Annotated in this window: 51 protein-coding genes, 1 pseudogene and 1 riboswitch (2 of these 53 only partly in view); of the genes and pseudogenes, 30 read left to right on the top strand and 22 right to left on the bottom strand. The window is 65.9% G+C overall.

Features of this window, described 5'->3' with window-relative positions:
• Positions 1–734: the 3' portion of a DHA2 family efflux MFS transporter permease subunit gene (locus tag ACRVY7_RS01280; protein WP_431815701.1), read on the top strand. 658 nt of this gene lie to the left of the window's left edge; 734 of the gene's 1392 nt are visible here — the last part of the coding sequence; its start codon lies off the left edge, out of view; it ends in the stop codon at positions 732–734.
• On the opposite strand, the gene ACRVY7_RS01275 is transcribed toward ACRVY7_RS01280, so the two are convergent.
• Positions 727–1485, bottom strand: coding sequence for a LamB/YcsF family protein (locus ACRVY7_RS01275; RefSeq protein WP_270485955.1), 759 nt, complete (start codon positions 1483–1485; stop codon positions 727–729). The two genes, ACRVY7_RS01280 and ACRVY7_RS01275, sit on opposite strands and share 8 nt — an antisense overlap.
• Positions 1482–2402, bottom strand: a complete 921-nt coding sequence (locus ACRVY7_RS01270; RefSeq protein ID WP_064869412.1) for an SGNH/GDSL hydrolase family protein — start codon at positions 2400–2402, stop codon at positions 1482–1484. The genes ACRVY7_RS01275 and ACRVY7_RS01270 overlap by 4 nt, the downstream gene beginning before the upstream one ends.
• A 62-nt stretch (positions 2403–2464) precedes the next feature.
• Between ACRVY7_RS01270 and ACRVY7_RS01265 the strand changes: the two genes are divergently transcribed.
• From ACRVY7_RS01265 to ilvA, 3 genes are all read left to right on the top strand, one after another.
• Complete coding sequence (locus ACRVY7_RS01265) at positions 2465–3865, top strand: cystathionine beta-synthase (protein WP_049699681.1); 1401 nt, start codon at positions 2465–2467, stop codon at positions 3863–3865.
• Positions 3866–3898: 33 nt separating this feature from the next.
• Positions 3899–5053: a cystathionine gamma-synthase gene (locus tag ACRVY7_RS01260; RefSeq protein WP_431815700.1), complete on the top strand. Its 1155-nt coding sequence runs from the start codon at positions 3899–3901 to the stop codon at positions 5051–5053.
• Between the two features lie 76 nt (positions 5054–5129).
• Positions 5130–6326: a threonine ammonia-lyase gene (gene ilvA, locus ACRVY7_RS01255; protein ID WP_270485945.1), complete on the top strand. Its 1197-nt coding sequence runs from the start codon at positions 5130–5132 to the stop codon at positions 6324–6326.
• A gap of 26 nt (positions 6327–6352) precedes the next feature.
• Here the strand turns inward: ilvA and ACRVY7_RS01250 are convergent, their stop codons facing one another.
• Positions 6353–6868 (bottom strand): SRPBCC family protein, encoded by a 516-nt coding sequence (locus tag ACRVY7_RS01250; RefSeq protein ID WP_270485944.1) that lies wholly within the window; start codon positions 6866–6868, stop codon positions 6353–6355.
• 90 nt (positions 6869–6958) lie between these two features.
• On the opposite strand from ACRVY7_RS01250, the gene ACRVY7_RS01245 reads away from it, so the two are divergent.
• Positions 6959–10240 (top strand): AfsR/SARP family transcriptional regulator, encoded by a 3282-nt coding sequence (locus ACRVY7_RS01245; protein ID WP_431815699.1) that lies wholly within the window; start codon positions 6959–6961, stop codon positions 10238–10240.
• 56 nt (positions 10241–10296) lie between these two features.
• Here the strand turns inward: ACRVY7_RS01245 and ACRVY7_RS01240 are convergent, their stop codons facing one another.
• The 3 genes from ACRVY7_RS01240 to ACRVY7_RS01230 all read right to left on the bottom strand — a co-directional run bounded on the left by ACRVY7_RS01240 (position 10297) and on the right by ACRVY7_RS01230 (position 12625).
• Positions 10297–11133 carry an ABC transporter permease gene (locus tag ACRVY7_RS01240; protein WP_431815698.1) on the bottom strand — a complete coding sequence of 279 codons (837 nt, stop codon included), beginning with the start codon at positions 11131–11133 and terminating at the stop codon, positions 10297–10299.
• Positions 11133–12173 carry an ATP-binding cassette domain-containing protein gene (locus ACRVY7_RS01235; RefSeq protein WP_431815697.1) on the bottom strand — a complete coding sequence of 347 codons (1041 nt, stop codon included), beginning with the start codon at positions 12171–12173 and terminating at the stop codon, positions 11133–11135. The genes ACRVY7_RS01240 and ACRVY7_RS01235 overlap by 1 nt, the downstream gene beginning before the upstream one ends.
• 122 nt (positions 12174–12295) lie before the next feature.
• Entirely contained in the window at positions 12296–12625 is a 330-nt protein-coding gene (locus ACRVY7_RS01230; RefSeq protein WP_431815696.1) for a hypothetical protein, read from the bottom strand.
• A 166-nt stretch (positions 12626–12791) separates the two neighbouring features.
• On the opposite strand from ACRVY7_RS01230, the gene ACRVY7_RS01225 reads away from it, so the two are divergent.
• A complete protein-coding gene (locus ACRVY7_RS01225) occupies positions 12792–13694 on the top strand; it encodes a hypothetical protein (protein ID WP_431815695.1) in 903 nt (300 codons plus the stop codon).
• Positions 13695–13824: 130 nt separating this feature from the next.
• Here the strand turns inward: ACRVY7_RS01225 and ACRVY7_RS01220 are convergent, their stop codons facing one another.
• A complete protein-coding gene (locus ACRVY7_RS01220) occupies positions 13825–14706 on the bottom strand; it encodes an SGNH/GDSL hydrolase family protein (protein ID WP_431815694.1) in 882 nt (293 codons plus the stop codon).
• A gap of 202 nt (positions 14707–14908) precedes the next feature.
• Between ACRVY7_RS01220 and ACRVY7_RS01215 the strand changes: the two genes are divergently transcribed.
• A complete protein-coding gene (locus ACRVY7_RS01215) occupies positions 14909–15682 on the top strand; it encodes a DUF4352 domain-containing protein (RefSeq protein WP_431815693.1) in 774 nt (257 codons plus the stop codon).
• Positions 15683–15774: 92 nt separating this feature from the next.
• On the opposite strand, the gene greA is transcribed toward ACRVY7_RS01215, so the two are convergent.
• The 3 genes from greA to ACRVY7_RS01200 form a co-directional block, all read right to left on the bottom strand.
• Positions 15775–16266 carry a transcription elongation factor GreA gene (greA, locus tag ACRVY7_RS01210; RefSeq protein ID WP_049699673.1) on the bottom strand — a complete coding sequence of 164 codons (492 nt, stop codon included), beginning with the start codon at positions 16264–16266 and terminating at the stop codon, positions 15775–15777.
• Positions 16267–16499: 233 nt separating this feature from the next.
• Positions 16500–17207 carry a queuosine precursor transporter gene (locus ACRVY7_RS01205; protein ID WP_064869615.1) on the bottom strand — a complete coding sequence of 236 codons (708 nt, stop codon included), beginning with the start codon at positions 17205–17207 and terminating at the stop codon, positions 16500–16502.
• 113 nt (positions 17208–17320) lie between these two features.
• A complete protein-coding gene (locus ACRVY7_RS01200) occupies positions 17321–17794 on the bottom strand; it encodes a DUF4307 domain-containing protein (protein ID WP_064869588.1) in 474 nt (157 codons plus the stop codon).
• Positions 17795–17878: 84 nt separating this feature from the next.
• Here ACRVY7_RS01200 and mca point away from each other — a divergent pair, with 84 nt between their 5' ends.
• Genes mca through ACRVY7_RS01185 form a run of 3 tightly spaced genes read left to right on the top strand, consistent with a single transcriptional unit; the run spans position 17879 to position 21197 of the window.
• Positions 17879–18766: a mycothiol conjugate amidase Mca gene (gene mca / locus ACRVY7_RS01195; protein ID WP_231894167.1), complete on the top strand. Its 888-nt coding sequence runs from the start codon at positions 17879–17881 to the stop codon at positions 18764–18766.
• Positions 18763–19125, top strand: a complete 363-nt coding sequence (locus ACRVY7_RS01190) for a hypothetical protein (protein ID WP_431815692.1) — start codon at positions 18763–18765, stop codon at positions 19123–19125. Before mca ends, ACRVY7_RS01190 begins: the two co-directional genes overlap by 4 nt.
• Positions 19126–19184: 59 nt before the next feature.
• Positions 19185–21197 carry a thioredoxin domain-containing protein gene (locus ACRVY7_RS01185; protein ID WP_431815691.1) on the top strand — a complete coding sequence of 671 codons (2013 nt, stop codon included), beginning with the start codon at positions 19185–19187 and terminating at the stop codon, positions 21195–21197.
• A gap of 41 nt (positions 21198–21238) precedes the next feature.
• Here ACRVY7_RS01185 and ACRVY7_RS01180 read toward each other — a convergent pair whose 3' ends face one another.
• The 3 genes from ACRVY7_RS01180 to rocD form a co-directional block, all read right to left on the bottom strand.
• Positions 21239–22054 carry a patatin-like phospholipase family protein gene (locus ACRVY7_RS01180; protein WP_431815690.1) on the bottom strand — a complete coding sequence of 272 codons (816 nt, stop codon included), beginning with the start codon at positions 22052–22054 and terminating at the stop codon, positions 21239–21241.
• A complete protein-coding gene (locus ACRVY7_RS01175) occupies positions 22051–22680 on the bottom strand; it encodes a histidine phosphatase family protein (RefSeq protein ID WP_049699668.1) in 630 nt (209 codons plus the stop codon). Before ACRVY7_RS01175 ends, ACRVY7_RS01180 begins: the two co-directional genes overlap by 4 nt.
• Positions 22681–22763: 83 nt before the next feature.
• The gene (gene rocD, locus ACRVY7_RS01170; RefSeq protein WP_431815689.1) at positions 22764–24812 is read right to left on the bottom strand and encodes an ornithine--oxo-acid transaminase; all 2049 of its coding nucleotides are present in this window, start codon (positions 24810–24812) and stop codon (positions 22764–22766) included.
• A 97-nt stretch (positions 24813–24909) separates the two neighbouring features.
• Between rocD and ACRVY7_RS01165 the strand changes: the two genes are divergently transcribed.
• The 3 genes from ACRVY7_RS01165 (at position 24910) to ACRVY7_RS01155 (ending at position 27240) form a co-directional block, all read left to right on the top strand.
• Positions 24910–25356 (top strand): Lrp/AsnC family transcriptional regulator, encoded by a 447-nt coding sequence (locus ACRVY7_RS01165; protein ID WP_039993353.1) that lies wholly within the window; start codon positions 24910–24912, stop codon positions 25354–25356.
• Positions 25357–25639: 283 nt separating this feature from the next.
• Complete coding sequence (locus ACRVY7_RS01160; protein WP_049699667.1) at positions 25640–26734, top strand: 3-deoxy-7-phosphoheptulonate synthase; 1095 nt, start codon at positions 25640–25642, stop codon at positions 26732–26734.
• Positions 26735–26823: 89 nt separating this feature from the next.
• Positions 26824–27240, top strand: a complete 417-nt coding sequence (locus ACRVY7_RS01155) for a helix-turn-helix domain-containing protein (protein ID WP_431815688.1) — start codon at positions 26824–26826, stop codon at positions 27238–27240.
• 155 nt (positions 27241–27395) lie between these two features.
• Here ACRVY7_RS01155 and ACRVY7_RS01150 read toward each other — a convergent pair whose 3' ends face one another.
• The 3 genes and pseudogenes from ACRVY7_RS01150 to ACRVY7_RS01140 all read right to left on the bottom strand — a co-directional run.
• Positions 27396–27998, bottom strand: a complete 603-nt coding sequence (locus tag ACRVY7_RS01150) for a ClpP family protease (protein WP_049699665.1) — start codon at positions 27996–27998, stop codon at positions 27396–27398.
• Positions 27995–28612 (bottom strand): ClpP family protease, encoded by a 618-nt coding sequence (locus ACRVY7_RS01145; RefSeq protein WP_431816369.1) that lies wholly within the window; start codon positions 28610–28612, stop codon positions 27995–27997. The genes ACRVY7_RS01150 and ACRVY7_RS01145 overlap by 4 nt, the downstream gene beginning before the upstream one ends.
• Positions 28613–28852: 240 nt before the next feature.
• Positions 28853–30349: pseudogene (locus tag ACRVY7_RS01140) on the bottom strand (alkaline phosphatase D family protein); the annotation flags it as partial.
• Positions 30350–30464: 115 nt separating this feature from the next.
• A riboswitch (cobalamin riboswitch) is annotated at positions 30465–30673 on the top strand.
• 116 nt (positions 30674–30789) lie between these two features.
• On the opposite strand from ACRVY7_RS01140, the gene ACRVY7_RS01135 reads away from it, so the two are divergent.
• Genes ACRVY7_RS01135 through ACRVY7_RS01125 form a run of 3 tightly spaced genes read left to right on the top strand, consistent with a single transcriptional unit; the run spans position 30790 to position 33682 of the window.
• Positions 30790–31851, top strand: a complete 1062-nt coding sequence (locus ACRVY7_RS01135; RefSeq protein ID WP_431815687.1) for a FecCD family ABC transporter permease — start codon at positions 30790–30792, stop codon at positions 31849–31851.
• Positions 31848–32648, top strand: coding sequence for an ABC transporter ATP-binding protein (locus ACRVY7_RS01130; protein ID WP_431815686.1), 801 nt, complete (start codon positions 31848–31850; stop codon positions 32646–32648). Before ACRVY7_RS01135 ends, ACRVY7_RS01130 begins: the two co-directional genes overlap by 4 nt.
• Positions 32645–33682 carry an ABC transporter substrate-binding protein gene (locus ACRVY7_RS01125; protein WP_431815685.1) on the top strand — a complete coding sequence of 346 codons (1038 nt, stop codon included), beginning with the start codon at positions 32645–32647 and terminating at the stop codon, positions 33680–33682. Before ACRVY7_RS01130 ends, ACRVY7_RS01125 begins: the two co-directional genes overlap by 4 nt.
• Positions 33683–33722: 40 nt before the next feature.
• Here ACRVY7_RS01125 and trhA read toward each other — a convergent pair whose 3' ends face one another.
• Genes trhA through ACRVY7_RS01110 form a run of 3 tightly spaced genes read right to left on the bottom strand, consistent with a single transcriptional unit; the run spans position 33723 to position 35876 of the window.
• The gene (gene trhA, locus ACRVY7_RS01120) at positions 33723–34391 is read right to left on the bottom strand and encodes a PAQR family membrane homeostasis protein TrhA (RefSeq protein WP_064869574.1); all 669 of its coding nucleotides are present in this window, start codon (positions 34389–34391) and stop codon (positions 33723–33725) included.
• Positions 34392–34428: 37 nt separating this feature from the next.
• The gene (locus ACRVY7_RS01115; protein WP_431815684.1) at positions 34429–35439 is read right to left on the bottom strand and encodes a TIGR03617 family F420-dependent LLM class oxidoreductase; all 1011 of its coding nucleotides are present in this window, start codon (positions 35437–35439) and stop codon (positions 34429–34431) included.
• Positions 35436–35876, bottom strand: a complete 441-nt coding sequence (locus ACRVY7_RS01110; RefSeq protein ID WP_049699657.1) for a MarR family winged helix-turn-helix transcriptional regulator — start codon at positions 35874–35876, stop codon at positions 35436–35438. Before ACRVY7_RS01110 ends, ACRVY7_RS01115 begins: the two co-directional genes overlap by 4 nt.
• Before the next feature lie 87 nt (positions 35877–35963).
• Here ACRVY7_RS01110 and ACRVY7_RS01105 point away from each other — a divergent pair, with 87 nt between their 5' ends.
• Both ACRVY7_RS01105 and ACRVY7_RS01100 read left to right on the top strand, forming a co-directional pair.
• On the top strand, positions 35964–37043 hold the full coding sequence (locus ACRVY7_RS01105; RefSeq protein ID WP_431815683.1) for an ABC-2 transporter permease: 1080 nt from the start codon (positions 35964–35966) through the stop codon (positions 37041–37043).
• Between the two features lie 40 nt (positions 37044–37083).
• Positions 37084–37866, top strand: coding sequence for an isoprenyl transferase (locus ACRVY7_RS01100; protein ID WP_049699655.1), 783 nt, complete (start codon positions 37084–37086; stop codon positions 37864–37866).
• Here the strand turns inward: ACRVY7_RS01100 and pdxR are convergent.
• Positions 37833–39338: a MocR-like pyridoxine biosynthesis transcription factor PdxR gene (gene pdxR / locus ACRVY7_RS01095; protein WP_431815682.1), complete on the bottom strand. Its 1506-nt coding sequence runs from the start codon at positions 39336–39338 to the stop codon at positions 37833–37835. The two genes, ACRVY7_RS01100 and pdxR, sit on opposite strands and share 34 nt — an antisense overlap.
• 124 nt (positions 39339–39462) lie before the next feature.
• Between pdxR and ACRVY7_RS01090 the strand changes: the two genes are divergently transcribed.
• Complete coding sequence (locus ACRVY7_RS01090) at positions 39463–40236, top strand: SDR family oxidoreductase (protein WP_431815681.1); 774 nt, start codon at positions 39463–39465, stop codon at positions 40234–40236.
• Positions 40233–40712 carry a carboxymuconolactone decarboxylase family protein gene (locus tag ACRVY7_RS01085; RefSeq protein WP_431815680.1) on the top strand — a complete coding sequence of 160 codons (480 nt, stop codon included), beginning with the start codon at positions 40233–40235 and terminating at the stop codon, positions 40710–40712. The genes ACRVY7_RS01090 and ACRVY7_RS01085 overlap by 4 nt, the downstream gene beginning before the upstream one ends.
• Positions 40713–40837: 125 nt before the next feature.
• Here ACRVY7_RS01085 and coaA read toward each other — a convergent pair whose 3' ends face one another.
• On the bottom strand, positions 40838–41779 hold the full coding sequence (gene coaA / locus ACRVY7_RS01080; protein ID WP_049699823.1) for a type I pantothenate kinase: 942 nt from the start codon (positions 41777–41779) through the stop codon (positions 40838–40840).
• 98 nt (positions 41780–41877) lie between these two features.
• Here coaA and ACRVY7_RS01075 point away from each other — a divergent pair, with 98 nt between their 5' ends.
• The 4 genes from ACRVY7_RS01075 to phoH2 all read left to right on the top strand — a co-directional run bounded on the left by ACRVY7_RS01075 (position 41878) and on the right by phoH2 (position 47031).
• Positions 41878–43116, top strand: coding sequence for a DUF885 domain-containing protein (locus ACRVY7_RS01075; protein ID WP_431815679.1), 1239 nt, complete (start codon positions 41878–41880; stop codon positions 43114–43116).
• A 55-nt stretch (positions 43117–43171) separates the two neighbouring features.
• Positions 43172–44449: a serine hydroxymethyltransferase gene (glyA, locus tag ACRVY7_RS01070; protein ID WP_049699822.1), complete on the top strand. Its 1278-nt coding sequence runs from the start codon at positions 43172–43174 to the stop codon at positions 44447–44449.
• 75 nt (positions 44450–44524) lie between these two features.
• Positions 44525–45397 (top strand): acyl-ACP desaturase, encoded by an 873-nt coding sequence (locus tag ACRVY7_RS01065; protein ID WP_049699652.1) that lies wholly within the window; start codon positions 44525–44527, stop codon positions 45395–45397.
• Positions 45398–45723: 326 nt separating this feature from the next.
• Positions 45724–47031, top strand: a complete 1308-nt coding sequence (gene phoH2, locus ACRVY7_RS01060; RefSeq protein ID WP_049699651.1) for an RNA 5'-3' helicase PhoH2 — start codon at positions 45724–45726, stop codon at positions 47029–47031.
• A gap of 452 nt (positions 47032–47483) precedes the next feature.
• On the opposite strand, the gene ACRVY7_RS01055 is transcribed toward phoH2, so the two are convergent.
• Positions 47484–48875 (bottom strand): NAD(P)/FAD-dependent oxidoreductase, encoded by a 1392-nt coding sequence (locus ACRVY7_RS01055; RefSeq protein WP_431815678.1) that lies wholly within the window; start codon positions 48873–48875, stop codon positions 47484–47486.
• A 200-nt stretch (positions 48876–49075) separates the two neighbouring features.
• On the opposite strand from ACRVY7_RS01055, the gene ACRVY7_RS01050 reads away from it, so the two are divergent.
• The 6 genes from ACRVY7_RS01050 to ACRVY7_RS01025 form a co-directional block, all read left to right on the top strand.
• Positions 49076–50728, top strand: coding sequence for an amidohydrolase (locus tag ACRVY7_RS01050; RefSeq protein ID WP_431815677.1), 1653 nt, complete (start codon positions 49076–49078; stop codon positions 50726–50728).
• Positions 50725–51840, top strand: a complete 1116-nt coding sequence (locus tag ACRVY7_RS01045; RefSeq protein WP_431815676.1) for an ABC transporter ATP-binding protein — start codon at positions 50725–50727, stop codon at positions 51838–51840. The genes ACRVY7_RS01050 and ACRVY7_RS01045 overlap by 4 nt, the downstream gene beginning before the upstream one ends.
• Positions 51837–53021, top strand: a complete 1185-nt coding sequence (locus ACRVY7_RS01040) for a polyamine ABC transporter substrate-binding protein (RefSeq protein WP_431815675.1) — start codon at positions 51837–51839, stop codon at positions 53019–53021. Before ACRVY7_RS01045 ends, ACRVY7_RS01040 begins: the two co-directional genes overlap by 4 nt.
• Entirely contained in the window at positions 53018–54871 is a 1854-nt protein-coding gene (locus tag ACRVY7_RS01035; protein ID WP_431815674.1) for an ABC transporter permease subunit, read from the top strand. Before ACRVY7_RS01040 ends, ACRVY7_RS01035 begins: the two co-directional genes overlap by 4 nt.
• Before the next feature lie 72 nt (positions 54872–54943).
• Entirely contained in the window at positions 54944–55768 is an 825-nt protein-coding gene (locus ACRVY7_RS01030) for an SDR family oxidoreductase (protein ID WP_431815673.1), read from the top strand.
• Positions 55769–55811: 43 nt separating this feature from the next.
• Positions 55812–56075, top strand: the 5' portion of a protein-coding gene (locus ACRVY7_RS01025) for an acyl-CoA dehydrogenase family protein (RefSeq protein ID WP_049699645.1). Its footprint extends 1002 nt past the window's final position; 264 of the gene's 1266 nt are visible here — the first part of the coding sequence; its start codon is at positions 55812–55814; its stop codon lies beyond the right edge, outside the window.

The following is a 56075-nucleotide window of genomic DNA, read 5'->3' as shown; positions in this document are numbered from 1 at the left end:
CGATGATCCTGCTCGGACTCTCCAATGCCCACGCGGGATTCGTCAGTCGGAGCGTGATGATTCCGCTGATCGTCGGCGTGATCGCGCTGGGAGTCTTCGTGGTGCGCAGCCTGGTGTCTGCGCGCCAGGGGATCGTCGACATCCGGATTCTTGCTCATCGCGCAGTTGCCGCGTCGTCGGCCGGACTGTTCGCGTTCGGCATCGCATCGTTTGGCGCAATGTTCTTGCTGCCCTTGTTCTTTCAGCAGGTGTTCGGCGATTCGGTGCTCCGGGCAGCGCTCTATCTGATCCCGCAGGGCGTCGGAGCGTTCGTGACCCGCGGAGTGGCGGGAAAGTTGACCGACCGGTTCGGCGGGCGTTGGGTGGCGGCGTGCGGGTTCGTGATCGTCGCGGCCGCCACCGTGCCGTTCGCGTTCGCCGATGCGGGAACCTCGGTGATCTGGTTGATGATCGCCCTGCTGTTCCGCGGACTCGGACTCGGGTTGTTGTTGTCGCCGATCATGGCTGCAGGCTTCATCGGCGTCCCCGACTCCGCGCGTCAGGACACCAGCATGCTCACCCGGATCACCCAGCAACTCGGCGGCTCCTTCGGAACCGCTATCCTCGCCGTCGTGGTCATGTCGGCGGCCTCGGTGGCAGCGGGCTTCTCGGAAGCCTTCTGGTGGTCGGTGGTGTTCGCACTGGTGGGTGCGGTACTCGCGCTCATGCTGCCGTCGCGGCCCGCGCTCACGTGAACGGCGTGATCTCGATGCCCTCGGCGGTGAGTAGTTCGCGGGTTGCCACCGCCATCGCGACAGCGGCGGGACTGTCGCCGTGCAGACACACCGAGTCGACGTCGATCCGTATCGTGTCGCCTTCGACGGATTCGACGACGCCGTCGGAGACCATGCGCAGTACCCGCCCGGCGACCACCGTCGGATCGTCGAGGACTGCGCCCGGTTCGCGCCGGGAGACCAGGGTGCCGTCGGAGTGGTAGGCCCGATCCGCGAAAGCTTCTCGGACGACCGGGATTCCGCGATCCGAGGCGATCTCGAGCAGCAGCGAACCCGGCAAACCGAGTACCGGAAGGCGCGGATCGACCGCGGCGATGGCGTCGACGACGGCGCGCGCGTGCACTTCGTGGTGGACGGCCGTGTTGTACAGCGCCCCATGCGGTTTGACGTAGCTGACCGTGGCTCCGGCGGCGCGAGCAATGGCCTGGAGCCCGCCGATCTGATAGACGACGTCGTCGGTCAACTCCGTGAGCGTGGCGTCGACGAACCGCCGGCCGAAGCCCGCGAGGTCTCGATAGCTGACCTGTGCGCCGATACGGACACCGTTCGCGAGCGCGCTTCGACATGTTCGTGCCAGGGTGCTCGGATCGCCCGCATGGAAACCGCAGGCGACGTTGGCGCTGCTGACGACCTCGAGTACGGCGTCGTCGTCGCCGAGTTCCCAGCGGCCGAACGACTCGCCGACGTCGCTGTTGAGATCGATGCGCGTCATTCGACGGTCCGTGCGCGCCGCAGCAGGCGGGACATGAATTTGCTGGCGGGCACGGTCTCGGACAACTCGGGTGGCTCGGGTAGCGGTGCAGGCCCCCACTCGCCGATCTCTTCGAGGACCGGGGGAGTGAGGATCGCCGCGGCGAGTTCGTATCCGGCGGCGGACGGGTGGAACTGGTCGGGAGAGAACATGTGGTCGGGCTTGGCCTTGAACTCCTCGGAGAGCAGGTCGGCCAGCGGGACGGCGACGCCTCCCGCACTACGTACCGCTGCCGCCTGGCGGGCGGCGAGCCGCAAGCCCCAGATACGCAACACCGACCGCAGCGGCTGCGGGATCGCGGTGATCACGCCGAAGTCCGGGCAGGTGCCGACAACGACCACGGCACCGGTCTCGCGAAGTCGCCGAACCGCGGCGCCCAAGCGATTCGCCGAGGCCCGGATGCCGTTGGTCGCGGTCACGTCGTTGGCGCCGACCAGGACGACCGCGACGTCGGGTCGAAGTCCCGCGATCAGCATCGCGTCGATCTGCGCGGCAAGGCCCTTCGACGTCGCCCCGACGATGGCCTTGTTGCTGTAGCGGATCGCCCGACCGGTATCCGCGGCGACGCGACGGGCGACACGCACGCCAGGGGTGTCGTCTGCCGACTCGACGCCGAGTCCGGCGGCCGTCGAATCGCCGAAAACGGTCAGGTGCAGGTCGGCGGTGGAGTCGCGGGTGACGCGCAGTGGGCCGCCGCCGTCCGGCAGGTAGATGCCGTCGCCGTTGGGGGCGTTGTCGGTGCGGTGGGGGATGGTGGTCCTGGCTTGTTGTGCCTGCCAGACCAGCACGTTGTATGCCGCCCAGGTGGCGCCGGCCCCCGCGGCCGTCGCGGTCGCTGCGGCACCGACATCGCGGAGGACGTGACGCGAATCGGACACGCGTCCCAGCTTAGCGGCAAGTCGAATGTGGACGGCTTGCGACGCTCTGGGACCATAGAGGTATGCGCATCGCCAATCACGTCGTCGACCTGGTGGGCAACACACCACTGGTCAAGCTCAACTCGGTGACCTCGCCCGGATCGGGGCTGGTCGCGGCCAAGGTCGAATACCTCAACCCGGGCGGCAGCAGCAAAGACCGTATCGCCGTGCGGATGGTCGACGCCGCGGAGAAGTCGGGGGAGCTGAAGCCCGGCGGCACGATCGTCGAGCCGACGTCGGGCAACACCGGTGTCGGGCTGGCTCTCGTCGCGCAGCAGCGCGGATACAAGTGCATCTTCGTGTGCCCCGACAAGGTCGGCGAGGACAAGCGCAACGTCCTGCGTGCCTACGGCGCCGAGGTCGTCGTGTGCCCGACAGCCGTCCCGCCCGAGCACCCCGACAGCTACTACAGCGTCTCCGACCGTCTGGTGCGTGAGGTCGACGGTGCGTGGAAGCCCAACCAGTACTCCAACCCCGCGGGTCCGCAGAGTCACTACGAGACCACGGGCCCCGAGATCTGGCGCGACACCGATGGCACGATCACCCACTTCGTCGCGGGCGTCGGCACCGGTGGCACCATCACCGGCACCGGCCGGTATCTCAAGGAAGTATCCGGCGGCAAGGTCAAGGTCGTTGGCGTCGACCCCGAGGGATCGGTGTACTCCGGCGGCACCGGGCGGCCGTACCTCGTCGAGGGCGTGGGTGAGGATTTCTGGCCCACCGCGTACGACCCGAGCATCCCCGACGAGATCATCGCGGTCTCCGACGCCGACTCGTTCGACATGACCCGACGCCTCGCCCGCGAGGAGGGGCTGCTCGTCGGCGGCTCCTGCGGCATGGCGGTCGTTGCGGCACTGCAGGTGGCGCAACGGGAGGGACCCGACTCCGTCGTGGTGGTTCTGCTTCCCGACGGCGGGCGCGGCTACATGGCCAAGATCTTCAACGACGAGTGGATGAGCAGCTACGGATTCCTTCGTACCCCGCTCGACGGGGGCAAGCCGGAGCCTCTCGTGGGAGATGTGTTGCGCGGCAAGACCGGTACGCTTCCCGACCTCGTGCACACCCACCCGCAGGAGACCCTGCGCGACGCGATCGAGATCCTTCGTGAGTACGGGGTGTCGCAGATGCCGGTCGTCGGCGCCGAGCCGCCGGTGATGGCGGGCGAGGTCGCAGGCGCGGTCACCGAACGTGATCTGCTCTCCGCGGTGTTCGAGGGTCGTGCGAACCTCGCCGATCCAGTGTCGGCGCACATGGGAGATCCGTTCCCGCTCATCGGTTCCGGTGAGCCCGTGTCCGCGGCGACCAAGGCGCTCGGCGAGTCCGACGCACTCATGGTCGTCGAGGACGGAAAGCCGATCGGTGTCATCACCCGACACGATCTGCTGGCGTTCGTCAGCACTCATCCGACGATCACCGCCGGTTAGCGTCCAGATACCCACTCAGCGAGGAGTTCTCACGTGAAGAAGTACCAGCGTCCACGCGGCTTTTCCACCGAAGCCATCCACGCAGGCTACGACCCCGACCCGCAGACCGGCGCGGTGAACGTCCCGATCTACGCGAGTTCGACGTTCGCCCAGGACGGCGTCGGCGGTCTGCGTGACGGATTCGAGTACGCGCGTACCGGAAATCCGACGCGTCGAGCGCTCGAGGCGAACATCGCTGCGATCGAGGGCGGAACGTACGGGCGCGGATTCTCCTCCGGCATGGCAGCCACCGACGCGATGCTGCGCGCATCGCTGCGTCCCGGCGACCACCTCGTCATCCCGAACGACGCCTACGGTGGCACCTTCCGCCTGATCGACAAGGTCTTCACCCAGTGGGGCATCGACTACTCGGTGGCACCGGTCAGCGACATCGACGCGGTACGAGCGGCGATCACCCCGAAGACCAAGCTCGTGTGGGTCGAGACACCGACCAATCCGCTGCTGAATGTCGGCGACATCGCCCGTCTCGGTGAGATCGCGCACGAGGCGAAGGCAAAACTGGTGGTGGACAACACCTTTGCGACGCCGTACCTGCAGCGTCCGCTGGAACTCGGTGCCGACGTCGTGCTGCACTCCACGACCAAGTACCTCGGCGGCCACTCCGACGTCGTCGGTGGCGCGCTGGTCACCGACGACGAGCAACTCGACTCCGACATCGCGTTCCTGCAGAACGGTGCGGGCGCTGTGCCGGGTCCGTTCGATGCCTACCTGACGATGCGTGGCATCAAGACGCTCGCGGTCCGGATGGAGCGGCACTGCGACAATGCCGAGAAGGTCTCCGAGTACCTCAACCGCCACGACAAGATCGAGCGTGTGCTGTACCCGGGCGATCCGTCGCATCCCGGTTACGAGGTCGCCGCCAAGCAGATGAAGCGCTTCGGCGGGATGGTCTCGGTGTTGGTGTCCGGCGGCATCGAGGACGCCAAGAAATTCTGCGCCCGCACCGAGGTGTTCACGCTCGCCGAATCGTTGGGCGGCATCGAATCGCTGATCGAGCATCCCGGTGCGATGACCCACGCCTCAACCGCCGGGTCGCTGCTCGAGGTGCCCGAGAACCTGGTGCGCCTGTCCGTCGGCATCGAGGACATCGACGACATCCTCGCCGACCTGGAGCAGGCGCTGCAGTAAGCCGGACCCCTGGTATTCGGAACCGCCGCAGGTTGCGCTGCGTGAGGCATCGCGACCGCGTACGTTGACGCTCATCATGCTGATCACACAAGCCGAGATCGACGACGCCGCGGTGGTGTTGGCGCCCGTGATGCGCCGCACACCGATGGTGGCGTCGCGGGTGTTGTCCGAGCGCAGCGGCTCCGACGTCTGGCTCAAGTGCGAGAACCTGCAGCGCACAGGATCGTTCAAGCCGCGCGGCGCGTTCTACCGGATCTCGCGGCTCACCCCCGAGGAGCGTGCCGCGGGTGTCGTCGCGGCCAGTGCCGGCAATCATGCGCAGGGAGTGGCGTGGTCGGCGGCCCACCTCGGCATCACCTCGCGCGTCTACATGCCGGTGGGCGCAGCCCTACCGAAGTTGGCCGCCACCAAGGCATATGGGGCAGAGGTCGTGCTCGTCGGTGAGACGATCGACGAATCACTCGTTGCCGCAAGAGCTTTCGCGGAAGAGACGGGCGCGACGCTGATCCACCCGTTCGATCATCGCGACATCGTGGCGGGGCAGGCGACCGTCGGCGTCGAGATCTGTGAGCAGATGCCCGACGTCGGTTCGATCGTCGTCCCGCTCGGCGGAGGTGGGCTGCTCGCCGGGATCGCTGCCGCGGTCAAGGCACGGCGACCCGACGTCCGGATCATCGGTGTCCAAGCAGCGCAGGCAGCCGCATGGCCGACCTCGCTGCAGGAGGACATGCCCGTTGCGGCGACCCACATGTCGACGATGGCCGACGGGATCGCCGTCGCGCTGCCCGGCGACGTTCCGTTCGCGCACGTCCGTGAGTTGGTCGACGACGTGGTCACGGTCGACGAGGGACAGTTGGCCACCGCGCTACTCCTGCTGCTCGAGCGCGCGAAGCTGCTCGTCGAACCCGCGGGCGCCGCAGGAGTAGCCGCGCTGATGAGTCTCGACCTCGATCTGCCGGGACCGATTTGCGTCGTCACCTCCGGCGGGAACATCGACCCCCTCGTGCTCAGCCACGTGACCACCGCGGGACTGACCGCGTCCGGTCGTTTCCTCACGGTCACCGCCACGATTCCCGACCGCCCGGGTGGCCTCATCTCGCTACTCGAATTACTGCGTGAGCAGGGGGCAAGCGTCGTCGACGTCGTGCATTCGCGTGTTGCCGACGACCTACAGCTCGGCGAGGTGCAGGTGACGGTCAGCGCCGAGACCAGGGGCGCAGAGCACCAGGAGGCTGTGCGTGCCGCTCTCGCCGATGCAGGCTTCCTGCGCTGACGGGGTTTCCGGCGAGCGGCGTCGGATCAGGTCTGCGGACGCAGTGTCGAGAAGTGGCGCAGGGTGTCGGTTTCGACCGTCTTGAACACCGACGCCGCTGTCGGCCCGCTGAACAGCCTGACCGGCTTGGCTCCGGTCGCGAGTTCGAGAGCGAAGCGCCACACGAGGCGGCAGCCGACGTCGGCGCTGCTGACCTCGGTCAGTTCTCCGAACCGCGACAGGCCGGGTACGGTCACCGATTCTCCGCGAAATGCGTTGCGGTAGTGGTGTTCTGCCGGCTCCTCGAGCCAGTCGAAAAAGTACTCGGAGAGTGCCACGCCCGGACCGAGTTTGGCCTGACGGGTCGTGCCGACACCGTACGGCGGTGGCGAGGTGAACTCGATGCCCCTGATCGCCCGGCACCAGTCGAGGGTGTGTTGGCGTGTCAGCTCTGCCCACGCGCGTTCGGGCGTGACCGGCAGGTTGACGTCGATGCGATAGCTCACCGGTGCCGTGTCGAAGAAGTCGAGGTCGAAGGAGTCGAGTGCGTAGCTGCGAGCCATCGTGCCATTCAAGCACGGCGCCGCACCGTCTTTCGGCGATACGTCCAGCGCGGACGCTCTCGATATGCACCGCGGGGCTAATCTGGCACAGTGTCCGTCCCCGCAACCACCGTGATCGGTCTGCTCGGTCCCGTCGCCACCGGCGTGTCCGCGGCGCCGGATTCGCCGGTGACGCCGGATGATCTGGTGACGGTTCCGGGCATCCGCGCAAAGCGGCTGTTGGCGTCGCTGGCGCTGGCCGGAGGGCGCACCCGCTCGGCAGAGCGGCTCATCGACGATGTGTGGGGCGACGAACCGCCACGGTCACCCGGGGCGGCTTTGCACACCCAGATCTCCCGGCTGCGGACCGTCCTCGGGGCCGGGCGCATCGAGGCGTCGGGCAGCGGGTATCGCTTGATCGGCGGACGCACCGACATCGAGATCGTCGAAGAACTCATCGCGCAGGGAACCGTGACCGCGCTCGACGACGCCGCGTCGTGGTGGCGTGGCGAGCCAGGAGATGACCTCGGCGTCGAGGCCGCATCGCTGATCAGCGAGATCCGCGCACGGGCGGGACACGCGGAGGACGCGTTCAACCGTGCTCGCAGTGCGGCCGCGATGAATTCCGGCGACTACTCCACGGCGCGCGAGATCGCTGAACAACGTTGTGCTCGTGACCCATTGGATGAGACGGCTGCGCTGGATCTGATGCGCGCGCTCGCCGGTGAGGGACGCGTCGCCGATGCGCTCGCCGTGTACGCCGCGTTGCGCCGTCGACTATCGACGGAGTTGGGCGTCGATCCCGGTCCGACGATCACCGAGTTCCACAACGCGCTGCTCGCCGAGGGAGACCTCGATGTTCGACGACCCACCCCGAGCGCCCGACGCTCGAGTATGCAGACGGGTCTGCTGGTGGAGACGAGCGACCTCATCGGGCGTGAGGGCGACGTCACGTCGATTCTCGAGCAACTGAAGGCGAATCGCGTCGTCACCATTCAGGGGCCGGGCGGAGTGGGCAAGACGCGGGTGGCCAACCGCGTCGGGCACCGACTCGTCGACGAGGGATCATCTGTCTACTACGTTCCGCTCGCACCGATCCGCAACGACGACGACGTGGTGCCTGCCATCGCTGCGACGCTCGGCGTCGGTGAGTCGGACCTCGGTACCAACGCGCGACCGCGCATCGCGCCGACCGGTGATCTGCAGGACCGATTGATCGACGCGCTGCGCGGGCGGGGCGCGCTGTTGATCCTGGACAACTGCGAGCAGGTGATCGAGCGGTGCGCGCGCCTGGTGGCCGATCTGCTTGCTGCCGACTCGTCGTTGAAGATCCTCGTCACCAGCCGATCCCCGCTGATGCTGCCCGCCGAGCAGATCTTCGGATTGCCGACACTCGATGTCACCGACGACGGTGCCGCCGTCGAACTGTTCGTCACCCGAGCCCGCGCGGTGCGGCCCGACGCCGATCTGCCGCACGAATCCGTCGCGCGACTGTGCCGACATCTCGACGGCCTGCCGTTGGCAATCGAGTTGGCGGCAGCCCGAATTCGCACGATGACAGTCGAGGAGATCACCGATCGGTTGGCGGAGCGATTCGCACTGCTTCGTGGGACGGACCGCAGCGCTCCGGACCGGCACCGCACGTTGCGGGCCGTGATCGATTGGAGTTGGGACCTTCTCGACGACGATGCGCGTGAGGCGTTGCGTCGGCTCTGTAGGTTCCCGGCCGGGTTCACGGCCGACACGGCGGGAATCGTGCTGGGCTATCGCGGGTTTCGGCTCGACGACACTCTCGCCTCGCTGGTCAATCAGTCGTTGCTGACCGTGATCGAGGCCGACGGTCGGGTGCGCTACCGGATGCTGGAGATGGTGCGCGAGTTCGGCGAGGAGAAGCTCGCCGCGGAGCCGGGGCTGTCGTCGGAGGTCAACTCCGCAATGCGCGAGTGGGCCAGATCCGTTGCGTCGGAGATGGTTACCGGGTATGAGTCCGGCGTCGACGCAGGTTTGATGACCCGCGTTGCCGCCGACGTCGACAACCTCGTCTGGGTGCTCCGCCACTGCACGGAGCTGATCGCGCACGGCGAGAAGGACGACTCAGAGGTCGTCGATGCCGTCGACTGCGCGGTGCGCATCTTTCCCATCCTCGCCGGGTTCTGGATGGCGCGGGGCCTGCACGCGGAGATCATGAACTGGGGGTCGCGGCTGATCGACGTGTTGCCGACGCCGCCCCGCGATCTTTCAGACGAGCGTCGACGTGATTGGCAGGCAACGGTTCTCGCGTCGATGACGCATCAGATGCTGCGCCAAGACCTTCGAGAGCTCGCACGTGCGCGGTATTACCTGCGACGACTGCACAATCCCGATCGGATCTATCTCGAGCCGACCGAACTGATGACCGCGTGCGTGCTGAGCCGGAGCACGACCGAAGCCATCCGCTACGTCGTGCGTGGCACCACGAGCCCCGACGAACGGGTCGCGACGACAGCGCTGGGCGGACGGATGAATCTTGCCGAGAACCTCGGCCGTCTGGATAAGGCCGAACGCGACGGTGAGACGCTGCGCAAGCGGTCGCGGCTCGGGAGTGACCACTGGATGTCGGCGATGGCTCAGGTGAGTCTCGGCGGAATCCACAGTCAGCAGGCGAATTGGTCTACCGCCGTTGACTTCTATCGGGGCGGAATCGCCGACCTGGTTCGACTCGGTTCCTTCGAGGACGAGATGCAGACCCGCTGCTACCTCGCGGTGACGCTGATCAACCTCGACCAACTCGACGCCGCAGAAGAACAACTGGTGCACGTTGCCGACGGCTGGACGCCAGACGACCCCGACCCGCGTGGTTTCCCGGAAGTGTTTGCCGGAATGATGTTGGCCTTCGGCGAACTCCGTTACGCGCGTGGCGATCTGGCCGACGCCGCTGAGCTGTTCGCCCGAGCGGGAGACCTGCTGTTGCGCGAGCATCCGATGGCTGCGCGGGACCCAGGGGCCGCGATGCTGATCGGTGTCGCCGCCATCGGTTTGGTACGCACCGGGCAGCTTGATCGTGCACGCGCGTTGCTGCCGGTACTGGCGTCGGGCGTCGTCGAGACGCTGTCGCCGAGCGGGTGGAACGATATCCCGCAGTCCGCGAATTTGGCGGTCGCAACGGGATACGTGTTGTGCGATAGGAGTGAGACCAGACGTGATGGCGCTCGGCTCCTGATGCTCGGAAAACGATTGAAGGCGCGCGTCGATTATCCGGGCTACTACGCTGTGTTGACCGATTTGGTCGGTGCGTCGAAGCTGACGCAGGAGGAGTGGGACGACGTCACCGCCGACATCCCGGGCATGTCCCGGCGGCGCGCGACCGAAGAACTCGTCGAACTGCTTGCGTCGAAGACGCCCCGCCTCGCCTGAGATCACACAGAGCGACGGGCCTGCCGCGTGGCAGGCCCGTCGCTCGTGCGTGTTGGTCAGGCGTTGCGCATGTAGGCGCGCACGGCGAGCGGAGCGAAGACCGCGGTGATGACCGCTGCGCCTGCCAGCGCCCACACCACGTGGATGCCCGCGTGTCCGGTCGCGGTGAGCTCACGCACCGCGGTGACGAGGTGGCTCACCGGATTCACGTTCACGAATGCCTGCAACCAGCCCGGCATCGTGTCGACGGGAACGAACGCGTTCGACATGAAGGTCAGCGGGAACACGACGAGCATCGAGATTCCTTGTACGGCAGAGGCTTTGCTCATCATGCAACCCATGAGTGCGAAGATCCAGGAGACGGCGAAGCTGCACACCATGACCAGGACAACCGACGCGATGACGCCGACGGCGTTGGGGCGCCAGCCCATGATCAGGCCCATCACGACGGTGATGATGCTCGCGATGAGGTAGCGGATCACGTCGGCGAGAAGAGCTCCCGCCAGCGGACTGATGCGTGCGATCGGCAGCGAGCGGAATCTGTCGAAGACGCCCTTGTCCATGTCTTCACGCAACTGTGTTCCGGTCACGATGGAGCTCATCACCACGGTCTGCACGAGGATTCCCGGGATGATGACGGGAAGATACGACGAGACGTTGCCACTGATGGCACCGCCGAAGATGTAGGTGAACATCACCGTGAAGATGATCGGCATGATGGTCACGTCGAACAGTTGCTCGGGGTTGTGCCGGAGTTTGAGCACACCGCGGTAGGCCATGGTCAGCGACTGGCGTGCGGTCTCCGCGAGAGAGACGGACTGTTTCGCTCGTGCTCGGATGGCTCCGGTGGTGATGGCATTGGGTGTGACGGTTCGGGGAAGTGTTGTGGTCATCAGAGGTTCTCCTCTTGCGTGGCTTCTTCGTCTGCGGGGGCGTCGTGGGAATCGGCGGGTTTGCCGGTGAGGGTGAGGAACACCTCGTCGAGGCTCGGTTTCTGGACGTTGATCTCGTCGACGGTGATGCCGTCGGAGCGCATGGCGATCAGGACGTCGGGCACGAGGTCAGGGCGGTGCAGTGGGGCGGAAATCCTGCCTGCTTCTGCCGATAGGGTCGCGGGCTCACCCAGGACGCGTTCGACGATCTCGGCGACGCGCGGGGCGTCGGACCGTTCGAGTGGGGCGAGTTGCAATGTGGCCGCGCCCACCGAGTTCTTCAGGGCGTCGGCGGTGTCGTCGGCGATGACACGACCGTGGTCGATCACCGCGATGCGATCGGCGAGTTGGTCCGCCTCGTCGAGGTACTGGGTCGTCAGCAGCACGGTGGCGCCGTCTGCGACGAGTCGGCGGATGGTGTCCCACATCTGGGAGCGGGTGCGGGGGTCGAGTCCGGTGGTCGGCTCGTCGAGGAACAGCAGTGGTGGGGTGTCGATGAGGCTGGCCGCGAGGTCGAGGCGTCGACGCATTCCACCGGAGAAGTCCTTGAGCGGTCGGTCTGCTGCTTCTGTGAGTGAGAACTCGTCGAGCAGTTCGTCGGCTCGGACCTTGGCTGCTTTCCGCGAGAAGCCGAGCAGAAGGGCGAAGACGACGAGGTTCTGTCTCGCCGTCAGGTCTTCGTCGACCGATGCGTACTGGCCGGTGACGCCGACCAGCGACCGGACGGCCGTCGAGTCGCGCACGACGTCGTAGCCGAAGATCGTGGCTGAGCCCGCGTCTGGTCGCAGGAGTGTGGCCAGCATGCTGACGGTGGTGGTCTTGCCTGCTCCGTTGGGGCCGAGGACGCCGTACACAGAGCCGGTCGGAACTGCCAGGTCGACGCCGTCGACGGCGCGGTTCGAGCCGAATTGCTTGACCAGTCCGCGTGCATCGATGGCAAGTTCGGAACCCAGGGGGTTCGACGCGCTCGTCGTCGCAGTGGTGGTTGTTGTCGTAGTCATGGCGTCAGCCTGCACTACGCGACTGTCGTGGGCCTTACGTCAACTGTCATGCAGCGGCGTCGAAGCGTCCGCGGTGTCAGGGCGCCGTGAGATCTGTGGCGCTCAGTGGTGGGCGGGCGAGGTCACGCCGCCGATGCGGAGTGCACCGAACTGCGGTGAGGTGCAGTCGCGAGATCGGCCTCGTAGCGGATCACCGCTGCGACGTGCCCGAGACGCTGCTCGACGATCAAGATCGCCTCTGCCAGTTGCGTGGTGTCGTCGACGTCGGCGACCAGTGCGACGGTGTGTCCGTTGTTGCGCAACATGAACGGCACGACGTCGTAGTAGTTGCTGCTGACGACGGCAACCGGCGTGCCCTCGTCGAACAGGGTCTTGGCGTAGTGGGCAACGAGGGCGTCGTCGTCGAGGACGACGAGCGGAACGTCGGGGGTTGGCTGCTTGTGCATCTTCATGGTCCGTCCTCCTTTGGATGGTTGAATGCTCTGACTACACGATGAACCCGCAGGTTAGCGATGGTCTGGGGCCAAGCTGTGGATAACCTGTGGTCCGAAGCGATGTGTGGCTTGCCTGTGGATGGGCGCGGTGACTCCGGTCGTGACCGCGCCTAGCGTGCAGCGCATGGGGAGACGAAATCACAAGTCACGCAAGCCAACTGTCGGCCGCACGCGCAATGGCACCACCGGCAGCGATCGGCAGTACCACGCAGCCACCGGGCGACGGCTCAATCAGATTCCGTGGGCGGCGACGGGCATGCCCGACGTTCAGGCCGCGCTCGTCGACGCCTTCCGCGGGCTGGCCGAGGAGTGGGCGGCGTACATACGTCCGGTCGGCGTGCGGATGCTCCACGCGATGGCGCGATTCGATCAGTACCGAGAGGGACGTCTGGCACTCACCGAGGACGAATGCGCCGATCTCGCCGAGGACTACATCGAGAGCGTCGACCTGTACAAGCTGCTGCGCGGACTTCTCGGCCGCGCCGATACGTCCGCCGAAGTTCTCTCGAGGGTCTCGCCGATCTGGGTGCCCGAGTCGGTCGCCAGCGAGGCGAGGTCTGCGGACGGCGGTGCGAGCATTCGAGTGTTGCCCGAATTGGGCAGCGCGGGGCTCCTCGTCTTCGAGAAGCCTCTGACACGTATGACGGAGGGACCCCTACCCAACGGTGTCATCACGCCGACCGTCGACGTCGATGGTGTGCTGTGGTGGTCGCACGCCGAGTTCGCCGACATCGGGCTCGGTGGAGCGTGCACGAAGGAGGATACGACGACATGCGGGTCGTTCGAGGTGCAGCCGCTGACCCGCAGTCGCGACCTGCAGCCACTGCGCGGCGAGGCATGGCGGCTGTCGCTGCTGACCGAGGTGGCCAACTACAGCGTGGAGCCGTGCGACGACATGTCGGACGCGCCGTCGGGCATACCGCTCTTCCAGATGCTCGACCGCTTGGGAGTTATGTTGGGGCGCAGTGATATTCACGTGGGTGACGAGTCGGGAGCGCTGACCATCCGCCGCGACGACGCGGCGTGAGTCAGCTGCGGCGTGGAGTCGGGCTTGGTGCTGAGGCCGGCCTAGATGTGGACCGAATCGAAGGAGTTGGGTGCTGCAGCACCCAACTCCTTCGATACGACACACATTTGCGTGGAGAATGCCGGGCTGGTTACCGCGCCAGGCCGAGCGTCCGGCTGACGATGCCCGCCATCTCGCGCTCGCCAAGCGCGTTGGGATGCACGGGGATCGGCTGGACGGTGCCGAAGATCGGTTCAACCCAGCGCACGCCCACCGGCTTGCAGCCGTCGTGGCCTATCGACGGTGTGGTGGCGTCGACGTAGGTCACCCCGGTTGTCGTGGCCGCGCGCTTCACGGCGTCGTTGAGTGCGGTCTGGATTCCGTGCGCATAAGGCAGATCGCCGGCGGCGACAGGAAGATTGGGGCACGCCTGTGCGGTCGCGGGCATGATGAGCGGGTAGCTGACGATCGCGACGCGGGCCCTGGGCGACTTCGCGCGAATTGCCTTGAGCGCGTTCACTATCTTCGGGTAGGTCGCGGTCTGGATCTCGCGTGTCACCGACGAGCCGTACTGGTCTTTGCACGGCGTGCCGCGGAAACCTGTGGCGACTCCTGCTGCGACACACTTCGCGACGGTGCCGGCGAAGACGTTGCCGTCGTTGCCTCCGATCATCAGGGTGACCAGTTGTGTGTTGGGCCGTAGGGCGCGCAATTGTGGTGCGACGTCGGGGTATTGGCGAGTGAAGAAGTCTTTGGTCTGTGCGCCACCGCAACTGACGTCCTTGAGTGAGAAGCCATTGCGGCGTGCGATCACGTGCGAGAAGTTGTTGCTCGACTGCGTGCAGCTGCCGGGTTTGTCTGGCGCGGTGGGGGATACACCGGAACCCGCGGAGTAGCTGTCTCCGAGGTTGACGTACGCGAGCGGCGCGGGGGCGGCGTCGGCGAGTGTGGGTGTCGAAACCGAGGTCAGCAGTCCGACGGCCACGGCAGCGGCGACGACCCCGACTCGGCGCAGAGTGATGCGCGTTTTCATTCCTGAGTCTTAGCATCGCGAAACACCCGCGCGAGACGTTTTGGTCAAACACGTCTCAGACAGGGTACGAGTTTGCGGCTGCTCCGCGGAGCACTCGGATTCACCCGTTCAGACGACGCACCACACGGCCGTTTTTGTCGGAGTCGATCCATAGAGTCCCCTTCGTCGCCGAACGTACGGCGTCGCGAACGAAGGAAGACCAATGACGAACCCTCCGAATGCGCCCCAGTCGGGCGCTCCCCAGCCCGGTGTGCCCCAGTCGGGTGCGCCCCAGTCCGGTGTGCCCCAGTACGCGTACCCGCAGACCGGTGCCGGGCAGTTTGCCGGAGCACCGAACACGGTGCCGCAGTACGGCTTTCCGCCTCAGGGTCCCGGTGGCCAGCCGGTCAATCAGCCGCCCAAGAAGCGGCGCAAGTGGCCGTGGATTCTCGGTGCGCTGGTGGTGTTGATCGTGATCATCGCTGCGGTGTCGGGAGGCGGGTCGGAATCGGATTCGTCGTCGAACTCGACGTCGGCAGGGTCGTCGCAGCAGGGTGCCGAACAGAAGAACGCTGGCGCGGAAAAGGACAGCGGCGCAGCGGGACTCAATACTCCGGTGCGCGACGGCAAGTTCGAGTTCGTCGTGACGGGAGTGGAGAAGGGTCTGTCGAGTGTCGGCGACAATCCCTATCTGACCGAGCAGGCGCAGGGGCAGTTCGTGGTTGTCTCGATGACGGTGCAGAACACGAGCAAGGAGCCGCAGAGCTTCTCGCCGTCGGATCAGAAGCTCGTCGACGACCAGGGTCGCAGTTTTGAATCGAGCACCTCCGCGCAGATCGCCCTCGGCGGCTCCGACATTCCGGTGTGGGACAACATCAATCCGGGCAACACCGTCGATGCCAAGGTCGTCTTCGACATGCCGAAGGATGCGACTCCGACGACCATCGAGCTGCACGACTCGATGTTCTCGGGTGGCGTGAAGGTGCGTCTGAACTGATCACCTCGCGGTGAGATACGACGAAAGGTTGCTGTGGGCTGCGGAATCCGCAACCCGCAGCAACCTTTCAGCCTGCTGTGGTCCCGTAAGGGTCAGCTGTGGTACGGCTCGGCCTTGACGAGCGTCACCTTCACCACCGAGCCGTTGGGCACGGTGTATTCGCGGGTGTCGCCGACCTTGGCGTCGATCAGTGCGGAGCCGAGCGGCGAGCTCGGCGAATAGGTCTCGAGCTTGCCTGCCTGTGCCTCTTCGCGGGTGGCGATGAGGAAGGTCTCTTCGTCGCTCTTGTCGCCGTCGTAGTACACGGTGACGACGGAACCGGGCAGTGCGACGCCGGACTGTGTCGGGGCCTCGCCGACCTTCGCGTTGTTGAGCAACTCCTGGAGCTGGCGGATACGGGCTTCCTGCTGGCCCTGCTCCTCGCGGGCGGCGTGGTAGCCGCCGTTCTCCTTGAGGTCGCCCTCTTCGCGACGCTCGTTGATCTCGGCAGCAATGACCGGACGGTTGGCGATCAGAGAGTCGAGCTCGCTCTTGAGGCGGTCGTGCGACTCCTGGGTCAGCCAGGTCACCTGGGTGTCGGTCATCGGTCACTCCTTTGTGTTGTCCGCTCCCCGGCAATGTCTGAACCGGGGCACTGTCCCGAATCGGGACACATGGACTGCTGTAAATGCTTGGTTTGCCCACATGCTTCATGCGCGCACGTGCTTGGTTATGTCACACGCGGTAGCACGTGTGGGCCTGCTCTAAATGCAGCAACACGACCCCTCTCGGAGCCGTGTATTCAGTCAGGATACCAAATCCAGACGGATGTGGCACATCACACGTCGGTCGTGTTGACCTCGGCGAGGGCCTGCTGGTAGCTGGGTTCAGATCGTTTCAGCCATGCGACGACGCCGTAGGTGATCGGCATGACGAGGATTTCGACGAGCGTTTTCCAAATGAATCCCACGGCGGTGTAATTGATGAAGTCGCCCCAGGTCGATATTCCCAGGGCGGATGCGGCAATCGAACAGAACACGAGTGTGTCGGCGAATTCTCCGACGACGGTTGAGCCGAGTAGCCGTGCCCACAGTCGCTTTTCGCCCGCGCGTTGCTTCATTTTGACGAGCACGAACGAGTTGAGGAACTCGCCTGCGAGGTAGCCGGCCAACCCGGCGAGTAAGAACTGCGGCACCACTCCGGCTACGCGTGTGAACGCTTCCTGGCCGTCGTAGAAGTCGGCAGCGGGCAGGTGGATGGTCGCCCAGAAACACAGTGACGCCAAGAGGAGGACGGCGAAGCCCGCGAGGATCGTCCGGCGCATCGCCTTGAATCCGTAGACCTCGCTGATCACGTCGCCCAGGACGTATGCCAACGGAAAGAGGTAAAACGCGCCGTCGGTGACCAGGCCGTTCATGTGGATTGGGCCGACGTCGAGGTGGAGCCAACTGTCGAACAACACGACACCCTTGGTGCCGGTGATGTTGCTGATGAGCATGACACCGATGAACAGCGCCACCAACGCGGGGAAGTACGGGCTGCTCAGGTGGGCGAAGACCGCCTTGTCCGGTCTTCCCCTCTTGTCGTGTTTACCCGGCGCGTCGCGTACGCCGCGGTCACCGTCTGGAGTGGCCGACGTCGGCACGGGACGCTCTTCTGTCACGACGCGGAGGAGGTCAGGTATGCGGGTACGTCGGTGCTGCAGCCGAACACCTCACCGATGACCGGCGGCCCGGACGTCTTGATGACGGTGCGCAGTCCCTGCTGCTGGGTGCCCGGCGGTACGAGAACCTCACGACGCCCCGCCTCCGAGCCGTCCTTGACCCTGGCGCGGACAACGCATGCCACCGGCTGGGTCGGGTCCTTGCGGGTCACCGTGTACAGCACGGCGACCGATGAGTCGTCGAGGATCTCGTAGCCGGTCGCCTGTCCGCTGACATCGGGATCGGCGAACTTGTTGTAGCCGATTGCGGCCAGGATCACACCGAGGACCACAACCGTGACTGCCGATGCGATGAACCACAGGCGCCGACTCCGGGCCGACTGTGCAACGGGATAGGTGGCACGCGGTCCGCTACGCGGTTGTTTGTGCAGGTCGGGTTCCTGCGGCGTGCCCCCGTCTGAACTGTTCACGGGTCAATACCTACCATGAGAGGAGTACGTATCCGAAGGCGAGGAACCGTGACCGAATCGCGCACGCAGGGCGGCTACCGTCTGATGGCAGTGCATGCCCATCCCGACGACGAGTCGAGCAAGGGCGCGGCCACATCGGCCAAATACGCCGCGGAGGGCAACGAGGTCCTCATCGTGACCCTCACCGGTGGCGAACGCGGCGACATCTTGAACCCGGCGATGGATCGTCCCGGGATCAAGGAGCGGATGACCGAGGTCCGCAAAGAGGAGATGGCGAAAGCTGCCGCTGCGCTCGGCGTCGAGCAGACGTGGCTCGGCTACGTCGACTCAGGCCTGCCAGAAGGCGACCCGTTGCCTCCGCTGCCGGAGGGCTCGTTTGCGACGTTGCCGGTGGAGGTGCCGACGGAGAAGCTGGTTGAGCTGGTCCGCGAGTTCCGCCCGCACGTGATGATCACCTACGACGAGCACGGTGGATATCCCCATCCCGACCACATCATGTGCCACAAGGTGTCGGTGGCGGCGTTCGAGGCCGCCGGCGACCCGGCGGCATTCCCCGACGCGGGCGAGCCGTGGACGGTGTCGAAGCTGTATTACACGCACGGATTCATCCGGGACCGCATGGTGCTGTTCTCCGAGGAGTTCGAGAAGAGCGGCCAGGAGAGTCCATTTGCCGAGTGGCTCTCCAAGTGGGATCCCAGTCGCGGCGATCTCATGGGACGCGTGACCACCCAGGTCGAATGCGCGGAGTATTTCCCGCAGCGCGACGACGCACTGCGTGCGCACGCGACACAGATCGATCCCAACGGCATGTTCTTCGCGGTCCCGCTCGAGTGGCAGCAGCGACTCTGGCCCACCGAGGAGTACGAGTTGGCACAGACGCGGGTGACCACCGCGATTCCGGAAACAGACCTGTTCACAGGTGTATCGCTCGACGACGAAGCCGTCGGGGTTGGGGAGCAGGCGACGTCATGACGTTCTCGACAATCGCGGTGTTGGCCGCACAGCAACCTCAGGGACCCGAGTTCGGCAAGGCCTCGCCGATCGGTCTGCTGGTGATCGTGGTCCTGCTCATTGGCACCGCCTTGCTGATCCGTTCGATGAACAAGCAACTCCGCAAGCTGCCGAAGTCGTTCGACGCCAACCATCCCGAAGCCGACCAGGCGTTCGACGAGGGCACGGACGCGGCCGGTGCTGGTGTTGCGGATAGCGACTCCGAGCGAGCCGCACAGGCAGAAGGCCGCGCCACGGCGACGGGAACCGGAAACGGGGTCTCGGTCAGCGCCGATACCACCGCCGACCCCGCGGTGCGACGGGACTCCGGCGCCACCTGACCTTGTAGTTCGACCGGTAGCAGGGACCCCAACGACTCTCGCGACGGAGCGGATCGGATATGCCGAATCAACTGAGCGAATCGTCGAGCCCCTACCTCCGGCAGCACGCTGACAATCCCGTCGACTGGCGCGAGTGGTCCGACGCCGCGCTCGAGGAGTCGGTTCGGCGCGACGTCCCGGTATTGCTCTCGGTGGGCTATGCGGCATGCCACTGGTGTCACGTGATGGCGCACGAGTCCTTCGAGGACGCAGACACCGCCGCTCAGATGAACCGCGACTTCGTCTGCATCAAAGTCGACCGCGAAGAACGTCCGGACATCGACGCGATCTACATGAACGCGACGGTCGCGATGACTCGCCAGGGCGGCTGGCCGATGACGTGCTTTCTCACCCCTTCTGGTGAGCCCTTCTACTGCGGCACGTACTTTCCCGACACCCCACGCGGCAGAATGCCGTCGTTCCGGCAGATCCTCTCAGCGGTGACGCAGGCGTGGACGACGCGGCGCAGCGAGATCGAGTCGATGGGTTCACGTGTCCGAGAAGCCTTATCCGACGCCGCGTCCGCACTTCCGGCGGGCGGTGTCGACGTCGATGAACGGCTACTCGACTACGCGGTCACCACCGTGCTCGGCGACGAGGACCGGGTCTCGGGTGGATTCGGTGGGGCGCCGAAGTTTCCACCGTCCGCGTTGCTCGAAGGTCTGCTGCGGCACTACGAGCGGTCAGCCGACGCCGCGCCTCTGCAAGCCGTGATGCGCACAACCGATGCGATGGCCCGTGGTGGAATCTACGACCAACTCGGCGGTGGCTTCTCGCGGTATGCGGTCGACAACGACTGGGTGGTACCGCATTTCGAGAAGATGCTCTACGACAACGCCCAGTTGCTCCGCGTGTACGGACATCTCGCGAGAATCGTCGACGACCCGCTGCCCGGCCGGATCGCCGAGGAGATCGTCGACTTTCTGCGTCGGGATCTGCGTGTCGCCGGTGGGTTCGCCTCGTCGCTCGACGCCGATGCCGCAGGCGTCGAGGGCTCGACCTACGTGTGGACTCCCGCCGAGTTGCGCGAGGTTCTCGGTGACGAGGACGGCGAGTGGGCCGCAGCGCTTTTCGGCGTCACCGAGGCGGGAACCTTCGAACACGGTGCGTCGACGCTGCAGCTGCGCACCGACCCCGAAGACACCGACAGGTACGCGGACGTCAGGCGTCGACTCCTCACTGCGCGGGCGTCGCGCCCGCAACCCCCGCGCGACGACAAGGTGGTGACGGGGTGGAATGCCATGGCGGTCACCGCACTCGCCGAGGCCGGCGCGGCTCTGGATCATCCCGACTGGGTGGAACTGGCCATCGAGGTGCTGACCGAGCTCGTCGACACCCATCTCGTCGACGGACAACTGCGGCGCTCATCTCTCGGCGGAGTTGTCGGTGTGCCGGTGGCTGCACTCGACGACCACGCCGCACTGGTCACCGCGATGCTGACCGTCTGCCAGGTCACGGGCGAAACGAGTTGGTGCGACAAGGGTTTGGCGTTGCTCGACGAGGCGATCGAGACATTCGCCGACCCCGACGAGGCGGGAGCCTGGTTCGACGCCGCGCAGGGAACACTCATCGCGCGGCCCCGGGATCCGGCAGACGGTGCGACACCGTCGGGTGCCTCGCTTGTGGCCGAGGCCGCGCTCATCGCGTCGGCCCTCGCGCGGATGGGTCCCGCGACCCGTTACGCGAGCATCGTCGACGAGACGTTGACGCGTGGCAGCGTGCTCTTGGCCAAAGTGCCCCGTTCAGCGGGGCATTGGCTTGCCGTTGCCGAGGCGCGCCAGGATGGGCCGATCCAGGTCGCGATCGCCGAAGACTCCCGCAGCGCAGGCGAATTGGCCACGGCGGCACGACGACTCGCGCCCGGTGGAGCGGTCGTCGTATCGGGTGCGCGCGATTCGCAGCCCCTGCTCGACGGCCGCGGGCCGGTCAAGGGACACGACGCCGCTTACGTCTGCCGCGGCACGGTGTGCGACCTCCCGGTGGTCGACGCGCACGATCTGGCCGCTTCGCTGGCCAGATCAGCGGCGACCTGACGACGCGTGTGCGCGGCGACTGCCCGAGCGAACGGGCACATTCAGCGCAGCAGTGAGAGTGCCTCGAGCCCGTCGTCGTAGCCGAGAACCGCTGCCAGGCCGCGGATGTCGGGATCGAAGGGGTTTTCGCCGGAGCGGCTCAGCGTGGTGGGCGACGGCGAAATGACTGTGGCCCTCTCCAGAACCGCTGCGATATCGGGCCGAGCCATCGCCGGATCGTCGACCATCGGCGCGAGAACGACGACGCGCTCGACGTCCTCGGCGAGGTGTGCGTTGGTGGGGCTCAACGAGCCGCCGTCGACGTAGGTCGCCCCGGCGATGGTGACCGTCGGCCAGATTCCGGGTACCGCACAGCTCGCGGTCACCGCATCGATGAGATCGACGCCCGAGTCCGACCCGAAGACCACGAGTCGGCCGTCGGATCGTAGTGCCGTGACCCGCAAGGCGATTGGCCACGTCGTTCCGGACAATCTCGACTCGACGGCGTCACGGCGTGCGTGCGGATCGGCCGTCGACAGCGCATCCGACAATGCGACAAAACGTTGCGCGCGTTCGGGATCGGGCGCGGTTGATGCGGCGATAGACGCGAAGGCCTGCATCGGTGCGGCCAGATCGCCCGTGGGCGTCAGCTCCGCGTTGCGGCGCGACTTACGCGTCATGGACTCGAAAAGAGTGGATGCCGAGCCGGATTGGAGCACTGCAGCCCCAGTCGCCGAACCCGCGGACGTCCCGATGACGACGTCGGCGTCGGCCGCGACCAGAGTGCTGGATTCCTCGAGCGCGGCCAGAACACCTGTCATCCAACCGATGCCGAGCAGGCCACCACCACCGAGTACCAGCGCCGTCGATGGGGTCACAGGGAGCCGGTGCGCGGGCGTGCGCCTTCTGGTCCGCGTAGCTCGACGAGCCGTCGATCACCCGCGTGATCGCTCAACAGTGCGCTGCCCGCCGGGCGCAGGTCGATGTTGGCGCCCTGGCTGATCGGCCACCCGAGAAATCGGCAGATGAACGACCGCGAGAAGTGTCCGTGCGAGACCACGATGACGTCGGACTTCTCGAAACGCTCCTCGACGTGGTCGACGGCGGCGTCGACACGCGTTGTCATGTCGGAGACGGACTCGCCGTTGCGGCCGCCGCCGGTCCAGATCGTCCAGTCGGGGTCGTAGCGCTCGTGGATCTGAGCGCGGGTCAGGCCCTCGTAGTCGCCGTAGTCCCACTCGGCGAACAGCTCGCTGGTCTCGTCGACGTGCAGTCCGGCGAGCTGTGCGGTGCGCTGGGCGCGCTTCCGGGGCGACGCCATGACCCACGGATCGGTGAGTCCCGAGCGGTTCTCGATCCCTTTCAGCGCTCGCGCATCCTCCTCGCCCTTCGGGGTCAGATCGATGTCGGTGCGGCCGGTGTGCCGGTCTGTCAGCGACCATTCGGTCTGTCCGTGGCGGATGAGGAGCACGTGGTGGGTGGCGTCGTGCCGAGGGTCGGTCATGTTTCCGATGCTAGTGGCGTCCTCGAAGTGGCCGCAGTAATTCTGTGTGCATGTCGCTGCGATCGGTGCGTGACGAGCAGCGCTCAGCTGCTCAGCGCCTCCGCGAATCGCTCGACGAGCCAGTCGATCTCGTCGTGCGTGACGACGATCGGTGGTGCGAGGCGGATCGTCGAACCGTGGGTGTCCTTGGCGAGTACGCCGCCTGCGGCGAGACGCAGGCAGAGTTCTTTGCCTGTGCCGAGGTCGGGGTCGATGTCGATGCCTGCCCACAGTCCTTTGCCGCGGACGGCGATGACGCCGTGTCCGACGAATTCGCGCAGGCGGGCGTGGAGGTGTTCGCCGAGTTCGGCTGCGCGTGCCTGCCAGGTGCCCTCGGCGAGCATGCGGACAACGGTGTGCCCGACGGCGGCCGCGAGAGGGTTTCCACCGAACGTCGAACCGTGCTGTCCGGGGTGGAGTACTCCGAGCACATCTCGGTCGGCAACCACGGCCGACACCGGGAGTACACCTCCGCCGAGTGCCTTGCCGAGTGTGTAGACGTCGGGCACCACGCCCCAGTGCTCACATGCGAACGTCGTGCCGGTCCGACCGAGACCCGACTGGATTTCGTCGGCGATCATCAGCACGTTGTTCTCGGTGCAGAGTCGACGGACCTCGGGCAGGTAGTCGTCGGGCGGGACGATGATGCCGGCCTCGCCCTGGATCGGTTCGATCAGCACGGCGACCGTGGTGTCGTCGATGGCGTCGGCCAGCGCGGCGGCGTCACCGAACGGCACACGCGTGAAACCCGGTGTGAATGGCCCGAATCCGCCGCGCGCGTCCTCGTCGTCGCTGAAACTCACGATGCTGATCGTGCGGCCGTGGAAGTTGCCGCCCGCCACGATGACCGTCGCGTGTCCCGGTGCAACGCCTTTCACGTCGTATCCCCACTTGCGGGCCACCTTGAGTGCAGATTCGACGGCCTCGGCGCCGGTGTTCATCGGAAGCACCATCTCCTTGCCGCACAGTTCGGCGAGCGCCGCGCAGAACGGTTCGAGTGCGTCGGAGCCGAACGCGCGACTGGTGAGCGTGACGCGATCGAGTTGTGCCTTTGCGGCCGCGACGATCTCGGGGTTGCGGTGGCCGAAGTTGACCGCGGAGTAGGCGCCGAGCGCGTCGAGGTAACGCCGGCCGTCGACGTCGGTGATCCACGCTCCCTCAGCGGTCGCCGCAGTGACCGGCAGCGGTGAATAGTTGTGTGCCACATGGGGTTCGACAAGCGTGTGCATGATGTTCTCGTCCGACGTCGCTGGTAGCCGCAATTCTAGCGTGCAGCATTTGACGCCACCGCCGCCTTTGAGGAGTTCGGAGAGGTCGACGGTGATCGGTAGGTAGCCTGCGTCGCGCAGGCGTGACTCCAATCCCGGTGCGGCATCGGTCATCACCACGTGGCGACCGTCGGAAACGAGGTTCAGTCCGAGGACGACGGCGTCGGATTCGGTGGCGATGATCGCGTCCGGATAGAGGTCGGCGAGAACGGCGCGCGACGCGGGTGAGAAGGCGTCGGGGAAGTAGGCGATTGTGTCGTCGTCGAGCACGCCGAGTGCTGTGTCGAGGTGGTAGAAGCGCGGATCGATCAGTTCGAGACCGACAACCGGAAGTCCCGTGATCGAAGCGACTTCGGCGTGAGTGTCGGGGTGTGTGCGAAACCCGGTTCCCGCCAGGATGCGTCGACCGACGAGGAGGAAGTCGCCTTCGCCCTCCTGCACGCCGACGGTCTCATGCACAGCGTCGGCGCCGCAGGTGTGTAACCATGCCGTGTAGTGCTCGCCTTCCGGCGCGCGCTCGGGGTGCAGGAACCGTGCTGCCACGGCCTTTCCGTCGACGACGAGTCCGCCGTTGGCGGCATAGACCATGTCGGGCAGACCTGGTTGGGCGTCGACGAGTGCGACGGAGTGGCCGAGGGATCGGTAGATGTCACGCAGCGACTCCCATTGCGCCATGGCTAGTTCTGCGTCGACGGGGACGGACGGGTCCATCCACGGGTTGATCGAGTAGGTGACCGTGTAGTGGGAAGGAGGGGTCATCGCATAGGTGCGGGTGCGTGGGGTGCGTTCGGTGGGCGCAGTCAACCGTGGACTCGTCAGCGTCATAATTCGACGGTATCGTCAGCGTGCAGCGCAAACAATCGACGAGAATTGCGCATTTGATTAATTTATCTCGATTCACGGGTGGCAGAGGGTGGAAAAGTTGCGTCAGATCGACGAACTCGACGAGAAGGTGCTCGAATGTCTGGCTCGCGATGCGCGGGCGACGTACGCACAGATCGGCGACGAGGTAGGTCTGTCGGCACCCGCGGTCAAGCGGCGGGTCGATCGGCTTGTCGACGAGGGCGTGATCAAAGGTTTCACCACCGTGATCGATTCGACGGCGATGCAGTGGACCACCGAGGCTTACGTACAGGTCTTCTGCCGTGGCAACATCTCGCCGGAGGAGCTGGCCGCCGCGTGGGAGCCGATACACGAGGTGGTCAGCGCCGCCACGATCACCGGTCAGGCCGATGCGATCCTGCGTGTCATGGCCCGCGACGTGCACCATCTCGAGCACGCACTCGAGCGCATCCGGCAGGCGGGTCCGGTCGACCGGAGCGAGTCCATCATCGTGCTGAGCCAGCTGATCGACAGGGGTCATCCGTGAGTCGGGGAGGGTTCTTGAGCAGGGACTCTTCGACCATGCTGAGTAGCCGTGCTAACCTCACGAACGTGACCAGCAACGTACGCGCCTATTGGCGATTCTTTATCGAGGCTCCGGGTGAGCCTGCGATGAAGCGCTGAATCTGCGTCGCACGTCAACAAACCCGGAGCCCGAGCAGTGACCGAAAAGGTCGCTGCTTTTCTCATGTCAGGGGCCTCCGATGACAAAGCAAGCGGGTGTCCCAGTCGCAGAAGACAGGCCACCACCCGCGAAAGGCAACACAGAAGTGACCACCCTCCCGGATCTCGCCACCACGGCCGCTCACGAGGCCGAATCGACCTCCACCTCCGATCGGCGCGTCAGATCCTTCCGGTCCATCCCGTCGCCGGACACCATCCGCGCCGAATTGCCGCTGACGTCCCGTCGAGCGCTTCGGGTCCAGGCCGACCGCGACGAGATCGCCGCGATCCTTGCCGGCCAGGACGACCGTCTGCTCGTGGTCGTCGGGCCATGCTCGGTGCACGACCCGATCGCCGCGCTCGACTACGCGCGACGCCTCGCACCACTTGCCGACGACTACTCCGACCGCCTGAAGATCGTCATGCGCGTCTACTTCGAGAAGCCGCGCACCACGGTCGGCTGGAAGGGACTCATCAACGATCCCGGCATGGACGGCACCTTCGACGTCGAGCGCGGTCTGCGTACGGCTCGGTCGCTGCTGCTCGACATCATCGACCTCGGCCTCCCGGTCGGATGTGAGTTCCTCGAGCCGACGAGCCCGCAGTACATCGCCGACGCCGTCGCGTGGGGTGCCATCGGAGCACGGACAACCGAATCGCAGGTGCACCGCCAGCTCGCATCCGGTTTGTCGATGCCGATCGGATTCAAGAACGGCACCGACGGCAACGTCCAGGTCGCCATCGACGGAGTGAATGCCGCCGCCGCGCAACACGTGTTCTTCGGTGTCGACGACTTCGGTCACGGCGCGCTCGTCGAGTCGGCGGGCAACGAGGACTGCCACATCATCCTGCGTGGTGGCACAACCGGCCCCAACTTCGACGACGAGTCCGTCGCATCCGCGGTCGCCGCACTCGACAAGGCAGGCCTGCCCGCACGGGTCATGATCGACTGCAGCCACGCCAACTCCGGCAAGGACCACATCCGTCAGGCGCAGGTCGCCGCCGAGATCGCGGCGTCGATCCGGACACGCCGTGCCGCGGGACACGCTCCGTTGATCAGCGGCGTGATGCTGGAGAGCTTCCTCGAAGCCGGTGCGCAGTCGCCCGACGCCCAGCCGCTCGTGTACGGCAAGTCGGTCACCGACAAGTGCATGGACTGGGAGTCGAGCGCACGCGTGCTCGCCGACCTCGCGCGTAGCTGACGGGCAGGGTCGCGGTCTGCTGTTGTTGCCGTTCTGCCCAGAGCAGAAGGGACGGCTGCCCGCAGCAGAGGTGACCTACGCTCGATTGCATGGCATCGAGGTACGACTCGCACACCCAGCCGTCACCGGAACCGCTCTGGCGTGAGGTCACCGGGCGCGTGCTGCGTCGACACCGCCACGAGCGCGGCGAGCGACTCGTCGAGACCGCGCGCCGAGCAGGCGTCTCGAGCCAGTATCTGTCCGAGATCGAGCGTGGCCGCAAGGACGCCTCGTCGGAGTTGCTTGCGGCAGTAGCCGGGGCTCTCGAACTCAGCCTGCTCGATCTCGCTCGCGAGGTCGCCGCCGAGCTTGCGCGCGTCGAGAGTGTCGTCGGCGCGGCCCGCGGGGCAGGCGCGGCGGCCCGCCCCGTCACGCTGCGTTCGATCCCCGCCGGTTCGACCCCCGCCGCAACGCAACCGATCATGCCGCTCTCGCGCATGCGTGGCCCGGTCGCGCTGGCGGCGTAACCGGCGCCGGCCGACTGGGCGCTCCGTTCAGCCGACTGGGCACGGTATCCGGTCGACTGGGCGCTCCGTTCAGCCGACTGGGCGTCTAATACCGTCGACTGGGCGCCCCGTCGCGTCGAGAGTGCACCCCCTCGCGTCGAGAGTGCGCCCGACGATCACCGAACCGTTCTGGCCCTGGCATCGATGACCTGATCGGCGAGCCCGTACTCGACGATCTCCTCGGCCCGCAGCACACGGTCCCGGTCGGTGTCGTGACGCAGCGTCTCGATGTCGCGCCCGGTGTGCCGACTCAGTGCCTGTTCTATTTCCTCACGGATCCGCAGGATCTCCTCGGCGGCGAGGATCAGATCTGGGATCGTGCCACGGCCCTGACCCGACGGCTGGTGGAGCAGGACCCTGGCATGGGGGAGTACCGACCTCTGGCCAGGTGTGCCTGCGGCCAGCAGTAGTGCCGTCGACGAGAGTGCCTGTCCCACACAGGTCGTGGCGATCGGCGCGTGGCAGTACTGCATGGTGTCGTAGAGCGCGAAGGTAGCGGTCACCGACGCGCCCGGAGAGTTGATGTACAGCTCGATCGGGATGTCGGGATTCTCGGAGTCGAGGTGCAGGATCTGCGCGATGAGCGCATTGGCGACGCCGTCGTCGAGTTCGGTTCCGAGGTAAAGGATTCGGTCGTCGAGCAGCCTGCTGTAGACATCCATGACCCGTTCGCCCTGCGGGGTACGAGTGATGACGTTGGGAATGGTGTACGTACTCATGCGTGGCTCACCGCGAAACCTGTTGCGGCAGGCGATAACGGCCGGATCTGTGCGATGTCGGTGACGATGTGGTCGACGAATCCGTAGTCGACCGATTCGGAGGCGGTGAAGACGTGATCGCGCAGCGAATCGTCGAAGATCGTCTCGCGGGTCTGTCCGGTCTGCTCCGCGATGATGGTGAGTACGGTGTCGCGGACGTGGCGTAGGTCGTCGGCCTGCAGTTCGATGTCGGGTGCGTAGCCGCCGATGCCCGCAGATCCCTGGTGCAGCAGGACTTTGGCATGCGGCGTGATGAACCGCTTGCCCCGGGTGCCGTTGCACAGCAGGAATTGTCCTGCACTGTAGGCCATTCCGAGGTTGACGGTGATCACGTCGTTGGGAATCAGGCGCATGATGTCGGTGATCGCGAGCATCGCGGGCACCGAACCACCCGGCGAGTTGATCCAGAGCGCGATGTCGGCGACAGGATCGTCGTCGGAGAGCATGACGAGTTGCGAGCACAGTTGCGTGCCGATCTCGTCGTCGAGTGGGGAGTCGAGTGTCAGGATGCGTTGTCCGAAGAGGCTTTCCGCGGTGCGCTTGCGTAGTGGCAGTGGTCGTTGTTCATCGGTCATGCACCGATCGTCGGTGGTGGACCGACATCGGTCACGTCGGTTCCGCTCAGAGCGGCACGATTCCGCACAGAGCAGAGCAGTCGGGTCAGACCACGTCGATGTCCGGCGGCCTGACGGAATCGTGATCTGCGCTCGGCGGTGCAGCGAAACGTTCGGCGCGGCAATCGAATCGCTCACCCGATAGTCCGCTTCCCAGCGGTCGGACGACAATCTGTTGAGGACGTAGCCCCGCTGAGCGTTGCCGAAGCGGATGTGGGGTGAGGCGGCCTTGAGTTGTTTGTCGCTGGCATCGCTGTCCTCGCCGTCTGCACCGGACGCGATGGAGGTGCCCGCGAGTTCGACGCCGACGGTCGCCGAGGGTCGTGAATACGTGGAGCGCAACTCGGAGACCACATTGCGGTGGATATCGCCGACGATCGAGACCAGGTTGCGCACACCGCGATCACGAGCGCCGTCGAGAACCCTTGCGCGCGAGGCCTCGTAACCGCTCCACCCGTCCATGCTGACCGCGCGCTCACCGTTCTTCCGGCGGGCGAGGTCGGCGATGGTGGTCTGATGCGCTAGGACGTTCCAGCGGGCACGGCTCGCGGCCAGCCCGTCGAGCAGCCACTTCTCCTGTGTGGCACCGGTGATGGTGCGTCGAGGGTCGGCGGTCGCGGCATTCTGCGCGGTGTCGTTGTCGCCGTTGGCTTGATCGCTGCGGAAGGTCCTGGTGTCGAGAACGTTGAACTCGACGAGGTCGCCATAACTGAACCGGCGGTAGGCACGCAGATCGTAGAGATCGGCCGTCGGTGTGGGGCGGGGCCGCTGCGCGACACGCACCGGTGTGTTCTCCCACCACGCGCGCATCGCCTGTGCTCGCCGGGCCAGGAATTCGGGGATGGGTTGATCGTCCTCGGGAACCCTTGCGGCCCAGTTGTTGTCGACCTCGTGGTCGTCGAAGATCGTGATGAACGGGCTTACTCGGTGCGCGGCCTGCAGGTTGGGGTCGAGTTTGTAGAGCGCATACCGATCGCGGTAGTCGTCGAGCGTCGCGCATTCCCGGTGTGCCGACGCGGGTGTTGCCGCGGTCTTGCGTCGGCCGCCGTCGACGGGGATGGGCTTTTCGTAGATGTAGTCGCCGAGATGGAAGACGACATCCGGTGCGTGTGCCGCCATGTCGGCGTAGGCGGGATAGTTGCCGTCGGCCCACGATTGGCACGAGGCGAATGCAAAGGTCAACGCGCTCAGGCGACTTCCGTACGACGGAGCGGTACGAGTGCGCCCGATCGCCGAGACGGAACCGCCCGCGCGGAATCGGTAGAAGTAGTCCGCGGCGGGTCGTAGACCGCGCACGTCGGCGTGCACGCTGTGCCCGTTCTCCGGCGTCGCCAGTTCGACGCCGCGCGCGACGACGTTCCTCATGCCGGGGTCGCCGGCGATCTCCCATTCGACCGGTACCGGCAGCATGCCCATTCCTCCGCGACGGGCGAGAGGATCGACGGCTAGACGTGTCCACAGGACTATGCCGTCGGGTAGGGGGTCACCCGACGCGACGCCGAGCGTGAACAGGTCGCTGCCACGACGCGGCGGGGGAGCCGACGCCGCGTCGGTCGTGAAGAGTGCGGGGACGGTTGCGATACCGGCCGCGACGCCCGCCCAGGTGAGAAAGCGTCGGCGGGTGGTGCCGGCGTGCAGGGTCTTGTCCCGATCGATCCGGAGGTCGGCCAGTGACGGTCGAGGTGAGATGTTCGGCATGCCGCCACCCGACCAAGAGAGGATGGACGTCGTCCTACCCGCCGTCGGCCTCGCGGTGATGGGATGGTGAAGTTCGTGAAACCGCATGCGCCATATGTCCGATTTGAGACCGTTGCTAGACTTCAGCGGCGTCGGTTCTCCAGCCGAGATTGTCGGTGGGAGCCAAGAGGGAATCTGGTGGGAATCCAGAGCTGCCCCGCAGCGGTAACGGAAACGAAGGCGTTCAACAGCACTGGGCCGGCGGCCCGGGAAGCGATCGTCGATAGGTGGCACATCACGTGCCGTGTCCGAAGTCCGAAGACCTGCCGACGTGACCGCCTGGCTCAGGCGGTCCCATCGACTTCGCGGGACATGGTCGGTGTTGAACGCGCAGCGGTCGTCGTCGACCGCGCGTGGCGACATCTGCTGTACCCGCTCCGGGCTGATCAGGAGGGCGGGCCATGTCGACGCGCAGTGCGAACCCGCGGGCAACCTGGACGCGACCCGTGTCCGTGGCCATCGGCTGCGGTGTGGCGCTCGTCGTGGCAGCAGCGTGCGGCGTCGCGTACGGAACCGTGGGGATCGGCTGGTCTGTGTCGCTGCGGATGGTGTGGGCGGCAATCACCGGGGGATCGGTCTCGTTGGTCGACGCCGCGTCGTACTGGATCGTCGTCGACTCGCGTGTGCCACGGGTATTGACGGGGGCGCTCGTGGGGGCAGGCTTGGCGGTCGTCGGTGTGATCGTGCAGGCGATGGTGCGCAATCCGCTGGCCGATCCCTACGTGCTGGGGATCTCGTCGGGTGCGTCGGTCGGAGCCACCGCGGTAGTGCTGTTCGGAGTCTTCTCGGGACTCGGTCTCTATGCGTTGCCGACCGCGGCATTCCTCGGCGCACTGCTGGCGACGTTGCTCGTCTTCGGAATCGCCCAGCGTGGGGGAGGTCTCACACCGCTGCGGCTCGTGTTGACGGGAACCGCTCTCGGATATGGATTCTCGGCGCTGACCACCGTGCTCATCTTCTTGCGTCCGGTGGGTGATGCCGCGCGGAGTGTCATGTTCTGGCTGCTCGGGAGTCTTGCTGCGGCAACATGGCATTCGGTCGTGTTGGTCTCGGTGGTGGTGGTCATCGGGATAGGCGTTGTCGCGGCGAGAGCACGACAACTCAATGCGCTGGCGATGGGCGACGAGGTCGCCGCGTCGCTCGGCATACGGGCGTCGCGGTTTCGGCTCGAGCTCTTCGTCATCGCCGCGCTGATGACCGGGTTCATCGTCTCTGTCTGCGGCGCAATCGGATTCGTCGGTCTCATCGTGCCGCACGTGACCCGCATGGTGGTCGGTGCGGATCACCGTAAGATCATTCTCGTCGCGCCGGTGCTCGGGGCGCTGTTCCTTGTCGTCGCCGATCTGATGGCGCGCATTGTCGTTCCGCCGCAGGAGATTCCGCTCGGTGCGATCACGGCGGCCGTGGGTGTGCCGGTGTTCCTCGGGCTGATGCAGCGTCGACGTACCCGGATCGACTCATGAGTGCTGTCGAGTACGACGGAGTCGCGGTCGAGATCGATGGCACCAGCATCATCCGCGACGCATCGTTCATGGTCGACTCCGGAGAGTTCCTGGGGGTGATCGGCCCGAACGGCAGCGGGAAGTCGACCCTGCTTCGATGCGTGTACCGCGCGCTGGCTCCGTCGAGCGGCAGTGTGCGAGTCGACGGCCACGACGTGCGTGCGGTGAGTATGCGGGAGAATGCCCGACGAGTCGCCGCTCTCACCCAATCAGCCTCGCTCGACTTCGATTTCACCGCGGCAGAGGTTGTCGCGACGGGACGGCTACCGCACCGCGAACTGGGTGCGGCGGCCCGTGCCCGCGCCCGCGAGGTGTGCGCGGCGGCCATGGCGACAGCAGGCGTCGGGATGTTCGCCGACCGTGTGTTCACCACGCTCTCCGGCGGAGAGGCGCAACGCGTACTCATTGCGCGCGCATTCGCGCAGGAGCCCGACGTGCTGATCCTCGACGAGCCGACCAATCACCTCGACATCCGCCATCAGTTCGACATCCTCGGTGCGGCGCGCGGACGCGGGGTCACCGTCGTCGCGGCGCTACACGACCTCAACATGGCCGCACAGTACTGCACCACCCTCGCCGTTGTGCTCGACGGGACGATCGCGTGCATCGGGCCACCCGACGAACTACTCACCGCGGCGAACATCGCCGAGTGGTACGGCGTTGGTGCGTACGTCGTCACCCATCCCCGCACAGGCGTTCCGCAGATCATCTTCGACGACCAAGTCCCACAAGCCATCTCCGAGGAAGAGCACTCATGACAGCACCGATGACCAGGACAGCACTTCGCAGACCGCGCGCATTCGTCGTGTCTGCGCTTGCCGCGATGACAGTGGTCTCCGGTTGCGGCGCCGACGTCGAGTCGTCGACTCCCAAGTCAGCAGGGGAACAGGTCACGGTCACCAATTGTGGTGCGCCGCTGTCGGTGAGCGGTGTGCCCGATCGTGCGGTGACCAACGACACCGGGATCACCGAGCTGATGTTCGCGCTCGGGTTGGGCGACCGGATGGCCGGCTACACCACGTACGAGGGCAAAGAGCGCGACATCGAATCATCGCCGTGGCGAGCGGATTTCGAGAAGACACCATCATTGGGCACGGCGTTCTCGCGGGAGATCATCGCCGCCGCGCGGCCCGACTTCGTCTTCGCCGGCTGGAACTACGGGTTCAAGGAATCGACCGGCGTCACCCCCGACTGGGTGCGTTCGACCGGTGCCGTGCCGTACCAGCTCACCGAAGCCTGTCGCCAGGCCGGGACCACCAAGCGCGGTGTCGTGCGACCCCTCGACGCGTTGTACGCGGATCTGTCGAATCTCGGGCAGATCTTCGGCGTGAGTGGTCGGGCCGAGACGCTGACCGCCGAGTATCGCGCGCAGGTCGAGGCAGCGCGTGCCGGGGCGCCTGCCGCCTCCGCGGCGGCCCGAGTCTTCCTCTTCGACAGCGCCGATCCGACGCCGTTCACCTCGGGTCGGAACGCCGCACCGGATCAGATCATCGCCGAAGCCGGCGGACGCAACATCTTCGGCGATATCGATGACTCCTGGACGTCGGCATCGTGGGAGGCCGCGGCACAGCGTGATCCGCAGGTCATCGTCATCGTCGATTACGGTGCAGGGCCGCAGAACACAGTCGAGGCCAAGATCCGGCAACTCGAGTCGCAGCCGCTGATGGCGCAGACGACCGCAGTGCGAGAGCGCCGCTACATCTCGTTTCCCTATGCGGCGCTCGTCGAGGGTCCGCGCAACCCGCAGACCATCACGGCGCTTGCCGAGTACCTGCGATCGCAGGGGCTCTGAGTAGGCCATCCGCAGTAGGTGGCTCGGAGGTGGGGTGCGCTCAGGCTGCGACGACCAGCCAGACCGCAATGTAGTGCAGTAGCGCGGCGATGGCTGTGCAGACGTGGAACACCTCGTGATGGCCGAACGTCGTCGGCCAGGGATTGGGCCAGCGCAGTGCGTAGAGCACTCCGCCGACGCTGTAGAAGACGCCGCCCACTGCGAGCAGGATCAGTACGAGCCAACCCACGTGTGCGACCAGCGTCGGGGCGACGGCGATGATGACCCACCCGAGCAGTATGTAGAGCGTGACCCCGAGCCAGCGGGGCGCGCCGGGCCACGCGATCTTGAGTGCGACTCCGGCGACCGCGCCGACCCAGACGATGCCGAGCACCCACCACCGCATCGGACTCGGCAGGCCCATCACGCAGAACGGGGTGTACGTACCCGCGATGAACACGAAAATCATCGAGTGATCGGCACGTTTCATGTGTATCTGTGCGCGCAGCGATTTCCACGCGATCCGGTGATACGACGCCGAGGTGGCGAACAGACCCACGACGGTTGCCGCGTAGACGGCACAGGCGACCGCCGCTCCCGGTCCACGCAGCCAGCCTGCGCCGATGACCAGAGCGATGCCCGCGACCACTGCGACGTAGGCCGACCACTGATGAATGACGCCGCGGAGGCGAGGACGGTCGGCGACGGCGGTCACCAGGGCTGAGTTCACGTAAGCTACGGTACCGTAACTTCGTGTGAGAATGCTGTCAGCCGAGGGCGGCGATGACCGCCGCGAGCTGGTCGACGTCGATAGGTGTCGGCTGATAGATGCACACCTCGTCGACGCGGACGTCGAGATCGCGCAACTCGTCGAACGCGCCGACACGGCCGCGGATCTGCTGGGCGACGTCTGCGGGACTACCGACAGCGGCAATCGTGTGCAGTAGCTCGTCGTCGACGAGGTCGGCCATCTCAGCCCACCGCCCCTGCTTCGACAACGCATTGAGTTCGGGCTGCAGATGCTCTGCGCCGTGCGCGGCGAGGACGGGCCGATAGGCGGGCGTCGAGCCGTAGAAGGCGAGGAGTCGTCGAGCGGCGGTGTGGTCGGTGCCCACCGACACGATCACCTCGGGGATCACGGTGAAGCCGCGGCCGTGATCGCGTGCGGCGAGACCGCGTCGAATGTTCGGGACGGTTGTCGACGCCAGAAAGTCGGCGGTGGAAAACGGCATCACCAACAATCCGTCGGCGTGCTTTGCCGCGGCGCGGGTCATCAACGGCCCGAGTGCGCCGACGAACACCGGCGGCCGGCCGAATGGGTTGGGGCCGGGGTTGAAGGTGGGCGTCATCAAGGTGTGACGGTGATAGGCCCCTTCGTAGCGCAGCGGGGCCCCGGTCTCCCACGCATCGAAGATGGCGTTGATGGCGCCGACCTTGTCGGCCATGCGGCCAACCGGGTCGTCGAAGTCAGCGCCGAACCGTTTCTCGATCTGCGGGCGTATCTGCGTTCCCAGGCCGAGTCGAAATCTGCCGCCGGAGAGCAACTGAAGATCGTTGGCCGCGTGTGCGAGGTGAATCGGGTTGCGCGGGAAGGCGATTGCGACGTTGGTCAGCAGGGTCAGGTCCGGCACCGACGCCGCCACGACGAGCGGCGTGAACACATCGTGCGGACCCTCGAAGGTGAACACCCCCGATACACCCGCGCGGGCGAGGTCGGTGGCACGCTGTGCCGCGCCCGTCGGCTCGAACAGGGCGGTTGTCACCGCTATCGGGGTCATGTCGCGTCGGCGTCGTTGTAGCGGCGCAACAGCGTCGCGAACAGTTCGAGATCGTCCTGCGTCCACGCGTCGAGCCTGCGCGCGATGGCGTCGCCACTGCGTCGTCGAATCTCGCCCAGGGTGTCGAGAGCCTCCTGGGTCACCTCCAACGACTGCGACCTCGACGACGTCGCGTCCTGCGTGCGGCGCAGCAGACCGCGGCGACGGAGTTCGCCGAGCTGGCGGCTGGCCGTCGACTTGTCGATGTTGGCCGCCCGAGCCAGCGACGCCGCGTTGATGCCCGGGTTGTCCGAGATCAAGGCGAGGAGGGAGAACTCGACAAAGGTCAGGCCGCCCTCGGCGTAGATGTCTCGGGCGCCGTTGCGCAGGCGTCGCGACAGCGTGACCAATTCCTGCCCGACGACTTCGGCGGCATCGGGTTGCTCGGGTGAAGCCATAGTTGTATATTACAACCTATCCAAGTTGCATTCTGCAACCGTTCCTGGTGAACGATCTATGTTCTCGACTAGCCCAGAAGGTAATCGATGTCCGCTGCTCCCACCCATGCGTTGTCGATCAAGACCATCGCGTCGCATGTCGCCGTTCCGCTCGTGATCGGTGCCGTCATGGCACTCGCCTATCTCGGGGGATTCCATAAGCCTGATCCGCACGATCTGCGTATCGATGTGGTCGGTGCCAGTACCTCGACTCAGGTGGCCGCACAGACTCTGCAGCAACAACTCGGCGACCACGTTTCGATCCGGACCGTCGCCACTGCCGATGAGGCGCGCGAGGCCATCGAGCACCGAGAGATCGCGGCGGCCTTCGAACCGAAGGCCGACACGCCTGTCCTCTATGTGTCGACGGCGGCGTCGGATCCCACAGCGGTGACGGTCGAACGGATCTTCAACGGCATCACGATCGCCAAGGACCAACCATTGAAGATCGTCGACGTCGTGCAGGCCGATCCGCAGCGCGATCCGTCCGGGCAGAGCATCTTCTTCTTTCTGGTGGCCCTCACCGTCGGCTCGTACGGATGCGGAATCGCGATCGCCGTCGCCGCGGGCGGGCGCAGGATTCGCGTGCGTCTCGGGTTTGCTGCGGTGTGCTCGGTGATCTCTGCCGCGGTGACCACGGCGATTGCCGTGTGGGTGTTCGACGCGCTGCCGGGTGCGCAGTGGCAGATCTTCGGGCTGTCGATCCTCTACGCGCTGGCGACCATGCTGTTCGCGATCGGACTGCACCCGTTCATCGGTCGATTCACGACGCTGGCGATGGTCACGATCTTCGTCGGGTTGAACTTCACGACCAGCGGCGGCGTGTTCGCGCCTGCGCTGCAACCGAAGTTCTTCGCCGTCCTGCACGATTTCTGGATCGGCGCAGGCCTGAACGAGGCGTCGCGCAACCTTGCCTACTTCCCCGAGGTGTCCAGTGCGGGCGACATCGGCAAGATCATCGGCTGGCTGGTCGTCGGCGCTGCGCTCGTCGGGATCGTTGCCCTGCGGGACCATCGGAACGTCGTAGAAGGCACGGTGGACGCGAGTCCTGCCGCTGCCGGGCGTCACGAGCGTGACCAGCTCACCGACGAGGAGACCGAAGAACTCGCCGAGGATGTCGTGGCCTGATTCAGTGTGCCCTTACAGGTGAGGTCTAATCTGGTTCGCGATGAAACTCCTACCCGATCGTCTGCGTCGGCCGATGCTCTCCGTGTACGAGCGGCGGCTGATCCAGTTGACGGACGAGAACCGATTGCCCCAGCACGTGGCGATCATCTGCGACGGCAATCGACGATGGGCTCGCGAGGCGGGCTTCGAAGACGTCAGTCACGGGCATCGGGTGGGCGCACAGCGCATCGCCGAGATGCTCGAGTGGTGCGCCGAGCTGGGCATCGAGACGGTCACCATCTATCTGCTCTCCACCGAGAATCTGCAGCGCGCCTCTGACGAACTCGACGCGCTGATGGAGATCGTGCCCGACATCGTCGACGAGATCGCCACCCCGGACGGGCACTGGCGGGTGCGCATCGTCGGAACCCTCGATCAGCTCCCCGAGGCCGCGGCGCAGCGTCTGCGCGCCGCCGCCGAACGGACTCTCGACAGGTCTGGCATGAACGTCAACGTGGCCGTCGGGTACGGGGGCCGACAGGAGATCGCCGACGCCGTGCGTGCGGTGCTCGTGGAGAAGGCCGACGCCGGCGCGACCGTCGACGAACTCGTCGACGCCGTCACCGTCGAGGCGATCGACCGCAACCTGTACACCAAGGGACAGCCCGACCCCGATCTGGTCATCAGGACGTCGGGGGAGCAGCGGCTGTCCGGGTTCCTGCTGTGGCAGAGCGCCTATTCGGAGATCTGGTTCACCGACGCCTACTGGCCAGAATTCCGTCGCGTCGACTTCCTGCGTGCGCTGCGTGACTACTCCGCACGTAGTCGACGATTCGGCAAGTGATCTTCGAGTAGATCGATGAGCGCGGTGACGTCGGCGTCGAATGTCGAGACCGGCGGCGTGCCGAAGCCGACGAGGATTCCTCCGGTGGGCTCACCACGCGCGTCGTGAAGCCGCGGGGCGTCCGGATGCCGTAGGGCGTCGAGCCCGCCGAGCGAGAAACCCCGCTCGTGGGTTGCCGCGAGCACCGACGCCTCGACGTCGACGGGAACGGGTAACACCGCGTGCAGGCCGGCGGAAATACCCATGGTTGGGATCCTGTGCGCGTGCAGTCGCTCGATCAGCGCCTGCCTGCGGTGTCGATAGAACTGCCGACTGCTTCGGATGTGCTTGTCGTACGAGCCGGTTTCGATCATGTCGGCCAATGCGAGCTGATCGACGATGCTCGCGTCTGTTTCTCGCATTCCCTTGGCCCACATCACAGTTGAGACCAACGCCGGTGGCAGGACCAGCCAACCGATGCGTATCGATGGGGACAAACTCTTGCTGACCGATCCCGTGTAGATGATCTGATCGGGAGCGAGTGCCTGCATCGCGCCTACGGGCTCGCGGTCGTAGCGCAGTTCGCCGTCGTAGTCGTCCTCGATCAGGAATGCGTCTGTCGCCCTTGCCCATTCGATGGCCGCCGCTCGACGCTGTGGAGCAAGTGGCACCCCGATCGGGGACTGGTGGCTTGGGGTGAGCAGGACGGCCTGGGGTGTGACGGCAAGGTCGGGCAGCGCTGTCACGTCAGCGCCGTCGTGATCGACCGGAATCGGTGACACGAGTGCACCGCGCCGGGTGAACGGGTCTCGTAAGAAGGGTAGGCCGTACGCCTCCGCCGCGACGGATTCACGAAAGAGAGTGCGTGCCAGAAGATTCAACGCCGACAGAACCGACGTGGTCAGTACGATCTGGTCGGGATGAGCACGAACGCCACGTGCGCGGGCGAGGTAGCCGGCGAGCGCGACGCGTAGGCGTTCACTGCCGTTGGGCGGCGTCGGACCGAACGCGGAGTCGTCGGCTGTCGAGATCGCCCGCCGCATCGACCTGGTCCATGCGGTGCGCGGGAACTGCGACGTGTTGGGCTGGCCGAGGGAGAAGTCATGTGCGACGCGCGGTGCGGACACGACGGTTGCGGGTGGGAGGCCGGCAGAACCCGGCGACCCGAAACCCGTTGCGACGGTGGTGCCCGCTGCGACCGTGGTGCCCGCGCCCTGCCGCGCGGTCAGCCAACCTTCTGCGATCAGTTCGGAATACACCGAGGAGACGGTCCCGCGAGCGAGGCCGAGGTCGGCCGCGAGCGATCGGTAGGGAGGCAGGCGCATGCCGGGTGTGAGGCGACCATCCGCGATGGCGCTGCGCAATTCGTCGGCGAGCCGCGAGCGTAGTTGCGCGCTACGGCCTCGAGTGGGTGCGTTCGGATCGGGCTGCAGATCGAGATAGAGGTCGGTCCCGAGTCGCTCGGCGAGCGCAAACCATCGATCACCTGTCATCACATCTCCTGGATTGACGCACAAGAATATGTCTCGATTGAACCTCATTTCTGGATCAATCTGCCACTAGCGTTGACGGTGTTGCGTTCCGAGAAGGCAGACGATCCGGGAGGAAGTGGAGCCGATGACGACGGTGGTGTTCGGAGCGAGCGGTGAGATCGGTGCGCTTCTCGCCGACGATCTCGAACGGCGAGGCGAGAAAGTGGTTCGCGCGCAACGGTCGTCGGGAGTAGACGCGTATGCGGGAACCGGCGTGCGGGAGGCGTGCGCGGGTGCCGACACGGTGATCGACTGCACCAACGTGATGACGACGCGCGGTTCGAAAGCCGTCGACTTCTTCTCGACGGTTGCGCGCACCATCGCCGCAGCGGCCGCAGCGGCGGGTGCGCAACGAGTCGTGTGCGTGTCGATCATCAATGCCGCAGATCCGGCGGTGAACGCGAAATTCGGCTATTACCAAGGGAAAGCTGCGCAGGAGCAGACCTACGCCGACAACGTCGACGCCGGGCATCTGCAGATCATCCGATCGGCCCAGTGGTACGAACTGGCCGGTCAGATGCTCAGCCGCGCACGACTCGGTCCGATCGCCATGGCTCCGCGCATGGTGTGCCGCCCACTGGCCGCCGTCGACGCCGCAGGACTGATCGCAGACGCTGTTCTGTCCTACGACCCATCGGACCGGCAGATCGCAGGACCCGGGCAGCACGATCTCGTCGATCTTGCGCGCGCGGTTGCTCGGCGTGACGGATCACCACGATGGGTTGTGGCAGTCCCGTTCGGCGGGAAAGCATTTCGCGACGGCGGACTCATGCCGCGCGGGGCATTCGACAAGACCTCGACCACATTCGACGAGTGGCTCGAAACAACACCACCCACTACAGAAAGGGTCAACCGATGACCACCACAGCACAAGAAACCGCCACCACGCGCAGGCTCTCGATGCTCGAGCAGAATCCGAACGTCTACAAGGCGCTCATCGCGTTGCAGCTTGCGTCGTCGGAGGGTCTCGAGCCCGAGCTGATCGAGCTCATCAAGATCCGCGCATCACAGCTCAACGGGTGTGCCTACTGCCTGCGCATGCATGTTGCCGATGCGCTCGCGATGGGAATCGACCCCATGGTCATCGGTCTGATCCCGGTCTGGCACGAGGCCTTCAACCATTTCGACGAGCGGCAGCGATCAGCCCTCGAACTGACCGAATACGTGACCAGAATCGGCGAAGAGGGAGTTCCCGACGACGCGTTCGAGCGTGCACGGGCGGTGTTCGACGAGGTGGAGCTCGGCCAGGTCGTCGCGTCGATCGTGATGATCAACGCGTGGAACCGTGTCGCCATCACGTCGAAATACCCGTACGAGACCGACGAGCGTAAATAGCGCCGCCGACCCGGGGCTGAATGTGTGTCGAACGTAAGGATGTGGGTGCTGCAGTACCCACTTCTTTCGATTCGACACACATCTTCGCGCGGGCGCAGGCACTTACAACTTGCGCAGCCGCGAACTCACAACTTGCGCAGCCGGACCCGGTTGATCGAGTGGTCGGAGTCCTTGCGCAGCACCAGAGTTGCGCGCGGGCGGGTGGGGAGGATGTTCTCCCGCAGATTGGGCAGGTTGATCGACGTCCAGATGTCGCGGGCGGCGGCGCGCGCCTGGTCGTCGGTCAGCGACGAGTAGTGGTGGAAGTGCGAGTTGGGGTCGGCGAACGACGTCGACCGCATCTGCAGGAATCGCGAGATGTACCAGTTCTCGATGTCGGCGGTCTTGGCGTCGACGTAAATGGAGAAATCGAACAGGTCCGACACCATCAGCGTCGGACCTGTTTGCAGCACGTTCAGGCCTTCGAGAATCAGAATGTCGGGCTGGTGCACGTAGTGCATCACGTCGGGGACGATGTCGTAGGTGAGGTGTGAGTAGACCGGTGCGGTCACCTCGCGCGCACCCGACTTGACCTCGGTGACGAACCGGAGCAGGCCTCTGCGGTCGTAGGATTCGGGAAATCCCTTGCGGTGCATGATGCCCCGACGTTCGAGTTCACGTGTGGGCAGGAGGAAGCCGTCGGTGGTGACGAGATCGACCTTCGGATGCGACTCCCAGCGGGCAAGCAGAGCTGCCATGATGCGGGCGGTCGTCGACTTTCCGACTGCGACGCTGCCCGCGATCCCGATCACGAACGGAACCTGCTTGGTGGTCTGCCGGTCGCCGAGGAAGGTCGACGTCGCCGCGAACAACCGCTGCCTGGCCGCGACCTGCAGGTGGATGAGTCGCGACAGCGGGAGATAAACCTCGGCGACTTCTTGGAGGTCGACGTTCTCGCCCATACCCACAAGCTGGTCGAGCTCGTTCTCGTTGAGCACCATCGGCATGGATTCACGCAGGTCACGCCATTGCTTGCGATCGAGTTCCAGATAAAGACTGGGATCGCGGCCGGTGGTGTCGCGCGCCATCAGCGGGCTCGTCCCATCGGCGATCGCGAGTCGCACCTCGTCGTCATGGCCTACAGCTTAGAAGGACGCGTCGACGCCCCTGTCGGTAGCCTTCCACCATGGCAACGGCGTACGGCGGTTCGGCAACCCCGGATACGGATCTGGTCACCGACTATTTGCGGCTCGGCCTCGCCTTCGACCGCCTCGAAGAGGGGTTCGTCGACGCGTACACCGGCGACCCGGCACTGCGCGCCGAGGTAGCGGGCGGGCCGGCGCCCGAACCCGCCGCGCTGGCCGACCGTGCGCGCGGTCTGCGATCCGAACTCCCCGCCGGTCTCACCCCCGATCGGGCAGCGTTCGTCGACGCGCACCTGCGCGCACTGGAATGTTCTGCACGCAAATTCGCCGGCGAGTCCATCGGATTCGTCGACGAGGTGCGTGCCTACTTCGACGTCGACATCGCGCCCGCCGACACCGACGACTATCGAAAGGCGCACGGCGAGTTGGCTTCTGCGCTCGGAGTGCCCGACGCTACCGGGCCCGCGCTCAGCGACGCCTATGCGACGTATCGTCGCGCCGACGAGATCCCACCCGAGCGCGTCGACGAATGCGTGCGTGCCTTCAGCGGTGCACTGCGGGAAAGGGTTCGCGACGTTTTCCCGTTGGCGGACAACGAGATCGTCGAATTCGAGGTTGTGACCGACAAGCCGTGGTCGGGCTTCAACTATTACCTCGGCAACTATCGGTCGCGGGTGGCCATCAATGCCGATCTCACGCAGTACATGTCGTCGCTGCCGCATCTCATCGCACACGAGGCGTACCCCGGTCACCACACCGAGCACTGCAGAAAAGAACAGATCCTCGTCGGCGGTGGGCAGACCGAGCAGACCATCTTCCTGGTCAACACGCCGCAGTGCCTGATGGCCGAGGGGCTTGCCGACCACGCGCTGCACGCGGCCATCGGCGACAACTGGGGACTCTGGGCGCAGGAGATCTACGCCGACCTCGGACTGCGATTCGACGGCGAGCGCGCTGCGCGGGTCGGCGCGGCGTCGTCGGGTCTGCTGACCGTGCGCCAGGACGCCGCGCTCATGCTGCACGATGCGCACCTCGACGCCGACGTCGTCGCCGGCTTTCTGCAACGGTGGCTGCTCGCGCCGTCGGAGCGGGCGCGACAGATGCTGCGGTTCCTGACCTCGCCGTTGTGGCGCGCGTACATCTCGACCTATGTCGAGGGGTATCGGCTCCTGGGGGACTGGCTCGAGGAGGTGCCGCAGGATGCGCGTCTCGCGCGATTCGGACGCCTTCTCGACGAACCCCTGACCCCAGCTCTGCTGCGTGCCGAACTGGGCCAATAGACTGGTCGCCATGAGCGAGAATCCCATCTCCGCGAACACCGCGAGCCTGAACTCGATGTCCCTGGCTGAGGTCGATCCCGACGTGGCGGCCGCGATGAACGGCGAACTGAGCCGCCAGCGCGACACACTCGAGATGATCGCCTCGGAAAACTTCGTTCCGCGTGCCGTGTTGCAGGCACAGGGCAGCGTCCTGACCAACAAGTACGCCGAGGGATATCCGGGCCGCCGCTACTACGGTGGCTGCGAGTACGTCGACGTCGTCGAGGACATCGCGCGCAACCGCGCGAAGGAACTCTTCGGAGCCGACTTCGCCAACGTTCAGCCGCATTCGGGTGCGCAGGCCAACGCCGCGGTCCTCATGGCGCTGATGAACCCGGGGGAGCGGCTCCTGGGCCTCGACCTCGCGCACGGCGGTCACCTCACCCACGGCATGCGTCTGAACTTCTCGGGCAAGCTCTACGAGAACCACTTCTACGGCGTCAGCAAAGAAGACTTCCGCATCGACATGGACGAGGTGCGCAAGATCGCCCTCGACGTGCAGCCCAAGGTGATCGTTGCCGGCTGGTCGGCATACCCGCGCACCCTGGACTTCGACGCCTTCCGGTCGATCGCCGACGAGGTCGGCGCCTACCTCTGGACCGACATGGCGCATTTCGCCGGACTCGTCGCCGCCGGCCTGCATCCCAACCCGGTGCCTGCGTCGGACGTCGTCTCGTCGACGGTGCACAAGACTCTCGGCGGCCCGCGCTCGGGCATCATCCTGGCCAAGCAGGAGTGGGCCAAAAAGCTCAACTCGGCGGTGTTCCCCGGGCAGCAGGGCGGACCGCTCATGCACGCCATCGCGGGCAAGGCCGTCGCACTCAAGATCGCCGGCACCGAAGAGTTCGCCGATCGGCAGCGTCGGACGCTCTCGGGCGCCAAGATCCTCGCCGAGCGGCTGACCGGCTCCGACGTCGAGAAGTCGGGTGTCTCGGTACTCACCGGCGGCACCGACGTGCATCTGGTCCTGGTCGACCTGCGCAACAGCACGCTCGACGGTCAGCAGGCCGAAGACCTCCTCCATGAGGTCGGAATCACGGTCAACCGCAATGCGGTGCCGTTCGATCCTCGCCCGCCGATGGTTACCTCCGGCCTGCGGATCGGTACCCCCGCACTCGCGACCCGCGGCTTCGGCGACGAGCAGTTCAGCGAGGTCGCCGACATCATCGCCACCGCGCTCGCAGCAGGGCCCGATGCTGATGTGTCTGCGCTGCGTGGCCGGGTCTCGCGTCTCGCACTCGACTTCCCGCTGTACGACGGCCTCGAGCAGTGGGGACTGATGAGCCGGGTCTGACCTGGACATCTGGCCAGCATCGAGATGGTCGGGGCGGTTTGAAATCGCCACCTACGCATCCGTATCCTTGGCGCGGTGAACGTACTGAGCGAAGACGAACTGATCATCGCGCTGGAGAAGGCCCTCCCTGAGGTGGCCGAGGATCACCAGCTCGCTTCTGCTGCGTGGAATCCGCACGAGTACGTGCCGTGGGATGACGGTCGCAATTTCGCCTTCATGGGCGGAGACGACTGGGACCCGTCGCAGCAGACGCTGTCCGACGAGACCGCGGCCGCGCTGCTGGCGTTGCTCCTCACCAAGGACAACCTGCCGTCGTACCACCGCATCCTCGCCAAGTACTTCCCGGCGTTCTCCGACTGGCGTCAGCTCGTCGGCGTGTGGACGGCCGAGGACAACCGCCACGCGGTGGTCCTGCGCGACTACCTGGTGGTCCGGCGCGCGATCGACCCGGTCGACGCCGAGGAGCGTCGTCGAGTCCACGTCACCGCCGGTTACCGGCAGAACGAGGCGCAGGTCGACGAACTCAAGCCACTCGACGTCCTGGCACTCATGGCGGTGCACGAGGCGCAGAGCGTGAAGTTCATCGGCAAGATGCAGGCGTCGGTCACCGACGACATCCTCGGGCAGATCCTGCACAAGGTCGCAGGCGACGACGAGGTGTCGTCGCGCACCTTCGTCAACCTTCTCGGCGCGGGACTCGTCGCCGACCAGGACACGGCCGTGATCGCGCTCGACAAGGCGCTCGCACGCGGACTTGACGAACCGATCGGATTCGACGTCGTCGACTTCGACGAGCAGCGCGCCTTGATCGCCGACTACCAGGACGAGAGCACGATCGACGCGATCGCGGCGTCGATCGTCGATCAGTTGAAGCTCGAAAGTGTCGACGGTCTGAACGACGAGGCCGCAGCGGCCAAAGCCAGAATCCTCGCTCGCGCCGGTCGCTGACCGACGCATTTTCCCTGCTGACGGGCGTATCGTCACCACGGCATCGCTTCTGCGCGTCGTGGTTCGACGATACGTCCGTTTACGCATATTTCACGTAGACACACCCGGTTACGGCGCGCCGGAACGGCGCCATCCGCGTACGTTGACCAGTGACGGGCCGCGGGGAAGCGGTTCGTCCGGGAGGTTCACATCGTGGGTTGCACCAGCAGCACGAGGGGGCCGGCCCCGGTCCTCGTCCATCTCGGCTGACGCCGAGAAAAGGACAAGAACCAGCCGGTCATCGAAGAACTGGTTTGTGCGGGTGCCGCACAAACGTAGGAGCCCACGTGACCACACGCACCTACGTCCTCGACACCTCCGTGCTGCTCTCAGATCCCTGGGCAGTCACACGATTCGCTGAACACCACGTCATCTTGCCGTTGGTCGTCATCAGCGAACTCGAGGGCAAACGTCACCACCACGAGCTTGGATGGTTTGCACGTGAGGCATTGAGATTGCTCGACGACCTGCGACTCGAGCACGGTCGACTCGACGTCCCGCTGCCGATCGGCGACGAGGGCGGCACCCTGCAGGTCGAGCTCAACCACACCGATCCGGCGGTGTTGCCCGCCGGATTCCGCACCGACAGCAACGACTCCCGCATCCTCGCGTGCGCGCTCAACCTGCGCGCCGAGGGCAAGGACGTCACGCTGGTGTCCAAGGACACGCCGCTGCGCGTCAAGGCGGGCGCCGTCGGACTCGACGCCGACGAGTACCACGCACAGGACGTCGTGGTCTCCGGATGGTCGGGCATGGCGGAGCTCAACGTCGACCAGCTCGTCATCGACACGCTGTTCTCCGACGGGGTCGTCGACCTCGACGCTGCACGAGAACTGCCCTGCCACACGGGCGTTCGGCTGTTGGGCCACGGCTCGTCGAGTGCACTGGGCCGGGTCAACGAGGCCAAGCAGGTCCAGCTGGTCCGGGGCGACCGTGAGGCATTCGGGCTGCACGGGCGTTCGGCTGAGCAGCGGGTCGCCCTCGACCTGCTCCTCGACGACAGCGTCGGCATCGTGTCCCTCGGCGGCAAGGCGGGTACCGGAAAGTCGGCGCTCGCGCTGTGCGCGGGTCTCGAAGCCGTGCTCGAACGTCGGACGCAGCGCAAGGTCGTCGTGTTCCGCCCGCTGTACGCGGTCGGCGGCCAGCAGCTCGGTTACCTGCCCGGCGGCGAGGCCGAGAAGATGGGCCCGTGGGCGCAGGCGGTGTTCGACACGCTCGAAGGCCTCGCGTCGCCGGAGGTCATCGAAGAGGTGCTGAGCCGCGGGATGCTGGAAGTGTTGCCGCTCACGCACATTCGCGGTCGGTCGCTGCACGACTCGTTCGTGATCGTCGACGAGGCGCAGTCCTTGGAGCGCAACGTACTGCTGACCGTGCTGTCCCGACTGGGCACGGGCTCGCGGGTGGTGCTCACCCACGACGTCGCGCAGCGCGACAACCTGCGCGTCGGACGTCACGACGGTGTGGCCGCGGTCATCGAGAAGCTGAAGGGGCATCCGCTCTTCGCGCACGTGACCCTGACGCGCAGCGAGCGCTCGCCGATCGCCGCTCTCGTCACCGACATGCTCGAGGAGTTCGCCCCGGGCGCCACGTACTGATCGCGGGGTGGTCTCGACAAGCTCGACCAGCGGGGCAGGCTCGACCAGCGGTATCCGCTGGTCGAGCAGCCGCGAGGGACGAGCGGCGTGTCGAGACCACCTCCGCGCATCATCCGCTGGTCGAACGGCCGCCCGCCTTCCGCTCTGCGAACGGCCGCGCGCCTTCCGCTGGTCGAGCAGCCGCGCATCATCCGCTGGTCGAGCAGCCGCGAGGGACGAGCGGCGTGTCGAGACCACTTGCGCGCGCCCGGGATTCGAGCGGTGTGAGGTGGTCTCGACAAGCTCGACCAGCGGTTAGGGCTCGACCGGCGGCGTGGTCTCGACAAGCTCGACCAGCGGGTAGGGCTCGACCAGCGGGGCAGGCTCGACTAGCGGCGTGGTCTCGACAAGCTCGACCAGCGGGTCGGGCTCGACCAGTGGTGACGGCTCACCAGCGGTGCAGGCTCGACCACCTACGCCCGGCCGGAGATCCGATCGGCCACGCGGGCAATGACATTCGACTTCGGCGACGTCGAGGCCAGCTCTCGACGGTCCGCGGCGCGGTAGGCGCCGTACATCGACGCGACGCCCAGCCAGCGCAGCGGTTCGGGCTCCCACTTCTTCGCGTGGTGCGCGACCCACGGCAGGTCGGTGAGTTCTGTCCGCTCTCCGACGACCAGGTCGCGTAGCGTGCGGGCGGCGACGTTCGTCGTCGTGAGTCCGGAGCCGACGTAGCCGGATGCCGAGCCGATCCCCGTTGTCGGGTCGAAGTCGATCGACGCCGACCAGTCGCGGCTCACCCCGAGCACGCCGCACCACGCGTGCGCGATCTCGACGTCGACGGTCGCGGGGAAGAGCTCGTGCAGGGCGTCGACCAGTGACTGCGCGGTGCGCTCCTGGGTTTCGCCGTCATGGTCGATACCGGAGCCGTATCGGTAGGGCACGCCGCGTCCGCCGAGCGCGATCCGACCGTCGGCGGTGCGTTGCGAATAGGTGTAGGCGTGTGCCGTCTCGCCGAGCAGTTCTGCTCCCTGCCAACCCATCTCGTCCCACATCGCCTCCGGGAGCACCTCGGTCACGATCATCGACGAGTTGAGGGGGAGCAGTGTGCGGTGTCGCCCGGGCATGGTCGCGGTGAAACCTTCGAGGCAGACCAGGATGGTCTCGGCACGAACGGTCCCGCGGTTGGTGCGGACCGATCGCGGGCTGATCTCGACGACGGTGGTGTCCTCGTGGATCGTCACCCCGCGGCGCTCGACGGCGTCGGCCACGCCACGGGTGAGTTTCATCGGATTAACCCGTGCGCACTGCGGCGAGAACATCGCCGCTTGTGCGCCGCGGATCGAGAGTCGATCCGCGAGGGCATCGGCGTCGAGGTACTCCCAGTCGCTCGCGCCGAAATGGTGTTCGGCGTCGAGCTCCTCACGCAGTCGCGATTCCTGCGCCGGACAGCGCGCGATGTGGAGCACGCCCGACTTCACCGCGTCGCAGTCGATGTCTTCGGCGGCGAGGCGAGCGAGTACCTCGTCGACGCCTGAGCGCATGGTGGCGGTGAGTCGACGATTCGCTTCGAGGCCGTCACGGCCGCGTGACGTGGCGATGTCGGCATAGTGCGACCGGTTACCCGGCACCTCTGCCGACAACCAGCCGCCATTGCGCCCGGAGGCGCCGAAGCCGCAGAACTCCTTCTCGAGCACCACGATGCGGGCGTCCGGAAGCGCCTCACGGAGGTAGTACGCCGACCACAGACCGGTGAGTCCGCCGCCGACGATGGCGATGTCGACGTCGAGGTCTCCACCCAGGGGCGAACGACGCCGGACGGGATCGATTGTCGAATACCAGAACGAGACTTCTCCATTGCGCATGCCACAGACCGTAAGCCACCGAATGTTGCGAGCAGATTAAGAAGCGTCCGTTCAGATGGAGAAAACCTGCGGAATCAGTGACGATTCTCCGCAAGTACATCGGATTTCGGTAGTCCAGCTACCGCTTGGGGGAGCTTGTCGCAGTCGGCGGTCGCGAGGCCGTCGACCCAGGCTGCCGGCACGGAAGGATCGCAACGCTCGTGGCAGTACCGCTTCCGGACACCGTTTTCCACTCGGGTCCGGTCTTCGACGGGCATCGCCTTCACGACGACATGGCGGTCGGCGTACGGTCCGGGCGAGTGGTCGCGGTCGGGGCCGTCGAACGCGTCGTGGCGCAGATTCCGTCGGCCGAGCGCGTCGACCTGGCCGGACGGCTCCTGCACCCGGGATTCACAGACGCGCACATCCACGCGTTGTCAGCGGGCGTGGATCGCAACGCGTGCGACCTGACCGACGCCGACGATGCCGCGCAGACGCTCGATGCGATCGCCGCATACGCGCTCGCTACCGATCGGGAGTGGATCGTCGGCTCGGGCTGGACGATGAGTCACTTCGATCGAGGCTGCCCCACCGCGAGCGCACTCGACGCCGTCGTCGACGACCGTCCGGCGTTCCTGCTCAACCGCGATCACCACGACGCCTGGGTCAACTCGCGAGCCCTCGAACTCGCAGGGATCAATGCCACGACGCCCGACCCGTCGGACGGGCGCATCGAGCGCGCGGCAGACGGATCACCCACCGGGACGTTGCACGAGGGAGCAATGGACCTCGTCTCCCGGTTCGTGCCGCAGCCCGACGTCGACGAGCAGTACGCCGGCCTGCTCACCGCCCAGGAGTACCTCCATTCGCTCGGCGTCACGGGGTGGCAGGAGGCCATCGTCGGCGAGTACCCCGGCATGGCCGACCTCGACACGGTCTACACCGCTGCGGAGGAGTCCGGTGACCTCACCGCGGACGTCGTCGGTGCGTCGTGGCTACCGCGAGACCTCGACCGCTGGGCCATCGACGACGTCGTTGCCGGTTTCGCCGCACGTCGGGTGAGCACGGCCGGTCGACGCTGGAGCATGCACTCGGTGAAGATCATGGTCGACGGCGTCGTGGAGAACCGCACCGCCGCGATGTCGGAACCGTACTGTCGCGACTGCGCGTGCGCACCCGCCGACACCGGGCTGGCCTACTTCGACCAGAAGGTGCTGACCGAGGCGGTCATCGCATGCGACGCCGCGGGACTCGACATCCACTTTCATGCGATCGGCGACGCCGCCGTCACCGCAGCGCTCGACGCTGTCGAGGCCGCGCGAGTCGCGAACGGCCTCACGGCGGGTCGACACCACATCGCCCACCTGCAGTTGGTTCGCCCCGCAGACCTCGGCCGCTTCGTCCAACTCGGCGTGACCGTCAACATGCAGGCGCTCTGGGCGTGCAACGACGACTCCATGGTGACGCTCGTACGCTCGGCGATCGGCGACGAGCGTTACCAGTGGCACTACCCGTTCGGGTCGCTCGCGCGGTCGGGGGCGTCGCTGGCCATGGGCAGTGACTGGGCCGTGAGCACTCCCGATCCCTGGGCCGCGATCTCGGTTGCGGTCAACCGCATTCCACCCGGCGAGAGCGTCGAACCGCTTCTTCCCGCACAGGCGCTCGACCTCACGACAGCCCTTGCCGCGTACACCAGCGGGTCGGCGCACCTGAACAGGCGTGGCCAGGTCGGGGTCATCCGGCCGGGAGCGCGCGCAGACCTGGTCATCGCCGACCGTAATCCCTTTGCAGAGCAACCAGATTCGCTTTGGAATACCAGATCCGACCTGACCGTCGCCGACGGTGAGATCGTTTACGAGAGGACCAAACCATGACCGCAGTCGAAGCCACCAAGCCGACGGAGGTGAGTACCGCGCAGCGCGGCGCCATCTCGATGCACGGCGTGACGAAGGTGTACGACAACGGTCACGTCGCGGTGACCGACATCGATCTCGACGTAGCCGCAGGCGAATTCGTCTCGCTGCTCGGCCCCTCCGGCTGCGGCAAGACCACGTTGCTGCGCATGCTCGCAGGCTTCGAGAGGCCGACGAAGGGCGAGATCACGCTCGACGGCGCGTCGATCATCGACGTTCCGCCGGAGCGTCGACCCGTGAATACGGTGTTCCAGTCCTACGCGTTGTTCCCGCACATGTCCGTCGCGCAGAACGTCGGATTCGGTCTGCGGCAACGCAAAGTACCGAAGAAGGAGATCGGGCAGCGCGTGGCCGAAGCTCTAGAACTGGTGCAGATGACGCGGTTCGCCGACCGCAAGCCCGCCATGTTGTCGGGTGGACAGCAACAGCGTGTCGCGCTCGCGCGGGCGCTGGCCAACCGGCCGGACGTCCTGCTGCTCGACGAGCCGATGAGTGCCCTCGACCGCAAGCTTCGCGAGGAAATGCAGATCGAACTGAAACTGCTGCAAAAGGATCTGGGCACCACCTTCGTGTTCGTGACGCACGACCAGGAGGAGGCGCTGTCGATGAGCGACCGCATCGTCGTCATGAGCGAGGGGCGGGTTGCCCAGGTCGGTGACGGCAAAGACATCTACGCCAAGCCGGTCAACCGCTTCGTCGCCGATTTCGTCGGCAAGCAGACGTTCTTCGACGTCACCGGCACGCTGAAAGACGGACGACTGCCCACCACCGACGGCTCCTTCGCCGTGGCGGACGATGTCGACGGTCTCAGCGGCGATCTCGTCGTCGCGATCCGTCCGGAGGCGATCTGGTTCGCCGAGGGACAGGCCGACATCGACGCCGCCGACAACGTCGTCTCGGGGACGGCGGCAGGCGTCTCGTTCCTCGGCGACCTCACCCAGGTCGTCGTCACCACAGACGCGGATACCGAGGTGCTGGTGCGTGGCGCAACACGCAACTTCCCCGATCTCCACGAGGGCCAGCGCGTGACATGCACGTTCTCGCAGGCGGATACGCGGGTGTTCACGAAATGAGACCACAGCACGACATGGACACCGAGTCGACGACGGTGCGCGCGCTCGTTCCCAGGGCCGCGGTCTCGCGCATCACCCGTCGCAGCTTTCTCGCCGGGATCGGCGTCACGGTAGCAGGTCTCGCGGTGACGGCGTGTGGTGGCGACAAGACCATCGCGCCGTCGAAACCTCTCTCGAATGACATTGAGGGTCAGCTCAATTACTACAGTTGGGGCGACTACGAGGACCCGGCCGATCTCGACGCCTACCGCGACAAGTTCGGGGTGCGCCTGCAGGTCGACGCCTTCGGCTCCAACGAAGAGATGATCGCGAAACTCGCTGCGGCACGCGGAACCTCGGGTTACGACGTCATCGTGCCGACCGGGGTCTACATCCCGCAGATGGTTGCGCACGGACTTCTCGACGAACTCGACCACTCGCGCATCCCCAATCTCGCGAACCTCGAAGAGCGGTTCTTCAACCCGCCGTGGAACCCAAAGTCGCGGCACGCCGCGTGTAAGAACTGGGGCACAACGGGATTCATGTATCAGAAGTCGCTGACCGACAAGACGCCGACGTCGTGGGCCGACTTCATCAGTCTCGCTCGGGGGCCTGCCAAGGGCAAGGTCAGCGTGGTCGAAGATCCGTGGGAAGTCGTCTCGATCGCGATGGGCGCGATGAATATCGACCCGAACACCACCGATGCCAAGAGCCTGTCGGCCGCGCGCAACATCTTGGTCAACCAACTCGCCCCGACCATCCAGGGCTACAACTCGTCGATCACCTCCATCGTCTCCGGCGGTTCGTACAGTCTGCTGCAGGCATGGAATGGTGACGCCCGGCTGACCCTGATGAACGAAAGCGACCCGGACAAATGGGGATTCGTCTATCCGCTGCCGACCGCGAATCTGTTCACCGACAACTTCGCGATCGTGCGGGGCACCCAGCATCCGGGCGCCGCGTACGCGTTCATCAACCACATGCTCGACCCGGAGGTGTCGTTCCGTGAACTCCAGTACATCGGTTATCAGACAGGCGTGAAGGGCATGTCGGAGAAGGGTAAGGCCGCAGACCTGCCCTTCCCGGAACTGCTGTTCCCCTCGGACGAGATCGTCAACCGGCTGGTCGTCGCGACCGTCGACTCCGCCACCCAGGAACGCACCGAGATCCTCAATCAGATGCAGGCGAGGAGCGCCCGATGACCACCGACATCCTGACGCCTTCACAGACCGGGCACGAACAGCCCGAACCCGCTGCCGACACCCCCAAACCGCCACTGCGACAACGACTCTTCGGGGCCGGCGGGCTGACCTTCCCCGCGTGGGCGTACCTCGTCTTCTTCTTCGTCATTCCTCTCGCGCTTGTCATCTGGTACAGCTTCGGTTACAAGCCCGACCAGTTCACCACGTACGCGACCGACCGGTTGTCGCTCGACAACTACGGCGAGGCGTTCGGTGCGGACTATCGCTCGACCTTTACCAATACGTTGCAGATCGCAGTCGTCGGCGTGTTGCTCACTCTGCTGATCGGCGTCCCATTCGCGTATTGGCTTGCGGTGAAGAGCAATCCGCGACGTCGACCGTTGTACCTCGCGTTGATCATCGTGCCGTTCTTCACCAACTTCCTCGTTCGCACGATCGGCTGGCAGATCACCCTTGCACCGACGGGATGGTTGTCCAGCGCGATGCAGAGCGCGGGATTGGGCGAGCTCGGCATCCTCTATACGCGTGCCGCGGTCCAGATCGGCGTCGTCTACAACTACCTGCCGCTGATGATCTTCCCGCTCTACGTCGCGATGGACCGGGCAGGACTCTCACTGCGGGAGGCCAGTCGCGATCTCGGAGCCAACCGGTGGACCACGTTCTTCCGGATCACGCTGCCGCTCGCGGCACCTGGCATCGCGTCGGGTGTGCTCCTGGTGTTCATCCCGCTGATGGGCGACTACGTGACGCCGTCGGTGCTCGGTGGCGCCAAGGGCACCATGGCAGGCCAGATGATCGCCGCACAGTTCGAGACCGCGCAGAACTGGGCCCTGGGTTCGGCCATGACGGTCTCGCTGATGCTCGTGGTGCTCATCTGCGTCGTGCTCGCGGGCCTTGTCGTGCGAGCCGTTATCACCGTGCTCGACAGGCGCGTCTTCAACGTTCCAGCTGTGGATGCGACGGGTGAGAAGTCGGGTCCGCTGGCCCCGTTGACGATGAAGCCGCTTCGAACACAACGCGATTGGTACACCTTCGCGATCAAGGCGTGGGCGGTCATCGTCTTCCTGTTCTTGTTCCTGCCGATCACGGTGATCGTGGTGTATTCGTTCAACACCGGTCGGCTGCTGCAACAGTTCGACTCATTCGGCTTCACCGCGTACTCCGACGCCCTCACCAACGACACCATCGTGCGTTCGGTGCAGGTGTCGCTGGAGGTCGGCGTGCTCTCCGCGCTGCTGGCAACGGTGCTCGGCGGATTCGCCGGTATCGGAATCGGCATCTCCCGTCGACCGCGATGGTGGTCGATCGGCCTGTTGGGATTGCTCACCGTCACGCTTGTCACCCCCGACATCGCTGACGCCGTCGCCTTCCTTCCGTGGTACGTCACCCTCGGCGTCGACGGTGGTCTGAGCCCGTTCAACAACGGCCTGTTCCGGCTCGTGATCTCACATGCCGTGGTGTCGATGGTCGTGGTGACGTTCATAGTCCGAGCGCGAGTCGCGTCGCTGGATCCCGCGCTCGAGGAGGCCGCCGCGGATCTGTATGCGTCGCCACTGGCTCGACTGCGTCACGTGATCCTGCCCGCCGCGATGCCGGGCATCATCGCGGGCATGCTCCTGGCGTTCACCTTCAGCCTCGACGACGTGGTGATCTCGACCTTCGTGCAGCAGCCGGGGTACACGCCGTGGCCGGTGTACGTGTTCTCCAACGTGCGTGTCGCGCTACGGCCGGAGGTCGCTGCGATGTCGACGCTGATGTTGGCACTCACGCTGGCGGTACTTGCCGTCTCCGCCCTGATCCTTCGCCGTAGCGGTGAGGACTCGAGTTCGATGGCGAAGATGCTGGGCTGACCCGGTCGAGCAGATCGAAAAATTTCGAAACCGTACTTGAACCTGAAATTGGGTTCAAGTACGGTTTCGTCTATGAACATCGACGGAAATGTTGCCATCGTCACAGGCGCGGCGGGCGGAATCGGGTCCGCCATCGCGCGTGCGCTCGTCGCGGGTGGGGCACGGGTCGTTGCCACCGACCTCGACGACGAGGCGCTCGAGCGTGCCGCCGCCGAGATTGATCCGAGTGGCGAGAACGTGGCGACGCTGGCAGGGGATGCGGGCTCGTCGACGCACATCGATGCAACCGTCGCGCTCGCGGAGAGCCGGTTCGGTGCTGTGGACATCTACGTCGCGAACGCGGGAATCGGAGGCCGACCGGGACTGGCGGCGTCGGACGCCGACTGGGATCTGGCGCTCAACGTCAACCTGCTCGCGCACGTTCGTGCGGCTCGTCGCCTCGTTCCCGAATGGGTTGAACGCGGCAACGGCTACTTCATCTCCACAGCGTCGGCGGCAGGTCTGCTGACCCAGCTCGGGTCGCCGATCTACTCCACCACGAAACACGCCGCCGTCGCCTTCTCCGAATGGCTCAACGTCACCTACGGCGATGACGGCGTCAAGGTGAGCTGTCTGTGCCCGATGGGTGTCGACACCGCACTGCTCCGCCCGCCCACGTCACCGGACAACGGCGACGAGATGCTGATGCAGGCCGCAGTCGAGACCGCCGGCCGGGTGCTCACGCCGTCCGAGGTGGCCGAGGTCGTGCTCGCTGCCATCGACGACGAGCACTTCCTGATCCTGCCGCACCCCGAAGTACTCGACATGTACCGCAACAAGGGTGCCGACTACGACCGCTGGTTGCGCGGGATGCGTCGGTACCAGAACACGCTCCGCGAGCAACTCACCAACGCGTGACAACCCTGTTCCTCCGAAAGCCTTACACCACAAGGAGAATTTCATGAGTCTGTACGAGATGTCGCCGCGCGCAGCGGAATACCGCCAGCGCCTGCTCGACTTCATGGACCAGTACATCTATCCCAACGAGGCCGTGTACGAGCAGCAGATGCGTGAGCTCGACAATCCGCACGCCAACCCGCAGATCCTCGACCAGCTCAAGGAGAAGGCCAGGGCAGAGGGGCTGTGGAACCTCTTCCATCCGCACAAGGAGTGGGGCCCGGGCCTGAGCAACCTCGAGTACGCGCCGCTCGCCGAGATCATGGGT

Origin of the sequence: Gordonia jacobaea (genome assembly GCF_965344965.1) — a bacterium.
Classification (GTDB): domain Bacteria; phylum Actinomycetota; class Actinomycetes; order Mycobacteriales; family Mycobacteriaceae; genus Gordonia; species Gordonia jacobaea.
Note: the sequence above shows the minus strand (reverse complement) of the source record. Positions and strands in the feature narration are given on the sequence as shown.

Bases quoted from the DNA above. Each gene is read 5' to 3' on its own strand.
- ACRVY7_RS01040 (WP_431815675.1), top strand. From the start codon at position 51,837: ATGAGACCACAGCACGACATGGACACCGAGTCGACGACGGTGCGCGCG.
- ACRVY7_RS01185 (WP_431815691.1), top strand. From the start codon at position 19,185: ATGCCGAATCAACTGAGCGAATCGTCGAGCCCCTACCTCCGGCAGCAC.
- ilvA (WP_270485945.1), top strand. From the start codon at position 5,130: ATGCTGATCACACAAGCCGAGATCGACGACGCCGCGGTGGTGTTGGCG.
- pdxR (WP_431815682.1), bottom strand. From the start codon at position 39,338: ATGACAGGTGATCGATGGTTTGCGCTCGCCGAGCGACTCGGGACCGAC.
- ACRVY7_RS01225 (WP_431815695.1), top strand. From the start codon at position 12,792: ATGGGGAGACGAAATCACAAGTCACGCAAGCCAACTGTCGGCCGCACG.
- ACRVY7_RS01235 (WP_431815697.1), bottom strand. From the start codon at position 12,173: ATGACTACGACAACAACCACCACTGCGACGACGAGCGCGTCGAACCCC.
- ACRVY7_RS01035 (WP_431815674.1), top strand. From the start codon at position 53,018: ATGACCACCGACATCCTGACGCCTTCACAGACCGGGCACGAACAGCCC.
- ACRVY7_RS01135 (WP_431815687.1), top strand. From the start codon at position 30,790: ATGTCGACGCGCAGTGCGAACCCGCGGGCAACCTGGACGCGACCCGTG.
- ACRVY7_RS01230 (WP_431815696.1), bottom strand. From the start codon at position 12,625: ATGAAGATGCACAAGCAGCCAACCCCCGACGTTCCGCTCGTCGTCCTC.
- ACRVY7_RS01130 (WP_431815686.1), top strand. From the start codon at position 31,848: ATGAGTGCTGTCGAGTACGACGGAGTCGCGGTCGAGATCGATGGCACC.
- ACRVY7_RS01275 (WP_270485955.1), bottom strand. From the start codon at position 1,485: ATGACGCGCATCGATCTCAACAGCGACGTCGGCGAGTCGTTCGGCCGC.
- greA (WP_049699673.1), bottom strand. From the start codon at position 16,266: ATGACCGACACCCAGGTGACCTGGCTGACCCAGGAGTCGCACGACCGC.
- ACRVY7_RS01155 (WP_431815688.1), top strand. From the start codon at position 26,824: ATGGCATCGAGGTACGACTCGCACACCCAGCCGTCACCGGAACCGCTC.
- ACRVY7_RS01090 (WP_431815681.1), top strand. From the start codon at position 39,463: ATGACGACGGTGGTGTTCGGAGCGAGCGGTGAGATCGGTGCGCTTCTC.
- ACRVY7_RS01055 (WP_431815678.1), bottom strand. From the start codon at position 48,875: ATGCGCAATGGAGAAGTCTCGTTCTGGTATTCGACAATCGATCCCGTC.
- ACRVY7_RS01215 (WP_431815693.1), top strand. From the start codon at position 14,909: ATGACGAACCCTCCGAATGCGCCCCAGTCGGGCGCTCCCCAGCCCGGT.
- ACRVY7_RS01220 (WP_431815694.1), bottom strand. From the start codon at position 14,706: ATGAAAACGCGCATCACTCTGCGCCGAGTCGGGGTCGTCGCCGCTGCC.
- ACRVY7_RS01240 (WP_431815698.1), bottom strand. From the start codon at position 11,133: ATGACCACAACACTTCCCCGAACCGTCACACCCAATGCCATCACCACC.
- ACRVY7_RS01265 (WP_049699681.1), top strand. From the start codon at position 2,465: ATGCGCATCGCCAATCACGTCGTCGACCTGGTGGGCAACACACCACTG.
- mca (WP_231894167.1), top strand. From the start codon at position 17,879: ATGGCAGTGCATGCCCATCCCGACGACGAGTCGAGCAAGGGCGCGGCC.
- ACRVY7_RS01110 (WP_049699657.1), bottom strand. From the start codon at position 35,876: ATGGCTTCACCCGAGCAACCCGATGCCGCCGAAGTCGTCGGGCAGGAA.
- ACRVY7_RS01100 (WP_049699655.1), top strand. From the start codon at position 37,084: ATGAAACTCCTACCCGATCGTCTGCGTCGGCCGATGCTCTCCGTGTAC.
- ACRVY7_RS01145 (WP_431816369.1), bottom strand. From the start codon at position 28,612: ATGACCGATGAACAACGACCACTGCCACTACGCAAGCGCACCGCGGAA.
- ACRVY7_RS01030 (WP_431815673.1), top strand. From the start codon at position 54,944: ATGAACATCGACGGAAATGTTGCCATCGTCACAGGCGCGGCGGGCGGA.
- ACRVY7_RS01085 (WP_431815680.1), top strand. From the start codon at position 40,233: ATGACCACCACAGCACAAGAAACCGCCACCACGCGCAGGCTCTCGATG.
- coaA (WP_049699823.1), bottom strand. From the start codon at position 41,779: ATGGCGCGCGACACCACCGGCCGCGATCCCAGTCTTTATCTGGAACTC.
- rocD (WP_431815689.1), bottom strand. From the start codon at position 24,812: ATGACGCTGACGAGTCCACGGTTGACTGCGCCCACCGAACGCACCCCA.
- ACRVY7_RS01075 (WP_431815679.1), top strand. From the start codon at position 41,878: ATGGCAACGGCGTACGGCGGTTCGGCAACCCCGGATACGGATCTGGTC.
- ACRVY7_RS01105 (WP_431815683.1), top strand. From the start codon at position 35,964: ATGTCCGCTGCTCCCACCCATGCGTTGTCGATCAAGACCATCGCGTCG.
- ACRVY7_RS01190 (WP_431815692.1), top strand. From the start codon at position 18,763: ATGACGTTCTCGACAATCGCGGTGTTGGCCGCACAGCAACCTCAGGGA.
- ACRVY7_RS01115 (WP_431815684.1), bottom strand. From the start codon at position 35,439: ATGACCCCGATAGCGGTGACAACCGCCCTGTTCGAGCCGACGGGCGCG.
- ACRVY7_RS01175 (WP_049699668.1), bottom strand. From the start codon at position 22,680: ATGACCGACCCTCGGCACGACGCCACCCACCACGTGCTCCTCATCCGC.
- ACRVY7_RS01150 (WP_049699665.1), bottom strand. From the start codon at position 27,998: ATGAGTACGTACACCATTCCCAACGTCATCACTCGTACCCCGCAGGGC.
- ACRVY7_RS01250 (WP_270485944.1), bottom strand. From the start codon at position 6,868: ATGGCTCGCAGCTACGCACTCGACTCCTTCGACCTCGACTTCTTCGAC.
- ACRVY7_RS01045 (WP_431815676.1), top strand. From the start codon at position 50,725: ATGACCGCAGTCGAAGCCACCAAGCCGACGGAGGTGAGTACCGCGCAG.
- ACRVY7_RS01125 (WP_431815685.1), top strand. From the start codon at position 32,645: ATGACAGCACCGATGACCAGGACAGCACTTCGCAGACCGCGCGCATTC.
- glyA (WP_049699822.1), top strand. From the start codon at position 43,172: ATGTCCCTGGCTGAGGTCGATCCCGACGTGGCGGCCGCGATGAACGGC.